Source organism: Actinomyces urogenitalis (assembly GCF_002861525.1).
GTDB classification, from domain to species: domain Bacteria; phylum Actinomycetota; class Actinomycetes; order Actinomycetales; family Actinomycetaceae; genus Actinomyces; species Actinomyces urogenitalis.
In genome coordinates this window covers 54672-112342 of sequence record NZ_PKHA01000006.1, presented here as the reverse complement: position 1 = coordinate 112342, position 57671 = coordinate 54672, and the positions used below count along the sequence as shown (strand labels likewise).

Here is a 57671-nt window from a genome sequence, read left to right as displayed (position 1 = left end):
AGATGAACAGCCCGTACATCGCCGGAGCGAGGAAGGACACCGCGCGGCCCGTCGTGGCGTAGAGCCCGAAGACCTCGCCTTCACGCCCAGCCGGAGCAACCCGGGCCAGGAAGGAGCGCGCCGCGGACTGCGCCGGCCCCACACAGGCTGACAGCGCCATCCCAAGCACCCAGAAGACTGCCGCGCCGCCGTTGTGCAGGAAGAACACCAGCATCCCGGCCACCAAGAGAATACCGAGGGACCCGAGGATCACCTTGCGCGGCCCCACGAGGTCATCCAGCCTGCCAGACAGGATCGTGGCGATGCCCGCCACCACGTTGGCGGCGATGGCGAAGATAATGACGCTTGAGCTGGTGAAGCCGAAGGTGTTCTGGGCGATGATCCCGCCGTAGGTGAATACGCCAGCCAGCCCATCGCGGAAGACGGCCGCAGCCAGAAGGAACCACAGGACCTCCGGGTGGCTGCGGTACAGGGACACCAGCGTGCGCCACAGCCTCTTGTAGGAGACCCACAGGGACTCCCGCCGGCTGGCCACGGCACGGCTCGCCAGCGCCGTCGGCTCCGACTCCATCCCCGCCTGGCCTCGCTCGCTGCCGCGCGTGGCGTCCTCGCTGGCCGCCTGCCGACGCCGCCGTGCACCCCGCCCGGACTGGGTCAGGATCACCGGCACCGCGCTGAGCCCGAACCAGGCGGCTGCCACGAGCATGGCCACGCGCACGTTGAGCCCGTTCTCGCTGGTCACCCCGAACCAGCCCACCTCGGGGTTGATGAAGCCAACGAAGAGGATGAGCAGCAGGACGATCCCGCCGAGGTAGCCCATCCCCCACCCGAGCCCGGAGACCGCGCCGACCTTTTCCTTGGGAGCCAGCTGGGAAAGCATCCCGTTGTAGTTGACCGAGGCCAGCTCGAAGAAGACGTTGCCCACGCCCAGCAGCGTGATGCCCAGCCACAGGTAGCCGGGCTCCGGCAGAACGAAGAACATGCCCGCACTGATGGCCACGACAACCGCCGTGTAGGCCCCCAGCCAGAAGACGGTCCGCCCCGCCCGGTCCGAGCGCTGCCCGGTCACCGGAGCCAGCAGCGCGATGCACGCACCCGCGATGGTCAGCCCCAGGGAGAGGGAGGACTCCGTGACGTCCTTGTCCCCGAAGGAGGAGCTGGTGAGGTAGACGGTGAAAACGAAGGTGGTGATGACGGCGTTGAAGGCAGCCGATCCCCAGTCCCACAGGCCCCAGGCAACCACGGGCCAGGTCAGCCAGCGCCGTGAGCCGTCCGCCTGCCCTCCTCCCCCCGCATAGGGCTGAGGCTCAGCCTCAGGAAGGGAACCGGCGCTGGGGACGTCGTCCTCGCTGCTGTCAGCCGTTGTGCGGCTCAAGGGGGTCATGCGGTGAGCCTACGGCCTCACAGGTGGACAGGGGGTGACGTTCGGGTAACGGGCAGCCTCAGCCCACGAGCACCTCCGCCAGCGCCAGGTCCAGGGGCGTGGTCACCTTGAGGGACATGGGGTCCCCGGGGACGACGACGACGCTGCCGCCAGCCGCTTCCACCAGACCGGCGTCGTCGGAGGCCGCCAGCGCCTCGTCACCGGCGCGGTCCGCACCCAGGCGGTGGGCCGACAGCAGGGTCTCCGTCGCGAAGCCCTGCGGCGTCTGGACCGCCCGCAGGCGCGTACGGTCCGGCGTCGCCACCACCTGCTCCACGCCGTCGTCAGCGCACCTCTGCGTGGCAGCACGGTCCTCGCCCGCCTGCGCCGGGGCGGGAGACACCCCCTCGGCGGCCCGGACTTCTTTGACGGTGTCGGTGACCGGCAGCGCCGGGACGACGGCGCCATGGCCGGCCCGCACAGCCGCCACCACCCGCTGGATGACCGCTGGCGGCGTCAGCGCCCGGGCGGCGTCGTGCACGAGGACGACCTGCGCCTGAGGGCAGGCCTTGAGCACCGCAGTCAGTCCGAGGGCCACGCTCGCCTGCCGCGAGCGGGGCGAGCCGGCCACGACCTGCACCGTCACGGCACCGGCCTGCCCCAGAGCGTCCAGCTCCGCAGCAAAGACCGGCACCTGGTCGGCCGGAGCCGTGACGACGAGGTGGTCAATGACGCCGGAGTCCAGCAGGCCGCGGGCAGCACGGCGCAGCAGGCTCACTCCCGCCAGCGGCACCAGAGCCTTGGGACACTGCGCCCCCAGGCGCGTGCCCGAGCCCGCTGCCGTGAGGATCGCGACCACGGCACCGCCGGCGCGAGCAGCGTCGCAAGAGTGGGAAGCGGTTCCAACCATGCCCGGCACGCTACCCCACTGGCTCCATCAACAAGACGCACGTCGGCCGGGCAACCCAGACACATGCGGGTTGCCCGGCCGACGAACAGGTTGTCCGTTTGCCTGTGTGAGATCAGGCGGCGGTGCCGGAGGCGAGAACCTCGTCCAGCTTGGACTCGGCGGCCTCCTCCTCGGTCTTCTCCGCCAGGGCCAGCTCGGAGACGAGGATCTGGCGAGCCTTGGAGAGCATGCGCTTCTCACCGGCAGACAGGCCGCGGTCCGTGTCCCGACGGGACAGGTCACGCACGACCTCGGCGACCTTGATGACGTCACCCGAGGCGATCTTCTCCTGATTGGCCTTGAAACGGCGGGACCAGTTGGTCGGCTCCTCCGTCAGGGGCGCGCGCAGGACGTCGAAGACCTTCTCCAGGCCGGCGGCGTCGACGACGTCACGCACTCCGATGTAGTCCACGCTCTCAGCCGGAACGAGAATCGTCAGGTCACCCTGAGCGACCTCCAGCTGCAGGTAGGTCTTCTCCTCGCCGCGCACCTTGCGCTGGCGGATGTCAATGATCCGAGCCGCGCCGTGGTGCGGGTAGACGACGGTCTCGCCGACTTCAAAGGTCATAGGTGACGTCACTCCAGTCCGATTTGCGGGTGCCCAGTTTATCAGGAATACCGCGGAATCACCGGGGATTCTCCTCACAGCGAGAGGCCTTGTGCGCCCCCGACACCCCTCTTGCGCACCGGCCAGCGGTCCAGTGCATGGCCCACCGGCCGCACACCGCCTGTTGCCCGCTCAGCCTTCACTCACCAGCTTGTAGCCCAGGCCGCGCACGGTGACCAGGAGCGTCGGATCGCTCGGCTCGCGCTCGATCTTGGCGCGGATCCGCTTGACGTGAACGTCCAGGGTCTTGGTGTCCCCGACATAGCCCGCGCCCCAGACCCGATCAATGATCTGACCGCGCGTGAGCACCCGGTCCGCATTGCGCAGGAAGAGCTCCAGCAGCTCAAACTCACGCAGCGGCATCGCGATGGGCTCACCGTCCACCCGCACCTCGTGCCGCTCGACGTCCATCGAGACCCGCCCGGCCTCCAGGACCGGCTCGGCCGGCTCCTCCTCGCGCGTGCGGCGCAGCACGGCGTGCACCCGCGCCACCAGCTCGCGGTAGGAGTAGGGCTTGGTGACGTAGTCGTCCGCGCCGATCTCCAGGCCGACGATCTTGTCCACCTCGGAGTCCTTGGCGGTGAGCATGATGACCGGCACGTTCGAGGAGCGTCGGATACGCCGGCACACCTCGGTGCCACTGAGCCGGGGCAGCATGAGGTCCAGCAGGACCAGATCGATCGGCTCCCCACCGCCTGGGCGCCCGGCCTCCTCAAAGAGCTCGACGGCCACCGCGCCGTCCTCGGCCTCGACGACGTCGTAGCCGTCGCGGCGCAGGTTGAAGGCCAACGGCTCGCGGTAGTTCTCCTCGTCCTCAACGAGCAGGATCCGGGTCATGAGTGCGTGCGTCCCTTCTCAGGCAGGAGTGCGAAAGTCGTAGCTGGGCCCTGCCCCTCCTCCTGCTCGGAGCGAGCAGCGGTGAGGAGGTCCGCGATGGTGGCGGCGCCGTCGTCCACACGGAGCCGGGGCAGGACCAGGGTGAAGGTGGAGCCGCGACCGGGGGTGGACCACAGCTCCACCGTGCCCCCGTGGTCAGCAGCCACGTGCTTGACGATCGACAGCCCCAGTCCCGTGCCGCCAGTCACGCGAGAGCGCGCCTTGTCCACGCGGAAGAAGCGCTCGAAGACCCGTTCCTGGTCCTCCTTGGAGATGCCGATGCCCTGGTCGACGACGGCGATGCGTACCAGGTCCGAGTCCGAGGGATCGACGCTCACGCCCACACTCACTCGGGTGCGAGGATCGGAGTAGCGGATGGCGTTGTCCAGGAGGTTGCGCACGGCGGTGGCGATGAGCGCCGCGTCCCCACGCACCATGAGGCCCTTGGTACCACCAGACACCAACGTGATCTCGCGGGCCTCGGCTGCCACCCGCACCCGGTCCACGGACTCGGCGACCACGGTGTCCAGGTCGACGTCCTCGGGGCTGGCCAGCGCGTCACCTTCCTGAAGCCGGGAGAGCTCGATGATCTCCTGGACCAGCACGCCCAGGCGGCGTGACTCCTTGCTCATGCGGCCGGCGAAGTTGCGGACCACCTCGGCGTCATCGGCATTGTCCTCGATGGTCTCGGCCAGCAGGGCGATGGCACCCACGGGGGTCTTGAGCTCGTGGGAGATGTTGACGACGAAGTCTCGGCGCATGTCCTCCACGCGCTTGACCGCGGTGCGATCGTCAATGAGCACGAGGACCCGTCCGCGGCCGATCCCCGCCACGCGCACGTGCAGGAAGAACTGCCCAGAGCCGGCCACGCGGCCGCGGGCCACGGCAAGGTCCGCATCCTCGGCCACGCCGGTGGCGCGCACCCGGGCCACCATCTGGGCCACGCGCGGCTCGCTGACCGCGTCCTGGCCCACGACGTTGTAGGTGTAGGCCGCGGCAGAGGCTCGCAGGATCTCGTCGTCAGAATCCAGCACGACCACGGCGGACCTCAGCGCCGCCAGCACGGGGACGATCGGGTCCTCGGCGGTCAGCTCCGGCGTCGGCGCCTGCAAGCGACGCCGGTCCCGCTCGGACAGGCCGAACGCCACTCCCGCCGCGGTGCCGACGGCGACACCCACGAGGGCGACGACAATCAGCAGCCAGGTGGTACCCACGCCTCACAGACTAGGGGGCGAGGGTGAGCGCGCGCGAGTTCGTGGGCGGCATCATGGCCGGTGTTCACCAAGCATGTGCGCAGGCGTCGCCGGCTGTTCACCTTGGGGGCACATGCTGGGCGCGTCGTGCGGCCGCGGCCTGCCCCGACTACGGTGGTGCTCGGCGGCAGCACCCTCGCCCCGCGCGCCTTCGCGCGCTCTCAGCCCGGCGCTCCGGGCGCGACACAGAATCAAGGAGCCGCCTCGTGCGCGTCATCTTCAACCAGGAGCTCCAGCAGCTGGGCTCCGACCTCCAGTCCATGGCTCAGCAGGTGGCCACCGCCATCGAGCGGGCAGCAGAGTCCCTGCGCCACGGGGACATCATCATCGCCGAGCAGGTCATCGACGCCGATGAGCGCATCAACGACCTCCAGCGCGACATCGACGACATGTGCGTCATGCTGCTAGCCCGTCAGCAGCCGGTGGCCGGGGACCTGCGCAACGTCATCTCGGCCCTGCGTATGGCCCAGACCCTGGAGCGCCAGGGGGACCTCGCCCGCCACATCGCCGCGATCGCCCGCGGGCGCTACCCCGAGCCGCCGGTGCCTGAGCCCGTCCTCGGCCTCATCCTACAGATGGCCGACCACGCGGTGAAGGCCGGGCAGGACGTGGTCCGACTCATCGAGACCCAGGACCTGAGCCTGGCTGCCCAGATCCAGACCAATGACAGCGAGCTGGACGCCCTGCACCGCCGTTCCTTCCAGATGATCCTGGACCCGGCCAACGAGCTCAGCCGCCAGCAGGTGGTCGACGCCGTCCTCATGGGCCGCTTCCTGGAGCGCTTCGGCGACCACTCCACCTCGGTGGCCCGCCGCGTGGCCTACCTGGTCTCCGGCCAGCCGGTACCCGAGACGCACGACGCCGAGGACGCTGACGCCCTGCACTGACGTCGGCGTCCCAGCCTCCCCACTCGGGCGAGGTCAGCCCGGCGCGGACCGACCGCCGTCGTCCCCAGCGCGAGTGTGCAGGTGTGGGCGTGAGCGTGCATGTTGAGACTGCACGCTCACGCCCACACCTGCACACTCACCACTTACACAGAGCGAGGGCTCGACCAGCCGGTCTCCGGTTGGTCGAGCCCTCGCTCAGGTTCTTCGGAACCCTGGCTCACTTGCCCTGGTTGGCGACGGCGGCAATCTTGGCCTCCGCCTCGGGGTCCAGGTAGCGCCCGCCCTTCTTGATGGGCTTGAGGGTCTCCTCGTCCAGCTCGTAAACGAGCGGGATGCCGGTGGGGATGTTGACGCCGGCGATGTCCTCATCGGAGATCTCGTCCAGGTGCTTGACGATCGCACGCAGCGAGTTGCCGTGCGCCGCGATCATGACCGTCTTGCCGGTCTTGATCTCCGGGACGATCGTGCCCTCCCAGTAGGGGAGCAGACGCTCAAGCACGTCCTTGAGGCACTCGGTGGCCGGGATCGGCTCACCGGCGTAACGCGGGTCAGAGTCCTGGGAGAACTCGGAGCCAGCCTCGATGGCCGGCGGCGGCACGTCGTAGGAGCGGCGCCACTGCATGAACTGCTCCTCCCCGTACTCGTCGCGGATCTCCTTCTTGTTCTTGCCCTGGAGCGCACCGTAGTGACGCTCGTTGAGGCGCCAGTTGCGCTCAACCGGGATCCAGTGGCGGTCAGCGGCGTCCAGCGCCAGGTTGGCCGTCATGATGGCGCGGCGAAGCATCGAGGTGAAGAGCTTCTCGGGGAGGACACCAGCCTCCTTGAGGAGCTCACCACCGTGGGTCGCCTCGGCGCGGCCCTTCTCCGACAGCGGGACGTCAACCCACCCGGTGAAGAGGTTCTTTGCGTTCCATTCGCTCTCGCCGTGGCGGAGCAGCACAAGGGTGTATGCCATACCCCTATCCTGCCAGTCCTTGGCTCCCAAGAGCCAGGCCCTGGGTCCGGTGCGCGTGTGCGCCACCAGCCCCAGGGCCTGGGAGGAGTGCGGCCTCAGGCGGGAGAGCCAAGGCCACCCGAGCCGTCATTAGCGACGGCGAGGAGTCAGGCGTTGGCCTGCTCGTAGGCCTCGCGAACCTCAGCGGAGATGCGGCCACGAGCCGAGACCTCGATCCCGTTCTCACGAGCCCACTCACGAATCTTCTGGGTCTCGCCGCCGGCCGCGGAGGATGCGCGACGGCGACCGGCGCCACGCCGCCCACCCGTGCGGCGGGCCTTGCTGATCCACTCCGCCAGCGACTCGCGCAGGGCGGCAGCGTGCTCGTCATTAAGGTCGATCTCGTAGGTGACCCCGTCAATCCCGAAAGTGACGGTCTGAGTGGCGGGACCGTTGTCAATGTCATCCACGAGAATGACCTGAGTCTTTTGCGCCATGATGAATCCTTTGCTTGTGCGGCTCGCGCATGATCGCGCAAACCATCGCCCGATCACTGCAAATGTTAATGGCATTCGCATACGAATAGCAAGGTCAATAATGTGCCGTCATTCATCCTGGACGGCGAGATCGATAATCCGCCTTTTCTGGAGACGACGCCGCGGACCGGCAACAAAGCAAGGCCCTGCAATTGCACGAGATAGGGAGGAGTCATTTCCGGCCAAGGCAGCATCCGCAGCTAGCCCACTACGACGTCGGCCGCTTCTGACTTGGCAAGGGGTGGAGAGAAATCTTGGGCAGCGGTCACATGCTCCGCCCCCTGCTCTGGTTGGCCATGCAGTCGGCCATTGCTAGTCCACCTAGGGGGACACAGAACAATCCAGAGGGTTGGACTTTTTTGGCGTGATCACGCCGTTTCGTGGAGCCACCTGTGGGAATCGAACCCACGACCTATTCATTACGAGTGAATCGCTCTGCCGACTGAGCTAAGGTGGCACACTGCGAAAGCAGCGCAGCACACGCTACCGGCGCGAGCCACTGAGTGCAAACCACGAGTCACCGTCGACCACGTGGTTCTGACCACAGGACCTGACCTACGCGGCTGCCTGACGCCTGCGATCCGCATTACCCTCTCGCATGGTCCGCTGCCGAGCCCGACGGCGGAGTACCCACCCGGCCCAGGAGGAACGCATGTCCACTCCCCCACCTGCTTCTGCCTCGCGTCACGCCCAGGACAAGGGCGACGCCGGCTACAACAAGGCCCTGAAGAACCGCCACCTCCAGATGATCGCCATCGGCGGCTCCATCGGCACCGGACTGTTCCTCGGCGCTGGAGGCCGCCTGGCCCAGGGCGGGCCTGGTCTCGCGCTGGCCTACGCGGTGTGCGGCGTCTTCGCCTTCCTCATGGTGCGCGCCCTCGGCGAGCTGGCGATCCGGCGTCCTTCTTCCGGCGCCTTCGTCTCCTACGCGCGTGAGTTCCTGGGAGAGAAGGGCGCCTACGTCACCGGCTGGTTCTTCTTCCTGGACTGGTCCGTGACGGTCATGGCTGATATCACCGCCGTCGCCCTCTACCTGCACTACTGGAGCTCCTTCCAGTGGATCCCACAGTGGGTGCTGGCCCTCATCGCCCTGGCTCTGGTCTTCGTGCTCAATATGCTCAACGTCAAGATGTTCGGCGAGGCCGAGTTCTGGTTCGCCCTCATCAAGGTGGCGGCCATCGTGGCCTTCATGCTCGTGGCAATCTGGGCGATCGTCACCGGCGCGCCAGTGGACGGCACGCCCGCAGGCCTGCACAACATCGCTGACAACGGCGGCTTCTTCCCCGAGGGCCTGCCCGCCGTCGTCGCCCTGACGCTCGGCGTCATCTTCGCCTTCGGCGGCACCGAGATGGTCGGCGTGGCGGCCGGTGAGGCCAAGGACGCGGCCAGGATCCTGCCCAAGGCCATCAACTCGATGATCCTGCGGATCTTCGTCTTCTACGTCGGCTCGGTGGCCCTCATGGCGATCGTCCTGCCCTACACGGCCTACTCCGCCAACGAGTCTCCCTTCGTCACCTTCTTCTCCGGCATCGGCATCCCCCACGCCGGCGACATCATCCAGGTCGTTGTCCTCACCGCCGCCCTGTCCTCGCTCAACGCCGGGCTCTACGCCACCGGCCGCACCCTGCGTTCCATGGCCGTGGCCGGCGAGGCCCCGAAGATGGCGGCGCACCTGAACAAGCACAAGGTCCCCTCCGGCGGCATCATCATCACCTCCGCGCTCGGCCTGCTCGGCGTCCTGCTCAACGCCTTCCTACCCGGCGACGCCTTCGAGATCGTCATGAACCTCGCCGGCATCGGCATCGCCGGCACCTGGGCCGCCATCCTCGTCACCCACCTGGCCTTCCTGCGCCAGGTCAAGGCGGGCGCCGCCACCCGCCCCGACTACAAGATGCCTGGCGCCCCCTACACCAACTACCTGGCGCTGCTCTTCTTCGGGATCGTCGTCCTGTCCAACCTCACCTCCTCCTCCGGGCGCTGGACCCTGGCACTCTTCGCCGTCGTCATCGTCATGATGGTGGCCGGCTGGTACGCCGTGCGCGGCCGGATCCGCGGCGACCTGCTTGACGAGGTGCTGGCTGAGGACGTCGAGGCTGGCGAGGAGGCCTGAGGCCGTGCGCATCCACGTCACCTACACCGGCGGCACCATCGGAATGATTGACTCGCCCCACGGGCTCGTGCCCGGGGCGGATCTGGAGGGATGGCTCGGCACGCTGCTGGGCGAGAGCGCCTCCGGCCAGGACCTGGGGCGCAAGGACGTCACGCTCACCGCCCTCAGCCCCCTCATCGACTCCTCCAACGCTACCCCGGAGTCCTGGCAGCTCATCATCGATGACCTGCGCACCACCGCGGCAGGCCCCACCCCGCCGGACGCCTTCATCGTCCTGCACGGCACCGACACGATGGCCTACACCTCGGCGGCGCTGTCCTACGCCCTGACCGACCTGTCCCAGCCGGTCGTCATCACCGGCTCGCAGCTGCCCCTGGGAGTCGTGGGCTCAGACGCCGCTCCGAACGTCACTGGCGCCCTGCGGGCGGCCGTGAGCGGGAGGGCGGATGGCATCACGCTCTTCTTCGGGCACCGCCTCCTGGCGGGCAACCGCGCCACGAAGACCAGTTCGTGGGCCTTCCGTGGATTCGACTCCCCCTCGGTCGCGCCCCTGGCGTTGACCGGCGCACCGTGGCAGTGGTCTGAGCCCGCGGCGGGCGGGCGTGGCTGGGACGGCCCCGCTCGGCCCTACGCCCGGCACGACGTCGCTGTCATCGACCTCGTTCCCGGCGTCACCGCCGCGCGGCTTGAGGCCATGGTGACGCCACAGCCGGAGGCCGTCATCCTGCGCGCCTTCGGCGTGGGCAACGTCCCCTCCGACGAACCGGGTCTGACCAACGTCGTCGCCGACCTCATCGAGGCAGGCGTGGCCGTCGTCGTGACCTCCCAGTGTCACCAGGCGGAGGTGCTGCTGGGGCACTACGAGACCGGGGACGCCATCGCACGGGCGGGTGCGGTGGGCAGCCGTGACATGACGCTTGAGGCTGTCTACGCCAAGGTGCAGTTCCTACTCTCCCAGGGCCTGCGCGGCGCGGAGCTGGCAGCCTGGGTCGGACGGTCCATCGCCGGGGAGCTGACCGAGTCGCGAGGCTGATTTTTTGGCCGACCGACCGCCTGTGCCTCGACCGACTATGGGATTCGCGTGAATCTGGTGGTCGGTCGAGGCACAGGTGGTCCGTCGCACAATTGACGGTCGGTCAGGCGCCCGGAGTTACTCCCGCCCGCTGCACACCAGCCCGTCCTGCGGCATGGTGCCCGCCAGGAGGTAGGCGTCCACCGCCGCCGTCACGCAGCTGCCGGCGCGACCGTACGCGGTGTGGCCGTTGCCCTCCCACGACACCAGAACCGCTGAGTCGAGCTGCTCAGCCAGGGCCTGGCTCCACTGGTAGGGCGTCGCCGGGTCGCCGGTCGTCCCGACTACGAGGATCGGCGCCGCCCCCGAGGCGTGGATCTCGGCGCGCTCACGCGTGGAGGCATGCCCCCAGGTCTGGCAGTACAGGTCCGAATAGGCCAGGTCCGCCCCAAAGGTCGGCGAGGCCTGCTTGAGCTGCTCGGCCTCGGCCTGCCAGCTGGCCGGGTCCCCCGCGACCGGGTAGTCCAGGCAGTTGATGGCCGAGATGACCTCGTCGCCGTTGCCGGAGTACGTCCCGTCAGTGTTACGTGAGGCCAGGAGATCCGCGATGTAGAGCATCGTCGAGCCATCGTTCTGGAGCATGGCCTGGTTCAGGGCCTCAGCGAGCACCGACCACGACTCGTCCTGGTAGAGCACGCCGATGATCGCGTCCTCGGCCAAGGAATAGGTCAGCGGCCGGTCCGGGTCCGAGGTGGGCACCGGCGAGGTCGCCGCCCGCTGCAGGAAGTCGCGCACCTGCTTGACGCCGTTGTCCACCCCGCCGTTGAGCGGGCAGCCGTTGCCAGCCTGGCAGTCCTCAACGAAGGAACGCAGCGCGTTCTCAAAGCCCTGAGCCTGCCCCAGTGACATCTCACCCGCGCTCAACGTCGGATCGATTGCCCCGTCCAGAACCATGCGCCCGACGTTGGAGGGGAAGAGCTCGGCGTAGGTCGCCCCCAGGTAGGTGCCGTAGGAGTAGCCGAGGTAGGTCAGGACCTCCTCACCCGCCAGCGCCCGCAGGACGTCCAGGTCGCGCGCCGCCGAGACAGTGTCGATATGGTCGAGCAGGCCAGGGGTCTGGGTGCGCTGCTCGCAGGCGGCCTCATAGTCGGCCGTGTGCTGCACCAGCTGCGCCTGGGCCTGCTCAGCGCTGAGATCAGCGGCCGGCGTCTGCCCCTGTCCGGAGCGGTCCGCATCGAGCTCGGCATCGGTCAGGCAGTCCACGGCAGTGGACGCCCCCACGCCTCGTGGGTCGAATCCAATGACGTCGTAGGCCGCGATGAGGTCGTCAGAGAAGTGTCCGTCCACCGAGTCCACCAGGGTCAGCCCGCTGCCGCCGGGACCGCCCGGGTTGACGAAGAGCGCACCCACGGCCTCCTTGGTGGCCGGACGCTTCTTCAGCGCGATCTGGATCGTCTGCCCGGCAGGGTCGGAGTAGTCCAGGGGAACCTCGGCCACGGCGCACAGGAAGGTCCCGTCCTCGGTCTGCTCGACGTCGTCGCCGTCATCGCAGGGGTACCACTGCAGCTGCTGGTCATAGAACTGCTCCAGCCCCGCGGGGACCGCGGCCGGTGACCCGCTGGCTGCCACGGCCTTGGGGGCCGAGGACGGCGTGACGCCACCACAGGCCGCCAGGACGCAAGCCACCAGCGCCGCCACCCCGGCCAGGCCAGCGCGCACGCGGCGAGCCGGCGTGCGTGGCGCAGGGGAGGTCAGGGCGCAGGCAGGCGAGGTGGGAGTCCCAGGCGCGTGGGTGGTGGTCGTGGGCGAGGACGTCGTGATCACCCTGGCAGCCTACGGGCGCCTCGGCGGGTGGTCACTCCTCCTTCAAGCCGATTTGCGCCGTCGTCAGGCACGACGACGCCTCCCGCCCTCCGCTGCGCAGTCGGGCCGACCGGAGCGCAGGGGCGGCAAGGGCGCCACAGGGGAACTGACGGTGCCTCCTCCACCGGCAGCCTGCCTCCTACCCTGGGGCCATGACCTCCACCGGCCGTCCTGCTGCCACTCATGCCACCGCCACGTCCTCCACCACGGATGCGCGTGCCGAGATCAAGAGCTTCCTCACCACGCGCCGAGCCCGCGTCACACCGGAGATGGTTGCCCTGCCGGTGGGTGGGGGACACCGACGTGTGCCTGGGCTGCGCCGCGAAGAGGTCGCCATGCTGACCGGCGTCAGCGTGGACTACTACACCCGGCTGGAGCGCGGAAACATGTCCGGCGCCTCGCAGGAGGTGCTGGAGGCCATTGCCGGCGCCCTGCTGCTGGACGACGCCGAGCGCCACCACCTCTTCGACCTCGCCCAGGCCGTCTCCCCCACCGGGCAGACCAGGCGGCGCAGCCAGCGGCCAGCCCATCGCTCGGTGCGTCCCGGGGTGCAGTGGATCCTGGACTCCACGCCCAACCCGGCGGCCGTGCGCGACGCCGTGGGCACCTACGTGGCGGCTAACGACCTGGCCCGCGCCCTGTACTCCCCGCTCTTCCTCGACCCGTGCGAGGCAGTGCGCTCCCCACACCCCAACATGGCTCGTTTCATGTTCCTGGACGAGCGCTCACGCAGCTTCTTCCCTACCTGGGAGCAGGGGGCTGAGGACCTCGTCGCCATGCTGCGCCTGGCGGCGGGAGCCGACCCCGCCCAGCCCGGTCTCCAGGCGCTTATCGGCGAGCTGTCGACGACGAGCCGCGAGTTCGCGACCCTGTGGGCACGCCACGACGTGCGCTACATGTGCCGCGGGGAGAAGATCATCAACCACCCGGTGGTCGGCGAGATCCACCTGGCCTACGAGCCGGCGACGATGGGCACCGCCCCTGACCTCACCATGCTGCTCTACGGCGTGGAGCCGGGCTCGCCCAGCGCTGACGCCCTGGCCCTGCTGTCAACCTGGGCGGCCACCGAGCTCGCTCCGGCCCGCGAGCGCGAGGTAGCGGCCGGTCACTGAGCCGTGAGTGTGCAGGTGTGACAACCAGTGTGCAGCCTCGTCCTGCACTGCCAAGGCGCTACCTGCACACTCGCGCCGGGCAGAGCCAGCCTCAGGCCTGCGGACGGAGCTGGACCATGAGCGCCTCGACCGCCAGCAGCGGCGCCGCGTTGGAGCGCAGGCGCTCCCGGCACTCCTCGATCGCCGCGATCCGGGCCAGGGACTGGGGAGCACCGGTGCTGCGCGCCACCTGCGTCACCACCTCGTCAAGGTCCGTGTTGACCCGCTCGACGTCCGATCCCATCTGCGTGGCCAGCACGTCGCGATAGAAGGACAGGAGGTCGATCATCGCCCGGTCCAGGACGTCCGTGCGGGCGCGCTTGGCCCGCCGCTTCTGGTCCTCCTCCAGCTGCCTGACCTGCGCACGCAGCGCCGGGGGAACCTTGGCGTCTCCCTCCATGCCCAGGGCACGCAGGAGCTCGGCCTTCTCAGCGGCGTCACGCTGCTCAGTGGCCTCCTTAGCCTCGGCCTCAGCGCTGTCGACGAGCTCGGCGGCCGCCAGCACGGCGTCCCCAACGCTGCGCAGGCTCACCGGTGCCAGCAGGAGCCGACGACGCCGCTCCCACGCGCCAGGGTCGGTCGCCAGGTGGCGGGCCAGGCCGATATGGGACTGGCTGGCCCTCGCGGCCCGGGCTGCCAGGGCGGGATCCGCCCCGTCACGGCGCACCAGCAGCTCGGCGACGGCGTCCGCCGGGGGGATCCGCAGCGTCACCAGGCGGCAGCGCGAGCGGATGGTGGGCAGGACGTCGTCAGCCGAGGGGGTGCACAGGATCCACACCGTCTGGGGCGGGGGCTCCTCGATGGACTTCAGCAGCACGTTCGTGGTGCGCTCGACCATGCGATCGGCGTCCTCGACGAGGATGACGCGCCAGCGCCCGGTCCAGGGCCGACGCTGGGCCTCACCGATGAGCTCTTTGACCTCCTCCATGGTGATGAGGAGCTTGTCCGTGGCCAGGCGAACCACATCGGGGTGGGAGCCGCTCATGACGTCCCGGCAGGCCTTGCACTGCCCGCACCCAGGCTGCGGCCCGGTGCACTGCAAGGCAGCCGCGAAGGCCCTGGCCGCGTTCGAGCGCCCGGAGCCCGGCGGGCCAGTGACGAGCCAGGCGTGAGTCATGGCCGAGGCGTCCACGCCGCCCTGGGCGCCTCCACCCGGCCGTGTCTGAGCCTCGCGCGCCGTCCCCGCGTCCTCACGCTCCAGGGCTCGCAGACGCGCCGCGGCAGCAGCTGCCTGGAAGGTGGCCACCACCTGCTCCTGGCCGACGACGTCCTCCCACACGCTCATCGTCCCACCTCCCTGCCGCCGTAGGTGGCCGCGAAGGCGCTCAGAGCAGCCCAGGCGCCGCCTGTTGGGTGAGGGACCTGGCTGTGGGAGGCGTCAGCCTGAGGGACATGGCCACCGGGAGACTCAGTCCTGGAGCGGATGAGCCTGACGACCGCGGCCGTAACCTGCTCGGCGACCTCCTCGACGCCGCGATCGGCATCGATGACGACGAAGCGCCCTGGCTCCGCTGCCGCCAGAGCCAAGAACTCCTCACGCAGGGCGACGTGGAAGGAGCTGGGCTCACGCTCCAGGCGGTCCAGGGCCGCACGCTCGCCCGCACGACGCGCCGCGATCCCAGGCTCGGCGTCCAGCAGGATGGTCAGGTCCGGCAGCAGGCCCTGGGTGGCCCACAGTGACAGATCCCGAACCTCCTGGGACCCGAGGCTGCGAGCCGCCCCCTGGTAGGCGACCGAGGAGTCGAGATAGCGGTCCGTGATGACGACGCCGCCCCTGGCCAGGGCCGGGCGCACCCGGGTCTGCACGTGGTGGGCGCGGTCCGCGGCGTAGAGCAGCGCCTCAGCGCGCGCCGAGACCTCGCCCCCGTGCAGCAGGAGCCGGCGGATCTCGGCGCCCAGCTCGGTCCCACCGGGCTCGCGGGTGACCAGGCAGTCAACCCCGGCGGCCTCCAGCAGACCACTCAGACGGTGGATCTGGGTGGTCTTGCCGACGCCGTCGCCGCCCTCGAAGCTGAGGAACAGGCCTGGCCCGGCCTGGGAGCCGGGGGCGAGGGGCAGGTCACGGTGTTCGTGGGTCACGGCGCCAGGGTAGCCGGAGGGTGGGACACGAATCTGCCCGCGCCACCCACCCGCGGCGACAGTCGGCTCCGGCTAGGCCTGCGCGAGCGACTCGCCCGCAGGGCGGCGGGAGGAAGCCCGCACGGTCAGGCCCGGGGTCCGCGAGCGCACGGTCTGGCTCACGCCTGGCAGACAGGCCCCGAGATCATCCGCGAGCGGAGGTCTTCCTCTTCGTCGTCGTCTTCTTCGCCGTCGTCTTGCGGGTGGTGCGCTTCTTGGCCGGCCCCTTGGCCCGCTTCTCCGCCAGGAGCTCATACGCCCGCTCCGGGGTGACCGTGGCCGGGTCGTCACCGCGACGCAGCGTCACGTTGGTCTCCCCGTCCGTGAAGTAGGGACCGAAGCGGCCGTCCTTGATCACCACGGGACGCCCCGAGACCGGGTCCGTGCCCAGCTCACGCAGCGGAGCCTTGGGAGCCGCCTGACCACGCCGGCGCTTGGGCTGGGCGAAGATCTCCAGAGCCTGCTCCAGCGTCACGGTGAACAGCTGCTCCTCACTCTCCAGGGAGCGGGAGTCCGTACCCTTCTTCAGGTAGGGCCCGTAGCGGCCGTTCTGGGCGGTGATGTCCACGCCCTCGGCGTCCTGGCCCACCACCCGCGGCAGGCTGAGCAGGTCCAGCGCCTGCTCCAGCGTCACCGTGGACAGGCCCATGCTCTTGAACAAGGAGGCCGTCCGGGGCTTCGGGCCCGTCTTGGCCTTGCTCGTCCGCTTCTTCGGCGCAGCCTCGTCCTGCGGCTCCTGCGTGCCCTCCGGCTCCGGCAGAACCTCGGTGACGTAGGGACCGTAACGCCCGTCCTTGGCGATGATGACGTGCCCGGTGGAGGGGTCCACGCCCAGCTCGCGCCCGTCGTCAGCCGCGCGCTCGAACAGCTCCTTGGCCTTGGCCACCGTCAGCTCGTCCGGGGCGACGCCGGCCGGGACGTTGGCCCGCTTGCCCTCCTCATCCTCCAGGTAGGGCCCGTAGCGCCCCACCCGCAGCGTGATGCCCTCACCGATCTCAATGGAGTTGACGGCGCGGGCGTCGATCTCGCCGAGGTTGTCCAGCATGGCCTTCAGGCCCTGCTCGGGCCCCTCGCCCGGCTGCGCTCCCTGGCCGTCGCCGTCCCCGTAGTAGAAGCGGGTCAGCCACGCCACCCGGTCCTCCTCGCCGGCGGCGATACGGTCCAGATCCGCCTCCATCGAGGCCGTGAAGTCGTAGTCAACCAGCTCGGAGAAGTTCTCCTCCAGCAGCCGGGTGACGGCGAAAGCAAGCCAGGTGGGTACCAGTGCCTGGCCCCGGTGCTCGACGTAACCGCGGTCAGCGATGGTGGACATCGTCGCCGCGTAGGTCGAGGGGCGTCCGATCTCCCGCTCCTCCAGGGCCTTGACCAGGCTCGCCTCGGTGTAGCGCGGCGGCGGCGTCGTCTCGTGGCCAGAGGCCTCGGCCACCTTGGCGTCCAGGACGTCCCCGACCTCCATAGCCGGCAGGCGTACCTCACCGGCGCTTGCCGCGCCCGCCTTGCCCGGCTCGGCCTCGTAGCGCTCAGCGTCCCGGCCCTCCTCGTAGGCGGCCAGGAAGCCACGGAAGGTGATGACCGTGCCCGACGCCGTGAAGCCGGCCGTACGGAAGGTGACGCCGGAGTCCCGGGCCCCACCCTTGGCCTCCTTGAGCGGGACCTCCACCTTGACCGTGGCGGTCTGGCCGACGGCGTCGGCCATCTGCGAGGCCACGGTGCGCTTCCAGATGAGCTCGTAGAGGCGGAACTGGGCGCCGGAGAGCGCACCGGCCACCTGGGCCGGAGTGCGGAAGTGGTCTCCGGCCGGGCGGATGGCCTCGTGAGCCTCCTGCGCGCCCTTGGTCTTGGTGGCGTACAGGCGTGGCTTGGCCGGCACGTACTGCGCTCCATAGAGCTCGGCCACCTGCGCGCGAGCGGCCGCCACGGCCTGGCCGGACAGCACCGTGGAGTCCGTACGCATGTAGGTGATGTAGCCGTTCTCGTACAGGCCCTGAGCCACCCGCATGGTCTCGCGCGGGTTCATCCGCAGCTTGCGCGAGGCCTCCTGCTGGAGGGTGGAGGTGGTGAAGGGCGCCGCCGGGCGGCGCTTGTAGGGCTTGGTCTCCATCTCGGTCACGGTCGGGGCCGAGGCCATGACGGCGTCGGCGACGGCGCGGGCCCCGCCCTCGTGGAGGTGGACGGTGTGAGCCTTGACGGCGGCCGGGCGCAGGGCGCCGTCGTCACCAAAGTCACGTCCCGTAGCCACGCGGCGGCCGTCGAGGGTAGCCAGCCGTGCGGTGAAGGTGCGTCCGGACTCCTCCAGCGAGCCGGTGGTCCCCAGCTCGGCCTCCACGCCCCAGTAGCCGGCCGCCTTGAAGGCCATGCGCTCGCGCTCGCGCTCGACCACCAGACGGGTGGCCACCGACTGCACGCGCCCGGCCGACAGGCCCGCGCGCACCTTGCGCCACAGCACCGGCGAGACCTCGTAGCCGACGAGGCGATCGAGGATGCGGCGAGTCTCCTGGGCATCGACCCGGTCCGTGTCCAGCTCACGGGTGGACTCCAGGGCTCGGGTGACCGCCTCCTTGGTGATCTCCGTGAAGGTCATGCGCTTGACGGGGACCTTGGGTTTGAGGACTTCCAGCAGGTGCCAGGCGATCGCCTCTCCCTCGCGGTCATCATCGGTAGCGAGGTAGAGCTCGTCAGCGTCCTTGAGCGCCTTCTTCAGCTGGGCGACGGTCTTCTTCTTGTCCGGGTTGACCACGTAGTAGGGCTTGAAACCGTGCTCGACATCGACGGCGAACTTGCCGTACGGCCCCTTCTTCTCTGCCGCCGGGAGCTCAGAGGGCTGGGCCAGGTCGCGGATGTGCCCGACGGAGGCCTCGACGTCAAAGTCCGAGCCGAGGTACCCCGCGATCGAGCGGACCTTGTTCGGCGACTCGACGATGACGAGCTTCTTGGACACGTGAACCTTCTTCGGGGCCGGAGTGCGAGTATCGGACGCCTGTGCATAGGATCAGGGCACGGCAGCCGCGGACGTCCCGACTGTAACGCACTGGTGCGACGCACAGACTTCTTACATTTTCACAGCCTCATCACAGACGACTCGTGTTGACTTCAGGCTATGAGTACCCCTGCTACCACCCTGACGCGCCCGACGGCTCTCCGGTACGAGTTCTTGTCGTCGACGACGAGCAGATGCTGGCCGACCTTCTCGCCTCCGCGCTTCGTTACGAAGGCTGGGACGTGACGACTGCGGCCACCGGTGTCAAGGCTGTCCAGGCCGCGCAGGAGATCGAGCCCGACGTCGTCGTGCTGGACATCATGCTGCCGGACTTTGACGGCCTGGAGGTCATGCGTCGTATCCGTGGCCGCCAGCCTTCTGTCCCCGTTCTCTTCCTCACAGCCAAGGACGCGGTCGAGGACCGCGTGTCCGGACTGACCGCCGGTGGCGACGACTACGTGACCAAGCCCTTCTCCCTGGAAGAGGTTGTGGCACGTCTGCGCGCCCTGCTGCGCCGTTCCGGCGCCCACGCCGAGCAGGACGACCATGTGCTGGAGGTCGGCGACCTGCGCATGGACGAGGACTCTCACGAGGTCTGGCGCGGTGACACGGAGATTCACCTGACCGCCACCGAGTTCGAGCTGCTGTGCTACCTCATGCGCAACCCCCGCCGTGTGCTGTCCAAGCCGCAGATCCTGGACCGCGTGTGGAACTACGACTTCGGCGGCCAGGACAACATCGTCGAGCTCTACATCTCCTACCTGCGCCGCAAGATCGACAAGGGCCGCGAGCCGATGATCCACACGATGCGTGGAGTCGGCTACGTCCTCAAGCCGGCGGACGCCGCACCGCCGACGCGCTGAGGTGTGGGCGGCGCCGGGCGCCCCCGCGTACTCTCCCCCGGTGTCCGTGACCCCTCCGCCTTCTCAGACCGCGTCAGGATCCGGTGACGACAGCCCGCGGGCCTCTGCCGCCCGGGGCCACAGCCTGCGCACGCGCCTGGCCGTCGGCATCCTCGGGCTCATGTTCATCATGAGCGCGCTGATGGGGGTCTTCTCGACCCTCACCCTGCGCCACACCCTCATGGACCGCCTGGACACCCAGCTCCTGGCGGCCAATGAGCGTGCCGCCGTGCGCCGTCATGACATTGAGGACCGGCCTACCCAGGCGCAAGACAGCGGTGGCGCGATCTCCCCCGAGAGCAGGCCTGCCCAGGATCCTCCCGCCGGGCTCGATGCCGCTGGTCAGTCCACCGGCACGCTGAGCGTCGTCGCCTCGCCCTCTGGCGCCGTCAAGGCGGGGTACATCGACGCCCACGGGGTCTACCAGAACCTCTCCTCCGAGGAGATCTCGGACCTGCTATCCCTCAAGGTCACTGGCAGGCCCGTGAGCACCTCCGTCGCCTCGCTGGGCGAGTACCGGGTCCTGGTGAGCGAGGAGTCAGAGACCGGCAAGATCGTCATCACCGGCCTGTCCATGGCCTCGGACAACGAGCTCATCCGTACCCAGCTCCTCGTCGAGGCCATCATCGCTGGTATCGGCGCCGTCATCGCCGCCACCGTCGGGCGCTCCATGGTCCGCGCCTCCCTCGGGCCGCTGGAGCGTGTGGCCGCCACGGCCGAGCGTGTGGCCTCCCAGCCCCTGGCCCACGGCGAGGTGCGCATCGACGAGCGCGTGGATGATGAGGACCTGTCCTCCTCCCAGGAGGTGGGGCAGGTCGGTACCGCGCTCAGCATCCTCCTCGACCATGTTGACTCGGCCTTGGCCGCGCGCCAGCGCTCGGAGACCCAGGTCCGGCAGTTCGTGGCTGACGCTTCCCACGAGCTGCGGACTCCTCTGGCCTCCATCCGCGGTTACACCGAGCTCATCCAGCGGGAGGGGGGCGACGTCGAGCTGCCTGTCTCCGCCGTCCACGCCCTGGACCGGGTCCGCTCCGAGGCCGTGCGCATGACCGGCCTGGTGGAGGACCTCCTGCTCCTGGCCCGCCTGGAGGCAGGTCGCGAGCTGCGTTACCAGGAGACGAACCTGCTGGGCATCCTCCTCGATACCGTTGCCGACGCCCGAGCGGCCGGCCCGAACCAGCAGTGGGAGCTCGACCTGTCCGCGCTGGCTGACGCCCCGGCGCAGGGGTCCTCCTCACAGGACAGCGATGAGGCGGCGGAGGCCGAGGACGGCGAGGAGGCCGAGCTCCCAGCGCTCATGGTGGACGAGGCGCGACTGCGCCAGGTTTTCGTCAACCTCCTCACCAACGCCCGTGTCCACACTCCCGCTGGCACGCACGTGGTGACGAGCCTGCGCTACGACACCCGCCCCGTGCCCCCGCAGCCGGCGGTTATGGAGGACAACGCCTGGGCGCCCGAGCCCTCCCGCGCACGCCGTCCGTCGGGCACCTGGTCATCTCGATCTCAGACGATGGCCCAGGGATCGGCCCAGCCGTCCGGGACCGGCTCTTCGCGCGTTTTGCCCGCGGTGACGCCTCACGCGAGCGGCGCACCGGCTCAACGGGCCTGGGCATGTGCATCGCGCTGGCCATCGTCCAGGCGCACGGCGGCGTCCTCACCGTCGACTCGGTCCGGGCCGAGGAATCCCCCGCGGGAGAGCACGGCACCACCTTCACGGTCCACCTGCCCGCGGCCTAGGTCTGCTACCCCTTAGCGCACCATCACTACCGCCGTCGCCACCCCTTCGCGCTCTTCGCTACCCCCTAGCGCGCGCGACGGGGTAGCGAGCAGCAGCTTGGGGTAGCGAAGGACAGAACGGGGTAGCCGCGGGCACCACGGGGTAGCGGCGAACAACACGAGAAGGCGCCCCCGCAACCGTTGATGGTTGTGGGGGCGCCTCGTCACAGCACCACGGCCCCAGGCTCCCGGACCAAGATCTTCCTCAGCCAGGACAGCTCCCGGGCCACATGTTCCTCATGTGAAGACAGCTCCCTGGCCAAGGCGTTCCCCAGCGAGAACACCTCCCGAGCCAGGACGTCCTTCCGCGAGGACCGTTCCTCAGCCAGGAGCAGTCAGTCAGGACACGAGGAAGCGCAGCACGTGCGCCGCCGTCGCCTGCATCTCACCCAGCGTGATGCCCTCCTCCTGGCCGTAGGAGTCCATGATCGCGTCATCGCGGACGGTGGAGAAGTGCTTGTCCCCACCGGGCATGAGCACATCCACACCTGCACGCACGCGGTAGGCCGAGTCACGCAGCGCCGGGAAGGTCGGGTCCTGAGCCATGCGCATCCACCAGTCAGTGATGACCAGGCCCTCGTAGCCCCACTCGCGACGCAGGATCGTGGTCACCAGGTCGTAGTGGTAGTGGGCCCACACGCCGTTGACCTTGTTGTAGGAGGTCATGAGCACCTTGGGAGCCGCCTCGGTCACCACGATCTCGAACCCACGCAGGTAGATCTCGCGCAGGGCGCGCTCGGAGACCCGCGAGTCATTGAAGATGCGGTTGGTCTCCTGGTTGTTGGCCGCGAAGTGCTTGGGGCAGGCAGCCCGACCGGTGGACTGGACGCCCGAGACCACCGCCGAGCCCATGAGGCCGGTCAGCAGCGGGTCCTCGGAGTAGTACTCAAAGCTGCGCCCGCACAGCGGGTCACGGTGGATGTTCATGCCGGGGCTGAGCAGGATGTCCGAGCCCAGCGCCGCCATCTCCTCGCCGTGCAGGGCCGCCATCTCCTCCACGGCCTCCGGGTCCCAGGTCGAGGCCAGGGCCGTGCCGCAAGGCAGCAGGGAGGCGGTCGCCGCCAGGCGGATCCCCGAGGGGCCGTCAGTCGTGATCGACGGCGGCACACCCAGGGCGCGCAGCTCCTGCGTCACGCCGCCCAGCGCGCCGGCATTGCCCTTGGCACCCAGCGGGGAGTCCATGGTCACGTCACCGTAGGCCAGGCAGGACAGGTCCTTGGGACTGAGGGAGACGACGAAGTCCTGCAGGCTAGCTCGGCCCGCCTGGACGTCCTCGAAGCGCACCGCCGGCTCGCCCTCACCCTGTGCAGGCGTCAGGGCCTGGGGCAGGCGGCTCAGGATCCGCTCACGCAGGTCCACCTCGCTGACCGGCACAGGCTCCGAGCCGCGCACGATCGTCCCGGACTCGTCCTCCTGACGCGCCAGACGCCCGAAGGGGTGGTCCGCGGCGGGGGCCGCAGCCTGCTCCAGCTGCTCGACGACGAGCGTCTCCTCGACCTCGACGCTGCCGGCAGCCTGGGCCGAGCGCACGTCGGAGCCGACGTAGAAGGTGTAGGTACCGGCCGGCAGGACCCAGGCGAAGCGGTGGCCGGTGACGCCCGAGTCGTCGTAGGAGGCCATGTCCCGCCAGGGGACGTCGATGACCTGCTCCTCACCCTCACCCGGTGCCAGCTGCTCGGTGCGTCCGAAGCCGGCCAGCTCACGCACGGGCTGGCTCAGGCCTCCACCCGGCTTGGCCACGTAGACCTGGACGACGGTCGAGGAGGGCAGGTCTCCGGTGTTGACGGCGGTGACGGCCACGCAGGCGCCGTCCTCGGTCAGCTCCACGCCCTCGCCGGTGATCTCGTGCTGGGAGTAGCCCAAACCAAAGCCGAAGGGGTAGAGGACCGCCTCGGGCGCGAAGGTCTCGAAGTAGCGGTAGCCGACGAAGACGTCCTCGGTGTACTCGTTGGCCTCCGGGTCACCGAAGTGGCCAGCGGACGGGTAGTCCTCGTAGGTCCGGGCGATCGTGTCCGTGAGGCGACCGCCCGGCTCGGCGGCACCGGTGAGGACGTCCGCGATGGCGCGGCCACCCTCCATGCCACCGCACCAGGCCAGCAGCAGGGCGTCCACACCCAGCTCCTCAGCCCAGGCCAGGTCCATGACGTTGCCGGTGACGACGACGGCCACGGTGCGCTCGAAGGAACGCACTGCCTGCTCCAGGAGGCGGCGCTCGGCGTCCTGGAGGTAGTAGGAGCCCGGTTCCAGGACGGACTCACGGTCCTCACCTGCAGCCCGGCCGATGACCACCACGGCGGTGCGCGCGCGCTGCGCGGCCGCAGCGACGACGTCGTCAGCCAGCTCCATCTCAGGGAAGCTCAGCGGCCACTTGCCCCACTCCGTGCCTGGGTCGACGGGGTTGGCCTGGCACCACTGCTCGTACAGGGCTGCCAGCTCGGAGTCGACGGCGACGCCCTGCTCTCGCAGGCAGTCCAGCAGGTTGGTGACGTAGGGCGCGTTGACGTCACCACCCGAGCCGTAGCCGACGGCGATCCAGTCCTTCTGGACACGGCCCAGCAAGGCCACCGGCTCGCTGGCCTGCAGCGGCAGCGTCTGGTCCTCGTTGCGCAGCAGCACAGCACCTCGGGCGGCCAGGGCCCGCACCGCACGAGCCAGCTGAGGGCTCAGCCGCGAGTCGGCGACATCGCCAGACCGGGTCGATGACTGGCTGAGCAGTGCCTCCTCAGAGCTGGCGGTCGCATCGGTGGTCATCCTGTTCTCCTTTGAGACGCGTGAAGGACATCGGCACTGCGAAGAGCGTACCGGGCATGACCTTCACACGAGCGGGACCGTCACCGCAACCGCATGACCCCGCACGACCTCGCCCGTCCTGAGCCTGGGGGCAACGGCGCCCACGGTGCCTCACGAACGCGGCCGCCCCAGGCCTGCCAGCAGCCCGATCCCGACCGCAGCCACGGCCACCGTCCCCAGCGCGCCACCGACGTAGGCCATGAAGGACACCGTTCGGCTCGCCGCGTTCTCCAGGCGGACCCAGGTCACCACCGTCAGCGCCACGCCGAGCACGCCGCACACCGCTCCGCCCCACACGAGCACCCGCAGGTGACGCGGGTGACGCGGGCGGCGAGCCACGCCGTCGCCACCGGCACGCGGGAGCCGGGGCGGATCAAGGTCAGCAGGTGAGTTCCAGGCCCCACAGGCCACAGCGAGGGCCGCCCAGCCCACTGCCAGGGCGATGGCCGCCACCACGTCAGCCGGTCGGTGCCACTGGCACACGAGGGTGGAGTAGCCCATGAGCGCCGCCAGGGCGGCACCTGCCCACGCCGCAGCGCTCCGCCAGGCTGGACCGACGACGAGCACCAGGGCCACGGCTGCCGAGGCGGCCATCGCCGTGTGGCCCGAGGGCAGGGTGTTCGCGCCGTCGTAGCGCAGGCTCACCCCGTAGTCCGGGCGCGTGAGCACCCAGTGCTTGAGGACCTGGGTCGAGACGTTGACGGCAACCACCACGGCCGCCGCCCACCAGGCACGCCGCCGGGCGCTGCCCCACAGGCCGATGACGAGGATGACCATGACCAGGGCGACCGCCGCGGGCATCGAGACGGTCGACAGCAGCCAGCGAGCCTGGCTGGTGACAAAGCGGGCCCCGATGAACGAGCCCGTGATCGCGGCCTGCTCCACCAGCTGGCCGGCGCGGGTGGCCACCATGAGGTACCAGCTGCCCAGCACCGTGGCGAAGCTGGCGAGCGCCAGGGCCACGGCACGCCGCCGCAGCACGACGGCGGTGCGCCCGAGGGAAGCCGCGCGCTGGGTACTCACAGCTCCACGAACCCGTCTGCGGCCAGCCGCCTGGTGGACTGGACCATCTGCGCCCGCAGTGCGGCCGGGTCCACCTGGAGCAGTGAGGCGACGGCGTCGGCCACCTGCGCCACGCTCAGCTCGCCGTCAGCCACTCCCGCCAGGGCCGCCAGGGCCGTGTCAGCCTGGATGGTGCGGGCGAAGCCAGCGCCCTGCCGCAGCAGGATGACCGTGGGCTCGTCGTCTCCGGGACGCAGGTGACGCTCCTCGGTGACGTCAGGCGCCAGGACGGGGTGGAGCTCGGCCACCTGCGCGTCGGTCATGGCCGCCAGGCCACTACGCACCTCGACCGAGCGCGCCAGGTGCTCGGCCAGCGGGCCGGTCGGCTGGGTCGCCACCTCCTCCAGGACCCGCCAGGGCTGGCGGGTCCCGCCGTCGTGCTGGGGGTCAGGGCGGTGCAGCAGGAGGTAGCCGAAGCCGATCTCCTCCACGCCACGCTCCTCGAAGTCCTCGATCCAGGCGCCCAGGGCCGCCTCGAAACCAGCCAGGTCCCTCTCCGGCACCGCACCGCCGTCGCGCAGCCACATGGTGGCGTACTCCACCGGGTCCTGGGTCTCGCGCTCGATGACCCACGCGTCGACGTCCGCAGGCAGCCAGGCCTCCACGCGCTCGCGCCAGTCCTGGAAGCGGTGGTGCTCCCAGTTGCCGAGCATGACCACCGTGCCCCCGACCTCCAGGTGATCGCCCAGCGCGGGCACGAGCTCGGGCAGCACCGGGCGCCCGGCGTCGCGGTACTCCATGAGTGGCAGCCCCGCTTCGCGCACGGCAGGCGGGGTCAGCACGAACGGAGGGTTGGTGGCGATGAGATCGAAGCGGCGTCCGGCCACAGGCTCCAGGAAGGAGCCCTGAACCAGCTCCAGGCGCTCAGGGTCCGCCCCGGCCAGGGCGGCGTTGAAAGCGGTGAAGGCCAGCGCCCGGGTGGAGATGTCCGTGGCCACCACGTGCTCGGCGTGCTGGAGGAGGTAGAGGGCCTGGATGCCGCAGCCGCACCCCAGGTCCAGGGCGGTGCGCACAGGCTGACGCGGGGTCAGGCTGGCCAGCGTCAGCCCGGCGCCTCCGATCCCCAGCACGTGGTCCGGTTCCAGGGCGCGCCCGGTCTCCAGCTCTCCCAGGTCCGAGGCAACCCACCAGCGCAGGTCGGCACCGTCCTGGCCCAGACCACTCACCTCGTGAGGGCGCAGGTCCACGCAGGCCCGGACTAGGGGCCCGCGCGCCGCGCCCTGGCTGGGTTCCTCAGGCAGGGACTCCACCAGGCCCATGGCCACGGCTCCTGCCGTGCGGGTACGCCGCAGCGCCCAGTCCAGCTCACGGGCGGGCACGGCCTGCCCAAGCATGAACAGGGCAGTGAGCACCGCCGTCGGCGTCGGGGTCGCGCCGGCGGAGCGGTCCTCGGCCAGGACGCGCCCCAGCGCACGCAGGGCAGGCAGGCGGATCTCACGGCGCAGCGCGGCGTCAGCCACCTCGCCGAGCAGGTGGGCGACGGCGTCCACGCCCCAGCCTGTGGCCTCCAGGTCCTTGCGCAGGTCAGCAGCCTGGTCCGGGGTGCAGGTCGGTGGCGCGTAGGAGGTCATGCCTCGACCGTACCGGGATCGGAGTGCAGATCCGTGGAGGTCAGCGCGTGGGCAGCACGCGGTGAGCGAGCTCGCGGTACTGACGGATCTTGGCCTCGACGTCGTCGATATAGCTGATGAGCATGATCTCCTCGGTGCCGTGGTTGGCAGCGAAGGAGGAGATGACCTCGGCGACCTCGTCATAGGTGCCGATGATCACGGAGGTGTCCTGAGCCAGGTAGCTCTCCACCTGCTCGCGGCGCTCGGCCGGGATCTGGTCAGGTGTGCGGAACCCCTCCGTCGAGCCGCGACCGGTGCGCAGCGTCAGGCGGAAGTCGCCGGCTACCAGCGCCTGCTCCCAGGCCTCCTCGCGAGTGGCGGCGGCCGAGACGCACAGGGCGGACAGGGCCTGGCCGCTGGTGGCGCCCTCAGGCAGGTGGGCGCGGTAGTGCTCCATGACGCGCGGGTCCTGGTGACCGGTGAAGAACTGCGCGTAGGCGTAGTTGAGATCGTGCTCGCCGGCCCAGGCCGCGGACTGCCCGGACGAGCCCAGCAACCACATCTCGGGCATGACGGACGGGCGCGGGCTAACCGTGATCCCGGCGTAGGGGTGGGTAGCGGGCAGCTCGTCAAGCAGCAGGCCCTTGGTCTCCTCGATGAGGACGTTGATGGAGTCGGGATCGAGGACCCGGTTCTGGTTCAGGGCGTGGGCCGCCAGCATGTCCCCACCCGGGGCGCGCCCGAGTCCCATGTCCACCCGTCCGGGGTGGAGGGTGGCCAGGGTGGCGAAGCGCTCAGCCATCTGCAGGCTGCCGTAGTGCATCGCCATCACCCCTCCCGAGCCCACGTGAATGCGCTCGGTGGCATCCAGCACGTGCATCATGAGCAGGTCCGGGGCGGAGGAGACGAAGGCCGAGGTGTTGTGGTGCTCGGCAATCCACAGCCGGTCGAAGCCGGCCCCCTCGACGCCCTGGCCCAGACGCACGAGCTGGCCGATCACCTCGCGCGGGCTGCGCCCGGCAAAGAGCGGAATCTGTTCGAGGACACTGAGCTTCATGGGGCCTCCTGGGACGGTGGTGTCCGACGGCGTCGGCTGCCTCAGCCCCAACGTCCTGCCCGGCCTCGGCATTCCCCGGCCTCAGGCGCGGCCGGCTGCCACCGGGGCCCCGGCCCGCTCAGCGCGTGGGGTCGGCGTCGATCGCGCCCTGGGGGTCGTGGAAGATGAGATTGGAGATCTCCACCTGGACGGTCTGGACCTGGGGCACGTCCACGAGCAGGAGGGGATCGTCCGCACTGGTCTGCAGGCTGAGCGTGCCCGCCCCGAAGATCCGGTCAGTGATGGTGCGTTCCTGCTGGATGTCACTGATCCGCGTCAGCGGCAGGTCATGCCCGGTCTTGTTGATGATCCCTGCACGGGTGATCACGCGCTTGGTGGTGACCGTGTAGGTGGTGCACGCCCAGCGCATCCAGGGCAGGAGGAACAGCGGGACGGAGATCACCAGGAACAGCACCCAGATCGCGCCCAGTCCCCAGGGGTTCCAGGAGTCAGGAGCCAGGACCGTCCCGGTGATGGCCGCAGCCAGCAGGACGATCTCCAGGGAGATACGCCACAGGAGGACCTTGGGGTGGGTGTGCATGTGTCGCACCACGACCTCGTCGTGGCTAAGAAGCTTGCGGGGAACGGCCATAGCCACATGGTGCCACGCCACCGCCCTGCCCTCACAGCGCATATGGCGCACCATGGCTAGACGCATGAGGTAGCAGTGCTAGGCGCCCAGCAGATCCAGCCCGAGACTGGCCACCACCGGCACGATGCCCAGGGCGATGAAGGCAGGCAGGTGGCACAGCCCTAGCGGCACCACGAGCCGCACGGCCAGGCGTTCGGCTGCCTCCTGGTCCCGCGCCTGGCGCCCCGAACGCAGGCTGGCAGCCGTAGCAGCCAGGAGCGGTACCGGCGAGGCTCCGTCCTCCCAGCCCGGACGCAGGCAGGCCTCCAGGTTCTGCCGCCGCGCACGCCAGTCCTCGTCCTGCGCGGCGCGCCAGGCCTCCTGCCACCCCGCTCCCAGCAGGAGGCCACGAGCCACAACGCCGCACGCAGGCTCGTCCAAGGCCGAGGCCAGAGCCTCCAGCGTCCTGGGCAAGGAGGAACCGCAGGACAGTGCCGCCGCCGCAAGGTCGAGCACCAGCGCCTCGTCCACGCCCTCGCTGGCTGACTCGGCCGCCCGGACGAGGCGACGGGTGAGGTAGTGCCCCGCCGTCATGAGGCCGATCCCGAGCAGACCCAGCACGCTGCCCAGCCCACCGCCCAACAGCACCTCCTGGGGCCGCGCGCCGACGGCCGTCCCCAGCGCCAGGCCGAGCAGCGGCAGGCAGGCCAGTAACCGGGCGGTGGCCTGTGGTGCTGACAACGCGGTGCGCCGCGAGGCCTCAGCCCGACCCGACTCCGCCACCCCCTGCGCCACCGCCTCCAGCACGGCCGCCAGGGGCGCCCCGAGCGCCGCACTCAGCCTGCAGGCGGCCACGGCCCCGGGCACGGCAGCCGCCGTCGCCTCACGCCTGGCCGCACCTTGTCGCCCCGGCGGCCAGGGAGGATGCCACGCCCATCGCCCGTCCTTGCGCCGCGGTCGCCAGGACCTGGATGCCAGGTCGGCCACCTGCCACAGGGCGGGTGGCACGCCGTCCGTCCCCGGACTGACGCCCTCGCACAGGCCGTGACGCCTCAGGGCGCGGCTCCAGGCACGTTCGGTCGGGGCCCCGGCACGCAGGAGTGTGGCCACCTCGGTCAGCACCAGCCCAAGGTCAAGGTCCCGGGCCCTCGGCCCGGGCAGCCTCGCGCCGCCTGCCGGGCCCCTTTCGATCTGCTCCAGGACGCTGGCGTCCCGGCGTGCCGGCAGGAGCAGCACCGTGACCGCGAGCGCGAGCAGGAGCGCAACGAGCAGCGCGGCCGGGGTCATGGCAGCCCCGCCTCTCCTGCGCGTCTGAGCAGCGCCACCAGCTGAGCGTGTCCGGGACCTGGCAGGAGAGCGCCGTCGCGCAGGTGCAGGGCCTCGCGGCACACGAGGCGGCCCGAGTCCTCCTCCCTCAGGAGCACCCCGAGCGAGGTCACCACACGCTGCACGCTGGGGCCCTCCTCGCGCCGTGCCCTGCGCGAGCCAGGCACCCCGCCGCCTGGCCCGCTCCTTTGGCACGCGAGCCGCTGCAGGTGGATGACGACGTCCAGGGCACTGGCCGCCTGGGCAGCCACGGTGGCCTCGTCCATTCCGGCCAGCGCGCCCAGCGCCGTCAGGCGCGCTGGCACGTCTACCGGGGCGTTGGCGTGCAGGGTCGCCCATCCTCCTTCGTGGCCGGTGTTGAGCGCCGTGAGCACCTCGCGGACCTCGGGGCCACGGCACTCCCCCAGCACGATGCGGTCCGGGCGCATGCGCAGCGCGGTACGCACCAGGGAGGTCATCGTCACCTCTCCCACGCCCTGGACGTTGGCCTGACGCTCCTGCAGGTGGATGACGTGAGGGTGGTTGGGCCGCAGCTCGCTGGCCTCCTCGATGCACACGATGCGCTCAGTGGGCTCCACCAGGGAGAGCAGGGATGCCAGCAGGGTCGTCTTGCCGGTGCCCGTGGCGCCGGTGACCAAGCAGGAGGCCCGTCCCGCCACGAGGGCGGCCAGGACCTCGGCCAGGCTCGGGGTCAGCGTGCCCGCCGCGATCAGCTCGGCCAGGCTGAAGGCCTGGGGGCGGCTCGTGCGCAGGCAGATGAGGGTGCCGTCCGCGCTCAACGGGGGCAGGACGGCATTGAGCCGGGTGCCGTCGGCCAGCGTGGCGTCGACGACGGGGCTTGCCTCATCCAGGCGTCTGCCAGCGCTGGCCGCCATGCGCACGGCCAGCGCACGCACCTGGTCCTCGGGCAGGTCGTGGTGGACCTCCTCCAGGCCGCGGCCCCGGTCGATCCAGCTGCGCCCCGCTCCCACGAGCACGTCCGTGACGCCGTCGGTCTCTAGCAGGGGCTGCAGCCAGGAGCCGGCTCCCTCGACCTCGCGGTGGACGCGCTCATGGAGCCGTGCCAACCCCTCCATGCCGGTGGCGGCGTCGCTCTCCTCCTCCAGCGCGGTGCTCAGGCTCGCACCCCGTGCCAGCGCGCCGCGCACCCGCTCCAGCTCCTCCGCTCCGCTCACGGCGCTGCCACCACGCCTTGAAGCTCTTCCAGGAGGGCGTGGGCCAGGGCGCGGGCGTCTCGGCGTGCGCGACCGCGTCCGCGTGTGACGTCGTCACCCCTGGCAGTGCGCTGGGCCACCGATCGGTCCACGGCCATAGGACCGATCACCTGGCACCCGGTCGTGCGCACCAGACCGTCGACGTCGATGTCCTCCCCCTCCTGCAGCACCACCAGACGCACCGGGCGCTGGCTCTCGCCCGCGATCCGCCGCGCAAGCACCCGCGCGGCCGCTGCTGAGCGCAGGTCGAGCGCCGTGAGCAGCAGGACCGTGGCCTGCGGTGGGACCGGCAGGGTGCGCGGCAGGTCCACGACGACGACGTCGTGCACGCTGGCCAGGGCCGTGATCACGGGCGCGAGGATCTCCTCGCTTCGCGCTCCGCCCCTGGTGTCCCCGGTCATCACCCTCATGCCCAGCCAGGTGGGAAGGGCGTCCACGAGCCTGCTGACGCGGAAGGCCGTTTCCTGCTGCGGCAGGTCCGCCCACCGCAGCCCGGGCCCCGGCCCGGTCCCCATGAGCAGGCCAAGCCCTCCGGCGGGGTCTGCGTCCACGAGCGCGACCTTCTGGCCGGCCACCGTCAGGGCGCGTGCCAGGAGAAGGGACAGGCAGGAGGCTCCCAGGCCCCCGCGGGCGGCAACGACGGCGACCACCGCCCCCGGCGGGCGGGCCTCAGGCTGGTTCGCTGCCTGGCGAGCAGGCGCGGTCTTCAGGTCAGTTGGGCTCGGTCGGGTCATCTCTCCTCCTGGGCTCGCCGGCGCGGTCGGGCTCGGGCTGCCTCGGGTGAGGCCGGCTCGCGGGCAGGCGCCTGCTCCGAGCGTGCTCCCCCCTGCCGTGCCGGCGCACCTGGGCCGATCGAGCCCTGTGGACAGGGGTGTCACGAGACCTGCCTGTGGAGCCCGGGCTCGGTACGATGCGAGGGAACCAGCAGCCGTCCGGCCACCCGCACGAGGCTCAGGAGGTCATCGTGGACAAGGCACCCCGCCGCGCCGCCTACTTCGACCTGGACAAGACCGTGCTGGCGACCTCCACCACCTTCGCCCTGGGCGACCCGATGCGCCGCTCCGGGCTCATCTCCACCTCCGCCCTGGCCCGCGGGGTCGTGGCCCAGCTGCCCTACCTCCTCATGGGCGCGGACGAGGAGCACTCGGCACGGCTCATGCGCCAGCTGGCCGCCATGTCCGCCGGACTGGAGCGCCGTCGGCTCCAGGAGGTGGTGGACCAGGCCCTGTCCACCGCGATCGAGCCGGCCGTCTACGCCGAGGCCCTGGACCTCATCCAGGCTCATCACGAGGCTGGTCACGACGTCGTCATCGTCTCGGCCTCCGTGGAGGAGATGGTCGAGCCGGTCGCAGCCCTGGTGGGCGCTGACCGGGCGGTGGCCACGCAGATGGAGACCGACGCCGAGGGACGCTTCACCGGCGCGATCGCCCGATCCTTGCTCCACGGCGCCAAGGTCGAGGCGCTGGAGGCTGACGCCGCCGCCCACGGCATCGACCTGGCAGCCTCGTGGGCCTACTCCGACTCGGTCTCAGACCTGCCGATGCTCCAGGCCGTGGGCCACCCCGTCGCCGTCAACCCGGACCGCGAGCTGCGCCACCACGCGACCCAGGCCGGCTGGATGGTGAGGGACTTCCAGCGGCCCCTGACCCTCAGGCGTCCGCTGGCCCCGCCGGTGCCCGCAGCACTGCAACTGCGCCCCGAGCAGGCCGAGGCCCTGACCTCGGCCCTGGCGCTAGGCGCCGTGGGAGCCCTGGCCGCCTGGCTGACCTGGAGGCGCCGCTAAGGCGGTCGTCCCTGCCTGCACGGCCCGGCACACGGCCTGGGCCTCCTGGATGCCCAGGAGCAAAGCCTCGGCCTGCCACACGATCCAGGACACCACGCCCTCCAGGCTCCCGGTGGCGTAGGCCGCCAGGGCCTGCGCGTAGGCGCCAGGCGCCCTGGCCGCATACAGGTCCGGCACCGCCACCCCCGTAGGCTCCAGGCCGTCACGGGTGGCCAGGTAACGCACGAGCAGACGCCCCACCGCCGCGTTGCCGGCAGTGAAGGGGCGCGCACACACCATCTCGGCGTGGACGACGGCGCAGCGCACCAGAGCCGGCGCTCCCTCGATCTCCAGCAGCTCCATGAGGGCGGCGCGACGCTGGGAGAGCTCCTCACCGTGGGGCGCCGGCCCCGGACCACCCTCGCGCGCGGCCTGCTCCTCCAGCCGCGCGGCGCCCACCTCGGTCAAGGGCAGGCGTCCGCCGGCGGCCAGGGGCCCGGTCACGTCGCGGTGAAGAGTCGCCAGAAGCGCGGCTGCCGGCGGCGGCGTGGGGCGCTGGTTGCCCCGCAGCGGAGCCATCCACTGCGTCACCCGGGTCTGGGCGCGCCACAGTCCCGCCGCCGCGTCCAGGCTGGCGTCACCGGTCACGGCGCGGGAGAGCGAGCCGCTCGCCACGCACTCGCGCAGGAGGGAGGCCGGTACCACCGCCCCCTCGACCGCGGCCGAGGCCACCGCCCCACGCACGCAGGACTCTGAGCGGGCCTCACGCCAGCGCCGTCGCAGCGCCTCGTTCCAGCGCAGCTCGGCGGAGGCCTCGCGCAGCGCCTCCTGCGCCTGGCGCACGCGCGGCTGGCCAGCCAGGGCTGCGAGGGCCTCGATCACGGCCTGGGGGTGGGAGGCAAGGTCCGGGCTCACGCGCTCAGACTAAGGGGCCGCCCTGAGCTGCCGGCAGGCCGCTAGGCTCGCGCCCGTGAGCATGACGTACTCCTCCGACGGCGCCCCGGCCCCTCTGACTCCCGGTGGCGGGATCCCCGTGGCGCCTCGCGGTCGCCGTCGGGACCACGCCCTGGCCGGCCTGGTGGGCCTGCTCCTGGCTCCGGTGACAATCCTGCTCACGGGCGGGACCGGGCACTTCGCCTCCCAGGGCAGGCTGGGGCTGGCTGCCTTCCACCTCCTCGTCCTGCTCGTCATGGTCTGCGCCTGCCAGGCGCTGTTCGCCGCCCGCTCCTCCTTGGGAGGCCTGGTGGCGGGCCTCATGGCCCTGGCTGGTCAGCTCGCCCTGATCTGCCTTGCCGACGGCGCCGCCACCGTCTGCCCACCGTGGCTCCCTCCGGTCGCCACGACGGGCGTCCTGCTCCTGACTAGCGCCCTGCTGACTGGCGGGGCCTGGGGAATGAGGTCGGCGCGCCGAGGCGGGCGTGAGCAGGCGCGCACGGCCATGCGGCTGGCGCAGGCCGATCGCGCACTGGGCGTCACCCCCAGCGCACCGCCCTCGCGTCGGCGCGCCCACCTGCTCACGCTGGCACTGAGCGTGGCCGCCCTCGCTCTCGCTCTCGTCATCCTCGCCCGTGGCCCTCACGCGGCGCTGGACGGCACCGGGCAGGCCTCGTGGGGCGCTCTGGCCGCGGCCGCTGGAGCCTTCCTCCTCCTGGCGGTGACCGGAGCCGCCACGGGCCGCTCAAGCCTGGGGGCACGAGCCACTGGCATCGCGCTCATCCTCATCAGCCTCCCGGCGCTCGTGGCCCCGGCCTGGCCGGATATGCCCTTCGACTCACTCGTGGACCGCCTGCTCGCCTGGGCCCCTGACGCCATGACCCTGGTGAGCGCAGGCGTCCTGCTCAGCGGCATCGGCTGGGGCTCCCACCTGGCCCGGCGTCAGGGACACGCCGAGGAGCTCGTCCGCGCACGGACCGCCGGCCTGGAGACCTCCGCGGCCTGACCGGCACGCCTCCACGCCCTGGCGCCCTCGCGCCGCTACCGTAACGGGGCGAGAAGGAGGACCCCGTGACCACAGCAACTCCCCGCCGTCCCGAGGACCACGGCACGGCCCAGGAGGCCGAGCACGTCGACCCGGCCGGCTCCGTCCTGACACCTGCCTCCACCGAGCTGGTCTCCGACGACCTTGAGGTCCCTGGCCCCACCCCCGTCCTGGACGACGCCGAGCCCGCCGCGGCGCAGACCAACCCGGTCACCGGCGGTGCGCCGACCTCAGCCAGCCCCGACCCGGCCCCCGAGGTCCTCATCGCCCCGGCCGCACGCGCCGGCGCCCCCACGCCGTCGGCCCAGACCCCACCTGAGGCCGCCGTGGAGCAGGAGGCTCAGTCCGCCCCCGGCCGCCGGGCCGCCAGGCACGCCGCCACGCAGGACGATCCCTCCACCACCGCGGTGCGCCGTCGTTCCCTCTTCGCCCGCGAGGAGGAGGCCCACCGCGAGGCCGCCGAGCAGGCCGAGGCCGCGCAGCCCTCTGAGGCTTCCACGGCGCCGGGAGAGCCCACGAGCGTGACGAGCCCGGCCGAGGCCGCCGCGAGCGCCCAGGACGAGGACGACGACGCCCCGATGACTCCCGTGTGGCCGCGCCGCACCCCTGAGCCGCGCAGCGAGGAGGACATCCTCCTGGACGGCTCGGTGGTCGTCGGGCGGCCGGCCTCACGCGCTGCGGCCCACTGGGCCGGGGTGCTGCTCTCCCTCGTCCTGCTGCCGCCGGCCTGGTTCTTCCTCCACGACGCCGCCACCCACCTCGTGGGGGCCACCGAGGCCTACCGCTTTGCCATCACCACGCGCGGGGTCATCGAGCTCGTCGTGGGCTGTCTCCTGCTCGTCCTGGCGCTGTGGACGGCTCGCCGTTCCTCGCTGGGGACCTTCGTCGTCGGCGCGATCACGCTGGTCGCCGGGCTGCCCGGGCTCGTGGCCCCCGGTCCCGTGGACGCCGCGCTGTCCCCCTTCCTCACGCGCCTGGCCGAGCAGTCCACGCTCGGCAAGGACGTGGCCACCATGATCTGGTCCGACGCCGTCTCCGGCCGCTTCCTGGCGGTGGGCCTGGCCCTGGTCATGGTCGGGGTCGCCTCCCACTCGGCGCGCCGGGCCGGGCGGCGCGAGCAGGAGGTCATCGACCGCGTGCGCCACGTGGGCTGAGCCCGCATGACCTGTGTGCGCGACGGGCTGCGTGACGCCGTCCCCGTCGTCATCGGCTACCTCACCCTGGGGGCGGCTGCCGGCGCCCTGCTGGCCGCCGCGGGCCTGGAGTGGTGGTGGGCGGCCGTGTGGAGCCTGGTCATCTACTCCGGTACCATGCAGATGCTGCTGGTGCCGCTCGTGGCCGGCGGGGCCTGCCTGGCCACGATCGCGTTGTCCGCGCTCTTCGTCTCCGGCCGCCACGTCTTCTACGGCCTCGGCTTTCCCCTCAACCGCGTGCGCGGCAGGCTGGCCACGCGCCTGTACGCGGTCCACGCCATCACCGACGAGGTCTACGCCCTGCTGGCGTCCAAGGACCGCAGCCGGATGAGCGGGCGCTACCTGCTGAGCGTGGAGGCCGTCAGCCAGGCCTCCTGGTTCCTGGGGAACTGCGTGGGGGCGCTGGCCGGCAGCTGGCTCGCCTCCGCGGTGGGTGAGCGCATCGAGCTGCTCGGCTTCGTCCTGACCTCGCTCTTCGTGGTCCTGGCGATCGAGAACTGGCGGTCCAACCCTGACCGGGCCGTGCTGGCGCTGGGGGTCGTGGCAGGAACCGCCGGCCTCGTCATCGGCGGTCAGGCCACCTTGCTGGTCTCCCTGAGCCTGCTGGCAGCGGGACTGAGCGCCCTGTACCTGTGGCGAGGACGCGCCACGGGCGGGCGCGTCACCTCAGCACCCAGCCCGGCCCAGACCGTTGCACCGAGCGCTGCCACCTGCCCTGGCTCCCAGGAGCACCCGTGCTGAGCCCTGCCGAGATCGCCGTGGCCGTCGCCGTCGTCGCCGCTATCACCTTCGCCTGCCGCCTGGCACCCTTCGTGCTGCTGCGTGGCCGTCCCGCCAGACCCTTGCTCGACTTCCTGTCCCGCACGATGCCGCTGGGCGTCATGGTGGTCCTCGTGGCCTACACCCTGGCCGGGGTGACGTCCTCCCCGGCCTCCTGGGTGCCCTACCTGGGTGGGATCGGGGCGACGGCGGCGCTGCACCTGTGGCGCCGCTCCATCGCCCTGTCGCTGGTCGGCGGTACCGGGGTCTACGTCGCAGCGTCCCTGCTGCTGGGCTAGAGGGCACGACCCGTGGGTGCGGGCCGCCTCGAAACAGCCTGGCCGCGCCACCGGTTGGCTAGAGTGCCTGCGTGCCTGTCAACGTCTACCGCCCCGGCCCCTGGACGCACCGTGACCTGTCCGCCGGCGGCACGCGCTTCCACGCCGCCCTCGCCGGGCCCGAGTCCCCGCTGAACGACGCCGAGGGCACCGGCCCGCTCGTGGTCCTGCTGCACGGCTTCCCGGAGTGCTGGTGGACCTGGCGCCACGTCATGCCCGCCCTGGCCCGGGAGGGCCACCGCGTGGCGGCCCTCGACCTGCGCGGCTTCGGCGGCTCGGACCGGCCGCCGTCGGGCTATGACCTGGTCAGCCTGGCCGACGACGTGCACGGGGCCATCCGGGCGCTCGGGCACGAGTCCGCCGTCGTCGTCGGTCACGGCCTGGGCGGGCACGTGGCCTGGGTCACGGCCAACCGGTTCTCCTCCACGGTCCGAGGCATCGTGCCGGTCAGCGCTCCCCACCCGGTCGCCGTGCGCTCGCTGCGCGGCCGCCTGCTGTCAGGAGCCGCCCTGCAGTACCTGTCCTTCAAGGTCCCTCTCCTGCCCGAGCGCACCCTGGCCACCCAGGCCGGCATGGAGCGTCTGCTGCGCTCGTGGGCGGGTCCTCGCACCCGCGCCCAGGTCACCGAGGCCGCCGGCTACTACGCCGCGCTGCTGGCCAGGCCCGGGGCAGCGCACTCGGCGCTGGAGACCTTGCGCGACATGCTGCTCGGACGCCAGACGCTGGCGGCGCTGGAGCCCGCCGTGCAGGTCCCCGTCATGTCCGTCCAGGGGCAGGTTGACCCGGTCCAGCCGGCCCAGGCCTACGCGCGCGACACCCACCACGTGGCAGGACGCCTGCAGCAGGTGACCATCCACGGCGTCGGCCACTTCCCGCAGGAGGAGGCGCCAAACCAGCTCACCGAGGTCCTGCTGCCCTTCCTGGCTGACCTCGTTCCCGCCCAGTAGCCGCCCTCCCCCGTCCACGGCGGTGCCTCAGACCCCGACCTGCGGGCACAGCCCGGCCGCAAGCAGCAGGCACTGCTCGCAGCGTGGCGAGCGGGCGTGGCAGACGGCCCGCCCGTGCTTGATGAGCCGGTGGCACCCGTCGGTCCAGCGCGTGGGGTCCCACAGGGAGGCGATGTCCTTCTCCACCTTGAGCGGGTCCTTGTGCTCGGTCCATCCCAGACGCCGCGACAGGCGCCCCACGTGCGTGTCCACGGTGATGGCCGGCGTGGCGAAGGCGTTGCCCAGCACCACGTTGGCTGTCTTGCGCCCCACCCCCGGCAGGCTGGTGAGCTGCTCGCGGGTGCGAGGCACGACGCCGTCGAAGGCGGCGGTCAGCTCCTCGCCCAGGCCGATGAGGCGCTCGGCCCGCGTGCGCTGCATCCCCAAGGGCCGCAGCCGTTCCTCCAGGTCCGCCCGGTCCGCGCCGGCGAGCGCGGCGGCGTCGGGATAGGTCTGAAAGAGCCCCGGGGTGACGGTGTTGACCCGCTTGTCCGTGGTCTGGGCGGACAGCACGGTGGCGACGAGCAGCTGGAAGGGGCCGTCATGGTCCAGGGCGCAGTGCGCGTCCGGGTAGAGCCCGGCGAGCTCGTCATCGACCTGGGCCGCGCGGGCGGCCAGAGCACTGTGGTCCTCGGCGGTCATGCTCTTCCCTCCCGGGCCGCTGCGCGATCCCTGTGTTTCGACCGAATGGGTATTTGACCTGCGCCACGGCGAGACTACAATGCTCGACGGCGTGCCACAGGTCACAGACCGTGGCAAGATAGGCGGGGGACGGCCCGCTCAGGCCCCATCGACCACATTCAGGAGGACCTTCGTGGACGAAAGCATCATCTCCAAGATCCCGCTCTTCGAGGGCATGAGCCCGGAGGAGCAGGAGGAACTGCGCGCCATGATGACGCAGACGACCCTGCGCCGTGGCGAGACGCTCTTCAACGAGGGCGACAGCGGCGACCGCCTGTACGTCCTGCTGTCCGGCAAGATCAAGCTCGGTCACGCCTCTCCCGACGGCCGCGAGAACCTCCTCGCGGTCCTGGGCCCCGGCGAGATCGTCGGTGAGCTGACCCTGTTCGACCCGGGCCCGCGCTCGACCACCGCCACGGCCGTGGCCCCCACGGACCTGCTCTCGCTGGAGCACACCCAGCTCATGAGCTTCATCGAGACCCACCCCACGCTCGCCAAGGACATGCTGCGCGCCCTGGCCCAGCGTCTGCGCCGCACCAACACGGCCCTGGCCGACCTGGTCTTCTCCGACGTGCCCGGCCGCGTGGCCAAGGCCCTGCTCGACCTGGCCGACCGCTTCGGCTCGACCACCGAGGACGGCGTCCACGTCCCGCACGACCTCACTCAGGAGGAGCTCGCCCAGCTGGTCGGAGCCTCGCGCGAGACGGTCAACAAGTCCCTGGCCGAGTTCGTCTCCCGCGGCTGGATCCGCCTGGAGGGCCGCGCGGTCACGCTGCTGGACATCGACCGCCTGCGTCGTCGCGCTCGCTGAGCACGCCTGCGCCACCACGACGGCGCCGCCACCTTCTACGCGTTGGTGGCGGCGCCGTCGTCGATGCTGGATCCCGGGGCTCAGCCCTGCTTGGGGCGCTTGAGGTAGGCGACGAGGTTGTCCGAGCCCGTGGGGCCGGGCACGACCTGGACGAGCTCCCAGCCGTCAGCACCCCACTGATCGAGGATCTGCTTGGTGGCGTGCGTGAGCAGGGGGATGGTGGCGTACTCCCATGTAGTCATGGGCGCAGCCTACGGGCCCGCAAGGACGCCGACCAGTACTGACAGCCGTCAGACCGGCCGTGGCACGCTCAGCGCACCCTTGCCAGGATCCGGGGAGCGCGACGAGCGTGGATCTCGGCGATGAGCTCGTCGTCCTCGCGACGCAGCCAGGCACCCCAGTCCGTGACCTCGGGGAAACGACGCAGCAGAGCCCGACGCTCGCGCTCGGTCAGTCCGCCCCACACGCCGAAGGAGGACTCCGAGTCCAGGGCCTCCGCCAGGCACTCCATCCGCACCGGGCAGGAGAAGCACAGCGAGCGAGCGTCACGCTGCTCGGCGCCCTTGCCGAACAACTGATCTGGCTCGACGGTGGCGCAGGCTGCACGGACAGCCCATGTCTGGTCGGTCATCGTCTTCTCACAACCTTCCTTACAGCGAGCCGACGCCAGTGTCGGCCGCGTCACATAGTAACCGTATGTCACCTCCGGCGAATTGACCAAATCCACATCACCAGGCATCTCATTTACCGTGCACGAACGGTCTGGACGGTGTACACGCTCGCGCTCGCGGGCGACGTCGGCCAGGGTGGGACCGCCGCCATTGGGCCGCTGCCCAGACACTATCCAGGCCCTTCGCGTCGTGCCCCACAGCGCCATGAGCCCGCGGGCACGTACTCTGGACCCCATGTCGCAGTCCTCCTCGCGCGATCGCTCGCTCACGCCGGCCCAGGTCGTCTCGATGCTGCTGGTCTTCCTCCTGCTGTCCACAGCAGGAGGCATCGTGACCGCCGGCTTCGCCGCCCCCTTCATCGGCGCAGCCTCCGCGGTCACCAAGGCCTCACAGCAGCTCTTCGACGAGCTGCCCTCGGACTTCAACGTCTTGGAGCCCAGTCAGGTCTCCGTCATCAAGGCTGCGGACGGGACCGACCTGGCCCAGTTCTACGCCGAGAACCGCATCGTCGTCCCGTTGGACCAGATCTCGACGAATATGCAGAACGCGATCGTGGCCGTGGAGGACCAGCGCTTCTACCAGCACAAGGGCGTGGACCCCACCGGTATCGTGCGCGCCTTCGTCTCCAACGCCTCCGGAGGCTCACAGGGTGCCTCCACCCTGACCCAGCAGTACGTGCGTAACGTGCTCATCGAGGCCGGGCTCCAGAAGGACGACGCCGCAGCCATCCGTGCCGCCACCGAGACGACCTACGCCCGCAAGCTGCGCGAGATCAAGTACGCCCTGACCCTGGAGCAGAAGTACTCCAAGCAGCAGATCCTGGAGGGCTACCTCAACATCGCCGCCTTCGGCCCCTCCACCTACGGGGCGGAGGCCAGCTCGCGGCACTTCTTCTCTCACTCCGCCGCTGAGCTGTCCATCCCCGAGGCCGCGCTGCTGGCGGGCCTGACCAACGCTCCCGGTCTCTATGACCCGGTCACCCACCCAGACAAGGCCAAGAGCCGCATGGACTGGGTGCTGAAGAAGATGTACGAGGAGGAGTTCATCAGCAAGGAGGACTACGACCAGGCCGTCCAGGTCCAGATCGCTGACCTCCTCCACGTCACCAACTCGGTGGGTGGCTGCGCGGCTGCCGGATCGGCCGCCTACTTCTGCGAGTACGCCGTCTCCGAGATCGAGAACTCTGACCTGTACGGCGACGACGCCGCCTCCCGCCGCCAGCTGCTGCTGCGCGGAGGCCTGACCATCACCACGACGATGGACCCGGCCAAGCAGGCAGCTGCCGACGCTGCCGTCCAGGCCTACGTCCCCACCGGTGACCCCTCCAACGTCAAGGCCGCCCTGGTCTCGGTAGAGCCCGGAACCGGCCGCGTGCTGGCGATCGCCCAGAACACCAACTACGGCGACGCCACGCCCGAGGACCCCACGGCCACCCAGATCTCACTGGGCGTGGACGCCAACCACGGAGGCGTGGAGAACTCCAAAGGCACCTCCGGCTTCCAGCCCGGATCAACCTTCAAGGGGTTCGTCCTGGCTGAGTGGTACCAGGAAGGCCGCTCGGGCTACACGAGCTTCAACACCTCGCCTACTACCTTCCCCGCCTCCACGTGGAACATCTCCTGCAACCCCGGGGCAGCGGACACCTGGAAGGTGGGTAACGCCTCCCCCTCAGAAGGCGGCACGCACAACGTCATCGACTCCACCAGGATGTCGATCAACGTCGGCTACGCACGCATGACGGCGGCGATGGACATCTGCAACATCACTTCGCTAGCCGCCAAGATGGGCGTGACGACCAACTCCGGTGAGCCCCTGACGGCGGTGCCCTCGATCGCCCTGGGGTCCCAGGAGGTCACCGCGCTCCAGATGGCCAACGCCTACGCGACCTTCGCCGCCCACGGCGTGTACTGCAAGCCCATCGCCATCGACAAGATCCTCGACGCCGACGGCACCGAGATGAAGGTTCCCTCGGCCTCCTGCAGCCAGGTCATGACCGCCGAGGCGGCTGACCAGGTCAGTCTCACCCTCACCACGGTCCTTTCCTCGTCCGGAACAGGACGCGGAGCGATCCTGGCGGCCGGGCGCCCGGCCGCTGGCAAGACCGGGACGACCGACGACATGGACAACGCCTGGTTCGTCGGTTACACCCCCAGCCTGTCCGCGGCCGTGTGGCTCGGGCACTCGGACGGGTACTACGCCATGAACCGTCAGGTCATCGGCGGGCGCTACTACGCCACGATGTACGGCTCGGACGCCCCGGCGCCGCTGTGGAAGACCTATATGGACGCCGCTCTGGCCGGCGCGCCCGCCGAGCAGTTCAACCAGGTCAGCCTGGGTATCCCGCCCGCTCCGGAGCCGCAGGAGGAGCACGAGGAGTCCGAGACCACCGAGGAGGCCCCGGCCGCCGAGGAGGAGTACTACTACGAGGAGGACGGTGAGTAGCCAGGCGGGCGCTGGCCGAGGCGCCCGCCGTCTTCTCGGGCTCGGCACCGCCGCAGGCCTTGGACTGCTCGGCTACGCCCTGGTTGAGGCACGGATGCCCGTCCTGCGGCGTCGAAGCGTCCCCGTCCTGGCCCGTGGTCAGGAGCCGATCACGATCCTCCACCTGTCCGACCTGCACCTGACTGACCGCACCCAGGCGCGTGTGGACTGGGTGCGAGGGCTGGCTGAGCTGCACCCCGACGTCGTCGTCAACACCGGGGACAACCTCTCCTTCGCCAGCGGGCTGCTCCCGCTCGGCCAGGCGCTGGAGCCCTTCCTCGGCCTGCCCGGCGCCTTCGTCATGGGCGACCACGACTACCACTCGACGGTCTTCAAGCTGCCGACCCGCTACCTGCGCGCCGACCCGCGTAGCGCCGACTCACCCGAAGACGCCGAGGACGTCGAGGCTCTGCCCTGGCGAGCAGTCCGAGACCTGCAGGCCTCGGGAGGCTGGGCTGACCTGGGCAACGCGCGCGGGACCCTGGAGGTGCGCGGCCGGAGCATCGAGCTGGTGGGCGTGGATGACCCGCACGCGGACCGAGACGCCTACCCCGAGCCTGCTTCCTCGCCCGACGACGTCGTAGAGCCGGTGCGTAACCGCGAGGGCCGCCCGCTGCGGCTGGGCCTGACCCACGCCCCCTACCGCCGGGTGCTGGACGCCATGAGCCGGGACGACGTCGACCTAGCCATGGCCGGGCACACCCACGGCGGCCAGCTCTGCGTGCCCGGCTACGGGGCGCTGGTGACCAACTGCGACCTCGATGCCGCACGGGCCTCAGGGCTGTCTCGCTACCCGGGGCGGATGTCCGACCCTGCAGCGGCCGACCACATGTTCCTGCACGTGTCCGCAGGTCTGGGCACCAGCCCCTACACGCCGGTGCGCCTGGCCTGCCGGCCCGAGGCCACGTTGCTCACTCTCGTGCCGGCGTCCTGAGGCGACGGTCGTCACCGCAGGCCGGGCCGCACCGGTGCGACGTCGCGCGCTCGGGGCCGCGCGGGTGCGCGCTCGGGGCCGCGCAGCATCGACGTCGGCCACCGCGAGGTGACCCACCCCTCAGTGCCTTGATTTCCCATGCCGGCTCTGGGGTCGATATAGTTTCCGCTGCACACGGGGTGTGGCGCAGTTTGGTAGCGCGCTTCGTTCGGGACGAAGAGGTCGTGGGTTCAAATCCCGCCACCCCGACGAGAAGCCCGGAATCTCAACACGTTGAGGTTCCGGGCTTAAGTTTTTCCGTCGCCTGGGGCCTGCAGCCCTCCGCACCCGCCTGGCTGCCCCCGCTTGCCCCCCAAATCCATCGCTTTAGGCCCTCAACAGTCGAACCCCATCCCCGCCACAACCAAACCGACTGTTCCCCACCTCAACCGACGGAGGTAGGCGGTAAGCGCCGCGGCTCGCCGGGAACCAGCCCGGGCGGTTCCTCCCGTTAGACTTATTGCCTGATGAGTACGACGCCGACACCCAGGGGCTCCTTGGCACGTCGCCTCTGGACTTCCCCCGAGATCAGCCTCACCCTCGGTTCCACGATCTTGTTCGCCCTGTGGACCTGGCTCACCCTCTCCGGGCGCCTGACCTGGCTCGACCGGCTCCTGCGCCCGCCCTTCCTGCCCCCGCGATCGGTCCGCGGGCAGGTGGCCGAAGCCTTCTCCCTGCTCACCCACCCGGTCTTCACCCTCATCCTCATCGCCGCGGTCGCAGTCTTCTCCTACAAGGCCCGCATGCGCCGCCTGTCCCTGGCGCTGGCCGTAGCCGCCGCCGGACTGCCCGCCCAGGCGGTCCTGGCCTTCATGATCGACCGGCCGCGCCCCCACACCGCCTTCGCGGACTCCATCTCCCACTTTGGCGGGGCCTACCCGGCCAGCCACGTCACGGCCATGACGATCCTGGCGTGGGTACTGGTCACCCTGACCCGCGCCCACCGCCGCTCCACCTCGATCGTCGCCCGCTGGGCCGGCGTGGGTGTGGCCGCCGTCGTCCTCACCGCCGTGGCCCAGTGGACGATGGCCCTGATCCACATCTCCGACGCCGTCGGCGCCGTCCTGCTGGGTGTGGCGGTAGCCAACCTGGCACTGACGATCGGCGGCATGACCACGATCCTGTCCGGCTGGGCCCACCTGGGCCTGCCCGAGGGCAGCGCGGACAAGCGGGCAGCCGTCATCCTCAACCCCACCAAGTTCGATGACCTGTCCTTGCTACGACGCCGGGTCGAGGCCGAGGTCTTGGCCGCCGGCTGGCACCCCACGACCTGGCTGGAGACGACGCCGGAGGACCCTGGGCACGAGGCCGCACGCCGAGCGCTGGAGGCCGGGGTGGACCTCGTCATGGTGGCCGGCGGGGACGGCACCGTACGCGCCGTCTCCTCCGAGCTTGCCGGAACCGACACGCCCATGGCGCTCCTGCCCTCTGGCACCGGCAACCTGCTCGCCCGCAACCTTGGAGTCCCGCTGGACACCGACGCCGCACTGCGCCTGGCGCTCAACGGCCGCAGCCAGGCGATCGACGTCGTCCACGCCGTCAGCGACGCCGGCCAGGAGCGCTTCGTCGTCATGGCGGGCATGGGCCTGGACGCCCAGATCATGGAGGACACGAGCGACGATCTCAAGAAGGTCATCCGCTCCGGCGCCTACGCCGTGGCCGCCGTGCAGAACGCCGTGCCCGATCCCTTCACCATCACGGTCACCGTGGACGACGCCGAGCCGGTCGAGCACCAGGCCGTCATGGCCCTGCTCGGCAACGTCGGCACGATCACCGGCGGCATGACACTCTTCCACGACGCCTCCCCCACCGACGCCCAGGTCGACCTGCTCATCGCCAGCCCGGACAAGGCCACTGACTGGGCCAAGCTCGGCGCCCAGGTCCTCACCGGCCGGGACATGTCCGGCTTCCCAACCACCAGCGGACACCACATCCTCATCGAGGCCGAGCGGGAGATCCCCTTCGAGCTCGACGGCGACACCGCCGGGAGCACCAGGCGCCTGGAGGTGGAGGTCGAGGCGGGGGCCCTACACGTCGTCGTCCCCTGACGCCCTGGACGCCGGCCGGCGCAATCCCCTCCGGTGACGCGACCAAGGACCTACACTGACCGGGCTGCCACCCCTCTGCCTGCAGGAGCCTGAATCGATGACCAACCTGGCCACGACACTGCGTTCGAGCGCCACGATCGCCCTGGGGCGTGGCGCACGCCTGGCCGCCCGTCTGCGCGGCGGTGGCTCAGGAGGGACGGCACTGCCGGGCCTGGTCGTCGAGCGCACCGACCCTGCCTTCCTGGGCCGGGTGCTGGCCCAGCTGCCTCGCGGCGTCGTCGTGGTCTCGGGGACCAACGGCAAGACGACGACGACGAAGATGGTCGTCCAACTCCTACAGTCTCAGGGTCTGAAGGTCCTGACCAACAGGACCGGCTCCAACTTCATCCGTGGCGTGCTCGCCTCCCTGCTCACCGAGGTCGACTGGCGCGGGCGCGTGGACGCTGATATCGCCGTCCTCGAGCTCGACGAGGCCCACGCGGTGCGCTTCATCCAGCACGTACGCCCCCAGGCCACGCTCCTGCTCAACGTCATGCGCGACCAGCTCGACCGCTTCGGGGAGGTCGACTACACCGCCTCCCTCCTCCACCAGGTCGCTCAGGCCACCACCGGGGTGGTTGTCGTCAACCAGGACGACCCCCGTCTGGTCTCCCCCGACTTCCTTGACACGCTCTCGGCCCGCACCGCCTCCTTCGGCATCGGCCCCGCGCTGCGCTCGGTCTTCCTGTCCGACGACGAGCTCCACACCGCGCGCACGAGCCAGCCGACCGCCGCGCGACCGGGTGAGGCCGTCCCAGGGCCGATGAGCCCATCACACCCCACCGTCCTGCTGGAGAAGCTGCACGGGCAGGAGGTCACGCTCCAGGTACGGGGCGTGCGGCGCCGGGTCTCGATGACGATCCGCGGCGTGCACAACCAGCTCAATGCCTGCGCCGCCCTGGCCCTCACCCTGGAGATCCTCGGCCCCAAGGCAGATGTCTCCTCCGTCCTGGACGAGCTCAGCCGCGTCGAGCCCGCCTTCGGGCGTGGCGAGGTGGTGGAGCTGGACGGGCGCGAGGTCGAGCTGTCCCTGGTGAAGAACCCCGCCGGCTTCCGCATGGGACTGCTCACCGCCGCACAGGCCGAGGCCGAGACGGGCCCCGAGACCCTCATGGTCGCGATCAACGACGAGTACGCCGACGGCCGGGACATGTCCTGGCTGTGGGACGTGGAGTTCGCCGGCCTGCGTGAGGAGGGGGTCGCCGTCGTCACCGGCGTGCGCGCCTGGGACATGGCGCTGCGCCTGCGCTATGACGAGGTGCCGGTGGGTGCGGTGGAACCGGACCTGGCCAAGGCGCTTGAGGTGCTGCGCGCTGCCTCACGTCGCGACGGGCGCCGGATGCGTATCTTCACCAGCTACACCGCGATGCTGGCTCTGCGCCACCACCTGGGCGAGCTGACCGAGGTCGAGGAGGTCATGAAGTGACGCCCCCTATCATCTACCGCCACACCACCGACTCCGCCGCACGCGGACACATCCGCCTGCTCCAGCTCTACCCCCACGACATGAATATCTACGGCGACTGGGGGAACACGCTCGTCCTGGCCCGCCGCGCGCAGTGGCAGGGCTACGACGTCGAGCTGCTGACCTATGACCCCGGCGACGAGCTGCCCGAGGACGTCCACCTCGTGGTCGGAGGCGGCGGGCAGGACTCAGGCCAGGCCCGGATCAAGGACGACCTCGCCCAGCGCGCCGGCGAGCTGCGCGCCTGGGCCACCGACGGCGTCCCGATGCTCGTCATCTGCGGCCTCTACCAGCTCTTCGGACACCGCTTCGTCACCTCCTCGGGCACCGAGATCCCAGGGGTGTCGATCCTGGACGCGCAGACGGTCGCCGGCCCCAAGCGCCTCATCGGCAACATCACCCTGGACACCGAGGAGTTCGGGACGGTGGTCGGCTACGAGAACCACTCGGGGCTCACCACGCTGGGCCCGGCGGCACGCCCCTTCGGCACGGTGCGCAGCGGTGACGGCAACAACGGCTCTGACGGCCTGGAGGGCGGGCGCATCCACCACGTCATCGGTACCTACCTGCACGGCTCCTTGCTTCCCAAGAACCCGGCGGTGGCCGACTGGCTGCTGGCGCGCGCCGTCGAGCACGCCGGAGGGACCTGGGAGCCCGGGCCCTTCAACGACCCGGTCGAGGCGTGGGCAGCGCAGGCCCGCAGGGTCGCTGCGTCCCGACCACGCTGAGTCAAGAGGCCACGAACGGGAGGATCTCGTGCCAACTCCGGACTTCATCGTGTCCCTGCGTGCCAAGATCGGGCACGACCAGCTGTGGCTGCCCGGCGTGAGCGTGGTCGTCACCGACCCGGAAGGACGCGTCCTGCTGGGCAGGCGCTCGGACACGGGGCTGTGGGCCGTGGTCTCCGGCATCCCCGAACCCGGCGAGCAGCCGGCCGTCGCCGCCTTGCGCGAGTGTGAGGAGGAGACCGGCGTCGTCCCCGAGATCCTGGGCGTCATCGCCGTTGAGGCGGAGAAGCCCTCTCAGTTCCCCAACGGCGACCGCTGCGTGTTCATGTCGATCGACTTCGTCGCGCGGGTCGATGCCGCTGGCGCCGCGGCCAGCCGCGTGGGGGACGAGGAGTCGACGGCGGTGGGCTGGTTTGACCCTGGCTGCCTGCCCGAGCCGATCGCGGACTCCGCACGGCGTCGGATCGCGGCCGCGCAGGCCTGGCTGGCCAACCCGGCAGCCGGCGCGCATTTCCACCTGTGAGGCCCGTGCCGCGCCGGTGTGCGTGAACCCGCTCTCAGCACCCTCTCCAGAGGACTCTTGTCCTTTATGGACGAGTGTTATAAGGCTAACCTTGGTCGGCGACGCGGGGGTACCGTAGCCCACGTCCCGACAGAAGGACCCTGAGATGAGCACCACCACCACGGAGCCGACGCCCCTGTCGCTCCTGCGACGCGGCCAGCGAGGCCGCGTCACCGCCGTCACCGAGGAGCGAGGTTCCCAGCTCGCCCGGCGACTGGTTGACCTCGGCCTGGAACCCGGCCGCGAGGTCCTCGTGGGCCGCCGGGCTCCGCTCGGGGACCCCACCACCTACACGGTCGCCGACTACTGCCTCAGCCTGCGCCGTCGCGAGGCCGCTCTGGTCATGGTGGAGGTGCTCGCATGAGTGCCCCGGCTGCCTCGACCCCCTCCTGTCACGACGACGGCGCCACCTGCCACTGCGGGGCCGCCTCGGACCACGTCCACACCGGCGCGGACCGCATCGCCCTGACCGGCTCACCCAACGCCGGCAAGACCTCCATCTACAACGCCCTGACGGGCCTGCGCGCCAAGACCGGCAACTACCCCGGCGTCACGGTGGCCCGCGCCGTCGGTACCTGCCAGCTCACCGCCCGCGAGGCCGGGATGACGGGTGAAGAGGCTCCGCGTCGGGTCCCGGTGACGATCGAGGACCTGCCCGGCGCCTACTCCCTGGAGCCCATCAGCCCAGACGAGCAGGTCGTGCTCGACGTGCTCACCGGTCACCTGGGCAAGCAGGAGGCACCGGACGCGCTCGTCGTCGTCATCGACGCCACCACCCTGTCCCGCTCCCTGGGGTTGGCTGCCCAGGCCCTCGCCCTCGGCCTGCCCACCTGCCTGGCCGTCACCATGACCGACGAGCTGACCCGCCGCGGCGGGCGCCTCGACGTCGAGGCGCTTGGCCGCGCCATCGGCGTGCCTGCCGTGCGCGTCATCGGCAACCGCTCAGTGGGCATCGCCCAGCTGCGCGAGGCGATCGGTTCGTGGCGCAGCTGGGAGCGCGTGCCCTTCGCCCCGCCGACCAGCGGGGCAGAGCGGCTGAGCTGGAGCGAGTCCGTGCTGGAGGCGGCTGACTACATCCCACCCAGCGAGGACCGACGCACCGCGGCGGTCGACCGGGTCCTGCTGCACCCGGTGTGGGGCACGCTCGTGTTCCTCACGGTCATGTACCTCTTCTTCCAGGCGATCTTCACCTGGGCCGCCCCCTTCCAGGACGCGATCGAGTCCAGCTTCGGCTGGCTGGGGACGCAGGTCCACACCTGGCTCGACGCCCCGGCACCGATACTGGCCGGGCTGCTGGGAGACGGCATCATCGGCGGCGTGGGCGGGGTCCTCACCTTCATCCCGCAGATCGTCATCATGTTCACCCTCATCGCCCTCATGGAGGGCGTGGGGTACATGGCACGAGCCGCCTTCCTCATGGACCGGGTCATGGCCTCGGCAGGGCTGGAGGGACGCGCCTTCGTAGCACTGCTGTCCTCCTTCGCCTGCGCAATTCCCGGTGTCATGGCCACACGTACCCTGCCCAGCGCCAAGGACCGCCTGGCCACGATGCTGGCCGCCCCGATGATGACCTGCTCGGCGCGGCTGCCGGTCTACATCATCATGATCTCCCTGCTCGTGGGTCCCGAGGACCGCATCGGTCCCTTCGGGGCACGCGGGACGATCATGTTCATCCTCTACCTGGCCGGGGCGGTGGCCGCGATGACGGCGGCCTGGGTGGTCAAGAAGCTCACCGACCGCGGCGGGGTACTGCTGCCCTTCTACATGGAGATGCCTCCCTACCGCCTCCCGCGCGCCCGGACGGTCGGCGTCATGGTCTGGGACGCGGCCAAGGGCTTTGTCAAGAAGGCGGGAACGATCATCCTGACGGCCACCATCATCATCTGGGTGCTGCTCAACGTTCCGCTCCGCTCGGAGGCCGAGTTCGACTCCTACTGCACTGCCTCCGCCGAGTGCTCTGCGGTGGCCCAGGCGGTGGAGTCCCCGGCCTCCTCCACGGTGGTGGGTGAGGACGGCGAGGTAGTCACGGACGCTGAGGAGCTGTCCACGCTCTACGACGCCCAGCGCACCAGCTACGTCATGGACCACTCCTGGGGCGCCGCCGTCGGCCGCTTCGTGGAGCCGGTCTTCGAGCCGCTGGGTTTTGAGTGGCGAGTCAACGTCGCTGTGCTCTCCTCGCTGGCGGCGCGCGAGACCTTCGTGGCCACGCTCGGTCAGATCGGTGCGGCCTCGGACCCAGAGGCGCCTACCGCGCAGCTTGAGGCCATGACCTACCAGCGGGACACGCTCACCAACTCGGCTGGCGAGCAGGTCTTCAACCCCGCCACGATCGCCGCGATCCTTGCCTTCTTCGTCTTCGCCATGCAGTGCATGGCCACGGCGGGCACGATCCGGCGTGAGACAGGAACCTGGAAGTGGGCGGCGATCGCCTACGGCTACCTGTTCGCACTTGCTTGGGTAGCCGGGGCGCTAGTGCACGCCCTCGTCGCCGCGCTCATGTGACGCCGGTTCCCGCAGTCACCGTCACGCAGCAAGGAGCAGCTAGCCGTGCCCGTGGTCCCTACCCACCCGGTGACGACGCCGGACCCTGCGGTCCTGCGCTGGGTGGTGCCTGACGGTCTGCTCCCCTTCACCGGGTCGGTGGCCCGCGCCCCGCGCATGCTCCAGGCGCTGCTCGACGACGGCGTCCTGGCCGGCCTCGAGGTGGTGCCCGGCGCGGTGCTCACTCTCCTAGCCCCTGGGCGCATCTGGAGCGAGGCAGGGTCGGCTGTACGGTCGGCGCTCGTTGACGCGCTGGGGATCCCCGGCTCGTGGGAGGCTGCGCCCGGCGCCGTCGGGGTCGGACCGGACGAGGTGCTGGAGGCAGCCGCCCGAGAGATCGCGGAGGGACCGGTCGGCCAGATCGCACGTGCCCACGGTGGCAGCTTCACGGTCCAGCGCGTCGCGGACGGCGTCGTCAAGGTCGCGCTGGAGGGCGCGTGCCAGGACTGCCCGGCCGCCGTCGTCACCATGCACGCACGCTTCGAGCACCTGCTGCGCCGCCGCTGCCCGTGGCTGGTGAGCGTGCGCGAGGCGTGCTGACCCCAGCCGCGATAGCACCTCAGAACACAGGACGGCCCCTGCACCACACGGACAAGGTCGTACCAGGGTTCCTGGTCGTCCGCGTGAGGCCGGGGCCGTCCCGCTGGGAGGGTGAGCCTGGGGCTCAGGAGCGAGGCTGACGCTCGGCCCACTCGGCCGGGCTCACGCGCACGCCGGTGTAGAAGGGCGTGTCCTCGCGCACGTGCAGGCGCGCCTCGGTGTAGCGCTGGTGGTGGATGACACCCTCCAGGCGGTCGAGGGTGTCCGCCTCGAAGCCGAGGATCCACTCGTAGTCGCTCAGGCCCATCGTGGACAGGGTGGAGCCCTTGACGTCGGGGTACTTGGAGAAGCCGTTGCGCCCGTGGTCCTTCATGATCCGTGCCCGCTCCTCAGCCGGCAGGAGATACCAGTCGTAGGACCGCACGAAGGGGTAGACCATGAGCCAGTCACGCGGCACCACGCCACCGAAGCAGGCGGGGATGTGCATGCGGTTGAACTCGGCAGGGGTGTGCAGGCCCATGCAGGACCACACGGGCTCCAGGTAGCGCCCCAGCGCGCTGGCGCGCAGGCGGTGGTTGGCGTCCTGCAGCTTCTCGGGGTCGTCGTCGAGCCACCACACGAGCAGGTCGGCGTCAGAGCGGAAGCCGGAGACGTCGTACCAGCCGCGGGTGGTCACCTCGGACTGGTCGACGTAGTACTGCGACTCCCCGACCAGGCGGCGACGCGTGTCCTCCAGCGGCGGCAGCGGCTGGGTGAGGCGGAAGACCGCGTAGAGGGCGTAGTGGTTCTTATTGTTGACCTCGTCGACGTCGATGTGCCGGGCGTCGCGCGGGTCGTGCTGGTAGTGGCCGTGGGACTCGGAGCCTCCGGCGGTCGCGGCCGGGGTGGTCTGGTCAGTCATGGTGGACTCCCTCGTTGGTGGTGGGGCTGGTGGTTGGTCTGGGTGGACGGTGGCGGGCTCAGTCCTGCCCGTGCGGGCCTCCGGGGCGGGCGTGGGGACGACGCCGCACCCCGGGGCGGCAGCAGACGTCCGGGCAGACAGTGTGGAAGGGCCCGGTGCCGGTGGTCGAGTCCGGCTCTACCTCCTCACCACGGGCGACGGCGGCCCGCTCCACAAGGATATCGGCCAGCGAGGAGATGAAGGCCGGGTGCGTGCCCGCGGTCGCCGCCCGGACGTAGGGCAGATGGAGGCGCTCGGCGGTCTCGCGGGCCTCGGTGTCCAGGTCGAAGACGACCTCCATGTGGTCCGCCACGAAGCCGATCGGCGCGACGACGACGCCCGCGGGCACCGCCACCGCTGTCCCGTCGGTCAGGCGCCCGGCTGCCAGGGCCTCCAGGTGGTCGTTGACATCCGGCTCCAGCCAGCGGGCCTGGGGCGGGCCCGAGCGCGAGCAGTAGACCAGGTCCGTCTGCGGGTCCTCTGCCATTCCTAGGCGCTCTCGCACCTGCGGCAGGAGAACCTCGGCAAGGCGCCGGTGCTGCTCGACGTAGGAGATCTCGGTGGACAGGTCCGGCGCCACACCCGGCTCAGCCACAGCTGGGCTCACGCCCGCTGCCCGCTCCGCGGCATGCGGGCTGGAGTCCTCCTCCATGCCGAGCGGCACCGAGTGGGTGACCAGCACGAGACGGACCCCTGCGGCGTCTACCCCCCGGTCCTCAAGCTGGCGGTAGGCGTCAACGATCGCGTCGACGTTAGCCTCCAGCATGCCGGGGGTGTTGTAGAAGGGACGGGTCTTGTCCACCGCGAGCTCGACCGGCGCGCCTCCGGCTCCACCAACCCGAGCAGCGGCGTCAACCTCCCAGCCCTGGCCGGTCTCGCCGTCGGCTCCTGCGGCCAGGAGGGCGAGCGCAGCGGCCGTGTCCTCGCGGTACTGGCGGCAGCCGGAGTAGGAGCCGTAGGCGGAGGTGGTCATCGTCAGCACGTGGCGTGCACCGGCGTCGGCCAGCGAGCGCATGGCCTCGGAGACGAAGGGATGCCAGTTGCGGTTGCCGATGGCCACAGGCACGCGCGAGCCGCGCCGGGCGAGCTCAGCACGCAGGGCCTCCAGCATCTCGGCGTTGCGCGCGTTGATCGGCGAGACGCCCTCGAAGCGCCCGTAGTGCCCGGAGACCTCCAGGAGGCGGGAGTCAGGCACGCCGCGTCCGGCCGTGGCGTTGCGCATGAAGGGCAGGACGTCGTCGGGGCCCATGGGGCCGCCGTAGGACAGGATGAGGACCGCGTCGTAGGGAGCCAGCGGGTCGGGCGACGCCGGCGCGCTCGCCTGCCGTCCTACGCTCGCGGCGGTGTGGGTGGGGGCGGTCGACTCAGGCATAGGACCTCTCCATCTGGGTGGGGTGGTGCCAGGCAGAGGCACCCTCGGTGACGTGGACCGGGCAGGTGGCCGGGGCCTGGGTGCCGGCGAGCAGGGCGCTGGTGACCTCGGGGCCCAGCAGCATCGGCAACGCCGCCAGGTACTCCTCATCCCGGCCCGCCTCGCCAGCCTGCCGGGCGGCGACGCTGGGGTGGTGGAGCAGCCGGGCGGCCAGGCGACGCAGCGCGCGTGCGGCGTCGTCGGCCTCAACCATGCCGTCACGCACGCGCAGGCGAGCGACCTCGCGCTCAACCATCTCCTCCACATGCGTGCGCAGCTCGGTGATGACCGGGTCCATGCGGCGCCCACCAGCCAGGCGGGTGAAGGCGGCCACCTCCTCCTCCACGATCGCACGGGCGGCCTCCACCTGCGCGGCCTCGGCCTCGGGCACGGCCCGCTGGACGCTGGGGAGGTCGATGAGCAGCACACCCGGCAGGCTGCCCACCGCTTCCTCGACGTCACGCGTGAGCGCCAGGTCAAGGATGACGAGCGGACGCTCAGGCGGCTCGGCAGGCGAGCGAGGGTCCTCGTGGCGGTCCAGAAGGGCCGGTTCGGTGGGCTGACGCAGCCGGGCAGCCGGCTCGACCAGCTCACGGGTGAGCACCGGGGCGCCGAGCCCACGGCAGGTGACCACGAGATCGGCCAGCTCCAGGGCGGCTGGCAGTGTCTCCTCAGTGACGACACGCAGGTGGTGACCGTCAGCAAAGGCGCGGGCGCGGTCGGAGCGGGAGTAGACCTCCAGGTCGGACACGCCTCGCTCACGCAGCGCGGTGACGGTGGCCCCAGCGTAGGCCCCGGTGCCCACCAGCAGGACCCGGGCCCCCTCCAGGGGCGGGAGCTGGCGTGCCGCCAGGTCCAGGCCGACGGCAACGACGCTGCGGCCATTGCCGCTCAGCCCAGTGGAGCAGGCCAGGCGCCGGGAGGTGGTGGAGGCGTGCTCGACGGCGCGAGCCAGCGGCCCGGTGAGCGTGCCGTCCTCATGGGCCAGGATCATGGCGCGGCGCAGCTGGCCGGCGATCTCGCGCTCACCGACCACCATGGACTCCAGGCCTGCGGCGGTGGCAAAGAGCTGGGCGACGGCGTCCACGCCGTGCCACGAGCGCAGCGTGAGAGCGTCCAGCCCGGCACGCTCGGCCAGGAAGGAGGCGACGACGGCGCTCAGCCGGTCATCTGCCTCGTGGCCCATGGCCTGGGAAGGCGCGGGCGCGTCCAGCAGGATGGCCAGGCGGTTGCAGGTTCCCAGGACGACGACGCCCTCGACCCCAGGCACAGCGGCCTGAAGGTCTGGACCCAGGTGCGCCACAACGCCACCCAGTCGGGCGACGAGGTCAAGCCCGTGGGTTCGATGATCAGCAGACAGAAGATGAAGCACAGCAGGGTGTATTGAAGCATCTGGACAAAGAACAGGCACAATGGGAGCAGACATCACCAGGAAATATGCGGACAAGGCGTCATTTTCCGTGACCCACACGGCGTCAGCATCCACGTTTTCCCTCAGATGACGCCGTTTTTCTCCGTCTCTTAGATGACATCAGCCTAGATTGGACACGTCGATGGTTTTCCTCCCGGAATATCACGCGAAGTCATCTTCCGTCGTTTTAAGGACTATTCCGTGAGTACCTCTGCACACAATTCCCACGGCCCGGCTCCCTCCCTCCTGCAGGCGCTGGGCGGCTACCAGCCAGGGCGCACACCGGTGTGGTTCATGCGTCAGGCAGGCCGCTCGCTGCCCGAGTACCGCGCGATGCGCGCCGAGGTCGGCCTGGAGATGCTGGAGGTCTGTCTGCGCCCCGAGCTCGCAGCCGAGGCGACCCTGCAGCCGGTACGCCGTCACGGCGTAGACGCAGCGGTCTTCTTCTCCGACATCATGGTGCCGCTGCGCCTGGCCGGGGTCGGGGTACGGATCGAGCCGGGCGTGGGGCCCGTCATCGACCGGCCCGTGCGCACGCGCCAGGACGTGGAGGAGCTCGTCTCGCACCACTACGGCGAGGATGAGCACGCAGCCGGGGTGGACGCGGTGTCCCAGGGCGTGCGCGCCGTCGTCGCCGAGCTGGGCACGCCCGAGCAGGCTGGCCCCGCCCAGCCGCTCAGCCCCCGCGGTCGGCGGCTGAGCGAGCGAGAAGTGGCGGGACTCGCCCACTCGCGTGGCAAGAGCGGCTGGACCCCGGTCATCGGCTTCGGTGGGGCCCCCTTCACCCTGGCCGCCTACCTGGTGGAGGGGCGCCCCTCGCGTGACCATCTGGCGGCCCGCACGCTCATGCACGCTGACCCCGAGGCGTGGCACGCCCTCATGACCTGGTGCGCCGAGGTCACCGGCCAGTTCATCGCGACCCAGGTCGAGGCCGGCGCCTCAGCCGCCCAGCTCTTCGACTCCTGGGCCGGCTCCTTGGCACCCGCGGACTACCGCCGCGCCGTCGCCCCCTACTCGGCGCAGGCGCTGGAGCGCGCCGGCCAGGCCGTCTCCTCCGCCACCGGCTCCAGCGTGCCGCTTATCCACTTCGGCACCGGCACCGCGCGGATCCTGACTGAGATGCGCCGGGCGGGCGCGCACGCCGTCGGCGTGGACGACCGCACGGACCTGGGCGAGGCGATCGAGGAGCTCAGCTCCGGCCCGGAGGGACCCTGCCCGGTCCAAGGCAATCTCGATCCCGCCCTCCTGGCCACCCCGGCCCCGGTCCTGGCCGCGGCCGTCGAGCGCTGCCTGGAGCTCGGCCGCCGCTCGCCCGGCCACGTGGTCAACCTCGGTCACGGCGTGCCCGCAAGCACCGACCCGGCGGTGCTCACCGGCATCGTCGCCCAGGTCCACGCGGACCAGCAGTGGGCCGAGGTCGCCGCCCGCCCCTGGCAGGGACCGGAGGCCCAGGCATGAGCCCCCAGGTCTGGGACGCCGTCGTCGTGGGCGGCGGCATCGCTGGGCTGTCTGCCGCCTGGCAGCTGTGCCAGGTCGGCCTGCGCCCGCTGGTCCTCGAGGCCCGCGGCTACACCGGCGGTCTCGTGGCCGCCGCCGAGATCGGCGGAGCCAGGATGGACCTGGGCGCCGAGGGCTTCGTCATGCGCGGCCGGGCCGTCACTGAGATGGTCGACGCGCTCGGTCTCACGGTCGTCGGTCCCTGCGGCGGCGGAGCCAGGCTCTTTCTTCCCCCGCTCGACGGCGATCCCGCCTCGGCCGGCTGGGCGCTGCACCCCTTCCTCAAGGACTCCTTCCTCGGCATCCCGGCCCACCCCCTGGCCGAGGACGCCGTCGCCGTGCTGGGCCGTGCCGGTGCCGAGCGCGCCACGGCCGACGCCACCCTGCCCGGCACTGTCAGCACCCAGCCAGGAGACCCGGCCGACCTTGCCTCCTTCGTGCGCGCCCGCATGGGCCAGGCGGTGCTCGACCGCCTCGTGCGCCCCATCGTGGCCGGCATCCACACCTCGGACCCCGCCGACCTGGCCGCGGACACCGTGGCGCCGGGCCTGCGCGAGGCCACGGCCCGGCTCGGCAGCCTGCAGGCCGCCGTCACCGAGCTCATCGAGCGTCGGCGCGCCCGGCACCGAGCCGGACAGGCCACGGACGTGACCACCCTGGGCGGCCTGACGGCCCTGACCGACGCCCTGCGCGAGGCCGTCACCACCGCCGGCGGACAGGTACGCACCCGCAGCGGTGCCCAGAGCCTGCGGCCGGCCTCCGCAGCTCCCGGTTCCTGGGACCTGGAGGTCGCGCCGACCGGACGAGGAGCCACGCCGTCGGCCGAGCCCGTGCCGACCGGGCCGGGCGAGGTCGTGCGCACGAGCCGGCTCGTCCTGGCCTGCTCAGCCGGTGCTGCCCAGCGGCTCCTGGCCGGCACCACGGTCGACGCCT

Annotated in this window: 50 protein-coding genes, 2 tRNA genes and 1 pseudogene (2 of these 53 cut by a window edge); 26 read left to right on the top strand and 27 right to left on the bottom strand. The window is 70.8% G+C overall.

The window, feature by feature from the left end; translation table 11 throughout:
- The 5 genes from CYJ26_RS07100 to CYJ26_RS07080 all read right to left on the bottom strand — a co-directional run.
- Positions 1 to 1384 carry the 5' portion of an MFS transporter gene (locus tag CYJ26_RS07100; protein ID WP_006548019.1) on the bottom strand. 134 nt of this gene lie to the left of the window's left edge, so only the first 1384 of its 1518 coding nucleotides appear in the window; the start codon lies at positions 1382 to 1384; its stop codon lies beyond the left edge, outside the window.
- Positions 1385 to 1442: 58 nt separating this feature from the next.
- On the bottom strand, positions 1443 to 2273 hold the full coding sequence (locus CYJ26_RS07095; protein ID WP_048681553.1) for an IspD/TarI family cytidylyltransferase: 831 nt from the start codon (positions 2271 to 2273) through the stop codon (positions 1443 to 1445).
- A gap of 112 nt (positions 2274 to 2385) precedes the next feature.
- A complete protein-coding gene (locus CYJ26_RS07090) occupies positions 2386 to 2880 on the bottom strand; it encodes a CarD family transcriptional regulator (protein ID WP_006548017.1) in 495 nt (164 codons plus the stop codon).
- Positions 2881 to 3051: 171 nt separating this feature from the next.
- Positions 3052 to 3756, bottom strand: a complete 705-nt coding sequence (locus CYJ26_RS07085; RefSeq protein ID WP_006548016.1) for a response regulator transcription factor — start codon at positions 3754 to 3756, stop codon at positions 3052 to 3054.
- Positions 3753 to 5009, bottom strand: a complete 1257-nt coding sequence (locus tag CYJ26_RS07080; protein WP_006548015.1) for a sensor histidine kinase — start codon at positions 5007 to 5009, stop codon at positions 3753 to 3755. Before CYJ26_RS07080 ends, CYJ26_RS07085 begins: the two co-directional genes overlap by 4 nt.
- Before the next feature lie 245 nt (positions 5010 to 5254).
- Between CYJ26_RS07080 and phoU the strand changes: the two genes are divergently transcribed.
- Positions 5255 to 5935, top strand: coding sequence for a phosphate signaling complex protein PhoU (phoU, locus tag CYJ26_RS07075; RefSeq protein WP_006548014.1), 681 nt, complete (start codon positions 5255 to 5257; stop codon positions 5933 to 5935).
- A gap of 217 nt (positions 5936 to 6152) precedes the next feature.
- On the opposite strand, the gene CYJ26_RS07070 is transcribed toward phoU, so the two are convergent.
- From CYJ26_RS07070 to CYJ26_RS07060, 3 genes are all read right to left on the bottom strand, one after another.
- Positions 6153 to 6890 (bottom strand): phosphoglyceromutase, encoded by a 738-nt coding sequence (locus CYJ26_RS07070; RefSeq protein WP_006548013.1) that lies wholly within the window; start codon positions 6888 to 6890, stop codon positions 6153 to 6155.
- 146 nt (positions 6891 to 7036) lie between these two features.
- Complete coding sequence (locus CYJ26_RS07065) at positions 7037 to 7366, bottom strand: histone-like nucleoid-structuring protein Lsr2 (RefSeq protein ID WP_006548012.1); 330 nt, start codon at positions 7364 to 7366, stop codon at positions 7037 to 7039.
- A gap of 420 nt (positions 7367 to 7786) precedes the next feature.
- Positions 7787 to 7862 (bottom strand) — tRNA-Thr (locus CYJ26_RS07060).
- A gap of 195 nt (positions 7863 to 8057) precedes the next feature.
- Between CYJ26_RS07060 and CYJ26_RS07055 the strand changes: the two genes are divergently transcribed.
- Together CYJ26_RS07055 and CYJ26_RS07050 are read left to right on the top strand one after the other, a co-directional pair.
- On the top strand, positions 8058 to 9515 hold the full coding sequence (locus CYJ26_RS07055; protein ID WP_006548011.1) for an amino acid permease: 1458 nt from the start codon (positions 8058 to 8060) through the stop codon (positions 9513 to 9515).
- Between the two features lie 4 nt (positions 9516 to 9519).
- Positions 9520 to 10548 carry an asparaginase gene (locus CYJ26_RS07050; RefSeq protein WP_040319481.1) on the top strand — a complete coding sequence of 343 codons (1029 nt, stop codon included), beginning with the start codon at positions 9520 to 9522 and terminating at the stop codon, positions 10546 to 10548.
- 117 nt (positions 10549 to 10665) lie between these two features.
- Here the strand turns inward: CYJ26_RS07050 and CYJ26_RS07045 are convergent, their stop codons facing one another.
- Positions 10666 to 12246, bottom strand: a complete 1581-nt coding sequence (locus CYJ26_RS07045; RefSeq protein WP_101638205.1) for an alpha/beta hydrolase — start codon at positions 12244 to 12246, stop codon at positions 10666 to 10668.
- Positions 12247 to 12542: 296 nt separating this feature from the next.
- Here CYJ26_RS07045 and CYJ26_RS07040 point away from each other — a divergent pair, with 296 nt between their 5' ends.
- Complete coding sequence (locus tag CYJ26_RS07040) at positions 12543 to 13502, top strand: helix-turn-helix domain-containing protein (protein ID WP_052039783.1); 960 nt, start codon at positions 12543 to 12545, stop codon at positions 13500 to 13502.
- 91 nt (positions 13503 to 13593) lie between these two features.
- Here the strand turns inward: CYJ26_RS07040 and CYJ26_RS07035 are convergent, their stop codons facing one another.
- From CYJ26_RS07035 to topA, 3 genes are all read right to left on the bottom strand, one after another.
- Complete coding sequence (locus CYJ26_RS07035; protein WP_048681534.1) at positions 13594 to 14826, bottom strand: DNA polymerase III subunit delta'; 1233 nt, start codon at positions 14824 to 14826, stop codon at positions 13594 to 13596.
- Positions 14823 to 15620 carry a dTMP kinase gene (gene tmk / locus CYJ26_RS07030; protein WP_006548005.1) on the bottom strand — a complete coding sequence of 266 codons (798 nt, stop codon included), beginning with the start codon at positions 15618 to 15620 and terminating at the stop codon, positions 14823 to 14825. Before tmk ends, CYJ26_RS07035 begins: the two co-directional genes overlap by 4 nt.
- A gap of 184 nt (positions 15621 to 15804) precedes the next feature.
- Positions 15805 to 18597 (bottom strand): type I DNA topoisomerase, encoded by a 2793-nt coding sequence (topA, locus tag CYJ26_RS07025; protein ID WP_101638193.1) that lies wholly within the window; start codon positions 18595 to 18597, stop codon positions 15805 to 15807.
- Positions 18598 to 18740: 143 nt separating this feature from the next.
- Between topA and CYJ26_RS07020 the strand changes: the two genes are divergently transcribed.
- The 3 genes and pseudogenes from CYJ26_RS07020 to CYJ26_RS11055 all read left to right on the top strand — a co-directional run bounded on the left by CYJ26_RS07020 (position 18741) and on the right by CYJ26_RS11055 (position 21275).
- Positions 18741 to 19499: a response regulator transcription factor gene (locus tag CYJ26_RS07020; RefSeq protein WP_006548002.1), complete on the top strand. Its 759-nt coding sequence runs from the start codon at positions 18741 to 18743 to the stop codon at positions 19497 to 19499.
- A 160-nt stretch (positions 19500 to 19659) separates the two neighbouring features.
- Positions 19660 to 20574, top strand: a pseudogene (locus CYJ26_RS11190) (histidine kinase dimerization/phospho-acceptor domain-containing protein); the annotation flags it as partial.
- A gap of 410 nt (positions 20575 to 20984) precedes the next feature.
- A complete protein-coding gene (locus CYJ26_RS11055; RefSeq protein WP_316083636.1) occupies positions 20985 to 21275 on the top strand; it encodes an ATP-binding protein in 291 nt (96 codons plus the stop codon).
- 378 nt (positions 21276 to 21653) lie between these two features.
- Here the strand turns inward: CYJ26_RS11055 and CYJ26_RS07010 are convergent, their stop codons facing one another.
- The 8 genes from CYJ26_RS07010 to CYJ26_RS06975 all read right to left on the bottom strand — a co-directional run bounded on the left by CYJ26_RS07010 (position 21654) and on the right by CYJ26_RS06975 (position 31657).
- Complete coding sequence (locus tag CYJ26_RS07010) at positions 21654 to 24065, bottom strand: glycoside hydrolase family 3 protein (protein WP_101638192.1); 2412 nt, start codon at positions 24063 to 24065, stop codon at positions 21654 to 21656.
- Positions 24066 to 24215: 150 nt separating this feature from the next.
- Positions 24216 to 25127, bottom strand: a complete 912-nt coding sequence (locus CYJ26_RS07005; protein ID WP_006547998.1) for a phosphatase PAP2 family protein — start codon at positions 25125 to 25127, stop codon at positions 24216 to 24218.
- Entirely contained in the window at positions 25124 to 26737 is a 1614-nt protein-coding gene (locus CYJ26_RS07000) for a DUF7059 domain-containing protein (protein WP_101638191.1), read from the bottom strand. The genes CYJ26_RS07005 and CYJ26_RS07000 overlap by 4 nt, the downstream gene beginning before the upstream one ends.
- A gap of 40 nt (positions 26738 to 26777) precedes the next feature.
- Complete coding sequence (locus tag CYJ26_RS06995; RefSeq protein ID WP_101638190.1) at positions 26778 to 27773, bottom strand: MsnO8 family LLM class oxidoreductase; 996 nt, start codon at positions 27771 to 27773, stop codon at positions 26778 to 26780.
- 118 nt (positions 27774 to 27891) lie between these two features.
- Entirely contained in the window at positions 27892 to 28404 is a 513-nt protein-coding gene (locus CYJ26_RS06990; RefSeq protein ID WP_034235982.1) for a PH domain-containing protein, read from the bottom strand.
- 78 nt (positions 28405 to 28482) lie between these two features.
- Positions 28483 to 29670: a hypothetical protein gene (locus CYJ26_RS06985; protein ID WP_034235983.1), complete on the bottom strand. Its 1188-nt coding sequence runs from the start codon at positions 29668 to 29670 to the stop codon at positions 28483 to 28485.
- Positions 29667 to 30884, bottom strand: coding sequence for a TadA family conjugal transfer-associated ATPase (locus tag CYJ26_RS06980; RefSeq protein WP_101638189.1), 1218 nt, complete (start codon positions 30882 to 30884; stop codon positions 29667 to 29669). Before CYJ26_RS06980 ends, CYJ26_RS06985 begins: the two co-directional genes overlap by 4 nt.
- Positions 30881 to 31657, bottom strand: coding sequence for a cellulose synthase operon protein YhjQ/BcsQ (locus tag CYJ26_RS06975; RefSeq protein ID WP_050765632.1), 777 nt, complete (start codon positions 31655 to 31657; stop codon positions 30881 to 30883). The genes CYJ26_RS06980 and CYJ26_RS06975 overlap by 4 nt, the downstream gene beginning before the upstream one ends.
- 230 nt (positions 31658 to 31887) lie before the next feature.
- On the opposite strand from CYJ26_RS06975, the gene CYJ26_RS06970 reads away from it, so the two are divergent.
- A complete protein-coding gene (locus tag CYJ26_RS06970; protein WP_231550205.1) occupies positions 31888 to 32706 on the top strand; it encodes an HAD family hydrolase in 819 nt (272 codons plus the stop codon).
- On the opposite strand, the gene CYJ26_RS06965 is transcribed toward CYJ26_RS06970, so the two are convergent.
- Positions 32656 to 33600, bottom strand: coding sequence for a Fic family protein (locus CYJ26_RS06965; protein WP_101638188.1), 945 nt, complete (start codon positions 33598 to 33600; stop codon positions 32656 to 32658). The two genes, CYJ26_RS06970 and CYJ26_RS06965, sit on opposite strands and share 51 nt — an antisense overlap.
- A gap of 55 nt (positions 33601 to 33655) precedes the next feature.
- Here CYJ26_RS06965 and CYJ26_RS06960 point away from each other — a divergent pair, with 55 nt between their 5' ends.
- The 5 genes from CYJ26_RS06960 to CYJ26_RS06940 all read left to right on the top strand — a co-directional run bounded on the left by CYJ26_RS06960 (position 33656) and on the right by CYJ26_RS06940 (position 37900).
- Entirely contained in the window at positions 33656 to 34624 is a 969-nt protein-coding gene (locus CYJ26_RS06960; protein ID WP_145990772.1) for a hypothetical protein, read from the top strand.
- 65 nt (positions 34625 to 34689) lie between these two features.
- A complete protein-coding gene (locus CYJ26_RS06955; RefSeq protein ID WP_052039786.1) occupies positions 34690 to 35817 on the top strand; it encodes a hypothetical protein in 1128 nt (375 codons plus the stop codon).
- A 6-nt stretch (positions 35818 to 35823) separates the two neighbouring features.
- Complete coding sequence (locus tag CYJ26_RS06950; RefSeq protein ID WP_101638186.1) at positions 35824 to 36597, top strand: AzlC family ABC transporter permease; 774 nt, start codon at positions 35824 to 35826, stop codon at positions 36595 to 36597.
- Entirely contained in the window at positions 36591 to 36914 is a 324-nt protein-coding gene (locus CYJ26_RS06945) for a branched-chain amino acid transporter permease (protein ID WP_034235987.1), read from the top strand. Before CYJ26_RS06950 ends, CYJ26_RS06945 begins: the two co-directional genes overlap by 7 nt.
- Positions 36915 to 36985: 71 nt before the next feature.
- Positions 36986 to 37900, top strand: a complete 915-nt coding sequence (locus CYJ26_RS06940) for an alpha/beta fold hydrolase (protein WP_006547984.1) — start codon at positions 36986 to 36988, stop codon at positions 37898 to 37900.
- A gap of 27 nt (positions 37901 to 37927) precedes the next feature.
- Here the strand turns inward: CYJ26_RS06940 and nth are convergent, their stop codons facing one another.
- Positions 37928 to 38581 (bottom strand): endonuclease III, encoded by a 654-nt coding sequence (nth, locus tag CYJ26_RS06935; RefSeq protein WP_101638185.1) that lies wholly within the window; start codon positions 38579 to 38581, stop codon positions 37928 to 37930.
- Positions 38582 to 38753: 172 nt separating this feature from the next.
- Here nth and CYJ26_RS06930 point away from each other — a divergent pair, with 172 nt between their 5' ends.
- Entirely contained in the window at positions 38754 to 39431 is a 678-nt protein-coding gene (locus CYJ26_RS06930) for a Crp/Fnr family transcriptional regulator (protein WP_034235989.1), read from the top strand.
- Positions 39432 to 39511: 80 nt separating this feature from the next.
- On the opposite strand, the gene CYJ26_RS06925 is transcribed toward CYJ26_RS06930, so the two are convergent.
- A complete protein-coding gene (locus CYJ26_RS06925; protein ID WP_006547980.1) occupies positions 39512 to 39673 on the bottom strand; it encodes a Sp36 family protein in 162 nt (53 codons plus the stop codon).
- 68 nt (positions 39674 to 39741) lie between these two features.
- Complete coding sequence (locus tag CYJ26_RS06920; protein ID WP_034235990.1) at positions 39742 to 40062, bottom strand: WhiB family transcriptional regulator; 321 nt, start codon at positions 40060 to 40062, stop codon at positions 39742 to 39744.
- Between the two features lie 274 nt (positions 40063 to 40336).
- Here CYJ26_RS06920 and CYJ26_RS06915 point away from each other — a divergent pair, with 274 nt between their 5' ends.
- The 10 genes from CYJ26_RS06915 to CYJ26_RS06870 all read left to right on the top strand — a co-directional run bounded on the left by CYJ26_RS06915 (position 40337) and on the right by CYJ26_RS06870 (position 51479).
- Positions 40337 to 42544 carry a transglycosylase domain-containing protein gene (locus CYJ26_RS06915; RefSeq protein WP_101638184.1) on the top strand — a complete coding sequence of 736 codons (2208 nt, stop codon included), beginning with the start codon at positions 40337 to 40339 and terminating at the stop codon, positions 42542 to 42544.
- 94 nt (positions 42545 to 42638) lie between these two features.
- Positions 42639 to 43517: a metallophosphoesterase gene (locus tag CYJ26_RS06910; protein WP_101638202.1), complete on the top strand. Its 879-nt coding sequence runs from the start codon at positions 42639 to 42641 to the stop codon at positions 43515 to 43517.
- A gap of 175 nt (positions 43518 to 43692) precedes the next feature.
- A tRNA-Pro gene (locus CYJ26_RS06905) sits at positions 43693 to 43766 on the top strand.
- 257 nt (positions 43767 to 44023) lie between these two features.
- Entirely contained in the window at positions 44024 to 45604 is a 1581-nt protein-coding gene (locus tag CYJ26_RS06900; protein WP_006547976.1) for a diacylglycerol/lipid kinase family protein, read from the top strand.
- A 97-nt stretch (positions 45605 to 45701) separates the two neighbouring features.
- Positions 45702 to 47069: a Mur ligase family protein gene (locus tag CYJ26_RS06895; RefSeq protein WP_101638183.1), complete on the top strand. Its 1368-nt coding sequence runs from the start codon at positions 45702 to 45704 to the stop codon at positions 47067 to 47069.
- Positions 47066 to 47836, top strand: a complete 771-nt coding sequence (locus CYJ26_RS06890; protein WP_006547974.1) for a type 1 glutamine amidotransferase — start codon at positions 47066 to 47068, stop codon at positions 47834 to 47836. The genes CYJ26_RS06895 and CYJ26_RS06890 overlap by 4 nt, the downstream gene beginning before the upstream one ends.
- 28 nt (positions 47837 to 47864) lie before the next feature.
- Complete coding sequence (locus tag CYJ26_RS06885; protein WP_006547973.1) at positions 47865 to 48359, top strand: NUDIX hydrolase; 495 nt, start codon at positions 47865 to 47867, stop codon at positions 48357 to 48359.
- Positions 48360 to 48504: 145 nt separating this feature from the next.
- The gene (locus CYJ26_RS06880; protein ID WP_006547972.1) at positions 48505 to 48762 is read left to right on the top strand and encodes a FeoA family protein; all 258 of its coding nucleotides are present in this window, start codon (positions 48505 to 48507) and stop codon (positions 48760 to 48762) included.
- Positions 48759 to 50900, top strand: coding sequence for a ferrous iron transporter B (gene feoB / locus CYJ26_RS06875; protein ID WP_101638182.1), 2142 nt, complete (start codon positions 48759 to 48761; stop codon positions 50898 to 50900). Before CYJ26_RS06880 ends, feoB begins: the two co-directional genes overlap by 4 nt.
- A 45-nt stretch (positions 50901 to 50945) precedes the next feature.
- A complete protein-coding gene (locus CYJ26_RS06870; RefSeq protein WP_006547970.1) occupies positions 50946 to 51479 on the top strand; it encodes a NifU family protein in 534 nt (177 codons plus the stop codon).
- A 124-nt stretch (positions 51480 to 51603) separates the two neighbouring features.
- Here CYJ26_RS06870 and hemQ read toward each other — a convergent pair whose 3' ends face one another.
- Genes hemQ through CYJ26_RS06855 form a run of 3 tightly spaced genes read right to left on the bottom strand, consistent with a single transcriptional unit; the run spans position 51604 to position 55256 of the window.
- A complete protein-coding gene (hemQ, locus tag CYJ26_RS06865) occupies positions 51604 to 52380 on the bottom strand; it encodes a hydrogen peroxide-dependent heme synthase (protein WP_006547969.1) in 777 nt (258 codons plus the stop codon).
- A 58-nt stretch (positions 52381 to 52438) separates the two neighbouring features.
- A complete protein-coding gene (locus CYJ26_RS06860; RefSeq protein ID WP_101638181.1) occupies positions 52439 to 53791 on the bottom strand; it encodes a ferrochelatase in 1353 nt (450 codons plus the stop codon).
- Complete coding sequence (locus CYJ26_RS06855) at positions 53784 to 55256, bottom strand: glutamyl-tRNA reductase (RefSeq protein WP_101638180.1); 1473 nt, start codon at positions 55254 to 55256, stop codon at positions 53784 to 53786. Before CYJ26_RS06855 ends, CYJ26_RS06860 begins: the two co-directional genes overlap by 8 nt.
- Before the next feature lie 186 nt (positions 55257 to 55442).
- Here CYJ26_RS06855 and CYJ26_RS06850 point away from each other — a divergent pair, with 186 nt between their 5' ends.
- Complete coding sequence (locus CYJ26_RS06850) at positions 55443 to 56699, top strand: uroporphyrinogen decarboxylase (protein WP_101638179.1); 1257 nt, start codon at positions 55443 to 55445, stop codon at positions 56697 to 56699.
- Positions 56696 to 57671, top strand: the 5' portion of a protein-coding gene (locus CYJ26_RS06845; RefSeq protein WP_101638178.1) for a protoporphyrinogen/coproporphyrinogen oxidase. It continues 650 nt past the right edge of the window; only the first 976 of its 1626 coding nucleotides appear in the window; it begins with the start codon at positions 56696 to 56698; its stop codon lies beyond the right edge, outside the window. Before CYJ26_RS06850 ends, CYJ26_RS06845 begins: the two co-directional genes overlap by 4 nt.

Coding starts and splice junctions, on each gene's coding strand:
- nth (WP_101638185.1), bottom strand. CDS start 38,581: ATGACCGCCGAGGACCACAGTGCTCTGGCCGCCCGCGCGGCCCAGGTC.
- CYJ26_RS06990 (WP_034235982.1), bottom strand. CDS start 28,404: ATGGCCGTTCCCCGCAAGCTTCTTAGCCACGACGAGGTCGTGGTGCGA.
- CYJ26_RS06925 (WP_006547980.1), bottom strand. CDS start 39,673: ATGACTACATGGGAGTACGCCACCATCCCCCTGCTCACGCACGCCACC.
- CYJ26_RS06880 (WP_006547972.1), top strand. CDS start 48,505: ATGAGCACCACCACCACGGAGCCGACGCCCCTGTCGCTCCTGCGACGC.
- CYJ26_RS06895 (WP_101638183.1), top strand. CDS start 45,702: ATGACCAACCTGGCCACGACACTGCGTTCGAGCGCCACGATCGCCCTG.
- CYJ26_RS06855 (WP_101638180.1), bottom strand. CDS start 55,256: ATGTCTGCTCCCATTGTGCCTGTTCTTTGTCCAGATGCTTCAATACAC.
- CYJ26_RS07065 (WP_006548012.1), bottom strand. CDS start 7,366: ATGGCGCAAAAGACTCAGGTCATTCTCGTGGATGACATTGACAACGGT.
- CYJ26_RS06995 (WP_101638190.1), bottom strand. CDS start 27,773: ATGAAGCTCAGTGTCCTCGAACAGATTCCGCTCTTTGCCGGGCGCAGC.
- CYJ26_RS06950 (WP_101638186.1), top strand. CDS start 35,824: ATGACCTGTGTGCGCGACGGGCTGCGTGACGCCGTCCCCGTCGTCATC.
- CYJ26_RS07055 (WP_006548011.1), top strand. CDS start 8,058: ATGTCCACTCCCCCACCTGCTTCTGCCTCGCGTCACGCCCAGGACAAG.
- CYJ26_RS07010 (WP_101638192.1), bottom strand. CDS start 24,065: ATGACCACCGATGCGACCGCCAGCTCTGAGGAGGCACTGCTCAGCCAG.
- CYJ26_RS07085 (WP_006548016.1), bottom strand. CDS start 3,756: ATGACCCGGATCCTGCTCGTTGAGGACGAGGAGAACTACCGCGAGCCG.
- CYJ26_RS07035 (WP_048681534.1), bottom strand. CDS start 14,826: ATGAGCGTGTGGGAGGACGTCGTCGGCCAGGAGCAGGTGGTGGCCACC.
- feoB (WP_101638182.1), top strand. CDS start 48,759: ATGAGTGCCCCGGCTGCCTCGACCCCCTCCTGTCACGACGACGGCGCC.
- CYJ26_RS07090 (WP_006548017.1), bottom strand. CDS start 2,880: ATGACCTTTGAAGTCGGCGAGACCGTCGTCTACCCGCACCACGGCGCG.
- CYJ26_RS06910 (WP_101638202.1), top strand. CDS start 42,639: ATGCCCGTCCTGCGGCGTCGAAGCGTCCCCGTCCTGGCCCGTGGTCAG.
- hemQ (WP_006547969.1), bottom strand. CDS start 52,380: ATGACTGACCAGACCACCCCGGCCGCGACCGCCGGAGGCTCCGAGTCC.
- CYJ26_RS07070 (WP_006548013.1), bottom strand. CDS start 6,890: ATGGCATACACCCTTGTGCTGCTCCGCCACGGCGAGAGCGAATGGAAC.
- CYJ26_RS06915 (WP_101638184.1), top strand. CDS start 40,337: ATGTCGCAGTCCTCCTCGCGCGATCGCTCGCTCACGCCGGCCCAGGTC.
- CYJ26_RS06900 (WP_006547976.1), top strand. CDS start 44,024: ATGAGTACGACGCCGACACCCAGGGGCTCCTTGGCACGTCGCCTCTGG.
- CYJ26_RS07000 (WP_101638191.1), bottom strand. CDS start 26,737: ATGACCTCCTACGCGCCACCGACCTGCACCCCGGACCAGGCTGCTGAC.
- CYJ26_RS06920 (WP_034235990.1), bottom strand. CDS start 40,062: ATGACCGACCAGACATGGGCTGTCCGTGCAGCCTGCGCCACCGTCGAG.
- CYJ26_RS06975 (WP_050765632.1), bottom strand. CDS start 31,657: ATGACCCGACCGAGCCCAACTGACCTGAAGACCGCGCCTGCTCGCCAG.
- CYJ26_RS07095 (WP_048681553.1), bottom strand. CDS start 2,273: ATGGTTGGAACCGCTTCCCACTCTTGCGACGCTGCTCGCGCCGGCGGT.
- CYJ26_RS06860 (WP_101638181.1), bottom strand. CDS start 53,791: ATGCCTGAGTCGACCGCCCCCACCCACACCGCCGCGAGCGTAGGACGG.
- CYJ26_RS07040 (WP_052039783.1), top strand. CDS start 12,543: ATGACCTCCACCGGCCGTCCTGCTGCCACTCATGCCACCGCCACGTCC.
- CYJ26_RS06985 (WP_034235983.1), bottom strand. CDS start 29,670: ATGACCCCGGCCGCGCTGCTCGTTGCGCTCCTGCTCGCGCTCGCGGTC.